General features: G+C 73.1%; 54 protein-coding genes (2 of these 54 running past the window's edge). 29 read left to right on the top strand and 25 right to left on the bottom strand.

The window, feature by feature from the left end; all coding sequences use genetic code 11:
- The 7 genes from treS to EV284_RS20080 all read left to right on the top strand — a co-directional run.
- A protein-coding gene (gene treS, locus EV284_RS20110) for a maltose alpha-D-glucosyltransferase (protein WP_130336041.1) crosses the window boundary here: on the top strand, positions 1 to 515 show its end. 1,204 nt of this gene lie to the left of the window's left edge; 515 of the gene's 1,719 nt are visible here — the last part of the coding sequence; its start codon lies off the left edge, out of view; its stop codon occupies positions 513 to 515.
- A 31-nt stretch (positions 516 to 546) separates the two neighbouring features.
- Positions 547 to 1,911, top strand: a complete 1,365-nt coding sequence (locus EV284_RS20105; RefSeq protein WP_130336039.1) for a maltokinase — start codon at positions 547 to 549, stop codon at positions 1,909 to 1,911.
- 3 nt (positions 1,912 to 1,914) lie between these two features.
- Positions 1,915 to 4,122, top strand: coding sequence for a 1,4-alpha-glucan branching enzyme (gene glgB / locus EV284_RS20100; protein WP_130336037.1), 2,208 nt, complete (start codon positions 1,915 to 1,917; stop codon positions 4,120 to 4,122).
- A 258-nt stretch (positions 4,123 to 4,380) separates the two neighbouring features.
- Entirely contained in the window at positions 4,381 to 6,285 is a 1,905-nt protein-coding gene (locus tag EV284_RS20095) for an AMP-dependent synthetase/ligase (RefSeq protein WP_130336035.1), read from the top strand.
- 146 nt (positions 6,286 to 6,431) lie between these two features.
- Positions 6,432 to 6,866 carry an ATP-binding protein gene (locus EV284_RS20090; RefSeq protein WP_130336033.1) on the top strand — a complete coding sequence of 145 codons (435 nt, stop codon included), beginning with the start codon at positions 6,432 to 6,434 and terminating at the stop codon, positions 6,864 to 6,866.
- A gap of 201 nt (positions 6,867 to 7,067) precedes the next feature.
- Positions 7,068 to 8,462, top strand: coding sequence for an NAD(P)/FAD-dependent oxidoreductase (locus tag EV284_RS20085; protein WP_130336031.1), 1,395 nt, complete (start codon positions 7,068 to 7,070; stop codon positions 8,460 to 8,462).
- A gap of 227 nt (positions 8,463 to 8,689) precedes the next feature.
- Positions 8,690 to 10,909 (top strand): FUSC family protein, encoded by a 2,220-nt coding sequence (locus EV284_RS20080; protein ID WP_130336504.1) that lies wholly within the window; start codon positions 8,690 to 8,692, stop codon positions 10,907 to 10,909.
- A gap of 129 nt (positions 10,910 to 11,038) precedes the next feature.
- Here EV284_RS20080 and EV284_RS20075 read toward each other — a convergent pair whose 3' ends face one another.
- The gene (locus EV284_RS20075) at positions 11,039 to 11,476 is read right to left on the bottom strand and encodes an ATP-binding protein (RefSeq protein WP_130336029.1); all 438 of its coding nucleotides are present in this window, start codon (positions 11,474 to 11,476) and stop codon (positions 11,039 to 11,041) included.
- A 150-nt stretch (positions 11,477 to 11,626) separates the two neighbouring features.
- Here EV284_RS20075 and EV284_RS20070 point away from each other — a divergent pair, with 150 nt between their 5' ends.
- Positions 11,627 to 11,884 carry a hypothetical protein gene (locus tag EV284_RS20070; RefSeq protein WP_130336027.1) on the top strand — a complete coding sequence of 86 codons (258 nt, stop codon included), beginning with the start codon at positions 11,627 to 11,629 and terminating at the stop codon, positions 11,882 to 11,884.
- 260 nt (positions 11,885 to 12,144) lie between these two features.
- Positions 12,145 to 12,600: a cyclic nucleotide-binding domain-containing protein gene (locus EV284_RS20065; protein WP_130336025.1), complete on the top strand. Its 456-nt coding sequence runs from the start codon at positions 12,145 to 12,147 to the stop codon at positions 12,598 to 12,600.
- A gap of 7 nt (positions 12,601 to 12,607) precedes the next feature.
- Here EV284_RS20065 and EV284_RS20060 read toward each other — a convergent pair whose 3' ends face one another.
- Both EV284_RS20060 and EV284_RS20055 read right to left on the bottom strand, forming a co-directional pair.
- Entirely contained in the window at positions 12,608 to 13,936 is a 1,329-nt protein-coding gene (locus tag EV284_RS20060) for an MFS transporter (protein ID WP_130336023.1), read from the bottom strand.
- 61 nt (positions 13,937 to 13,997) lie between these two features.
- Positions 13,998 to 14,615 (bottom strand): LysE/ArgO family amino acid transporter, encoded by a 618-nt coding sequence (locus EV284_RS20055; protein WP_130336021.1) that lies wholly within the window; start codon positions 14,613 to 14,615, stop codon positions 13,998 to 14,000.
- A 66-nt stretch (positions 14,616 to 14,681) separates the two neighbouring features.
- Here EV284_RS20055 and EV284_RS20050 point away from each other — a divergent pair, with 66 nt between their 5' ends.
- Complete coding sequence (locus EV284_RS20050; RefSeq protein ID WP_130336019.1) at positions 14,682 to 15,566, top strand: LysR family transcriptional regulator ArgP; 885 nt, start codon at positions 14,682 to 14,684, stop codon at positions 15,564 to 15,566.
- Here the strand turns inward: EV284_RS20050 and EV284_RS20045 are convergent.
- Positions 15,532 to 16,254 (bottom strand): TetR/AcrR family transcriptional regulator, encoded by a 723-nt coding sequence (locus EV284_RS20045; protein WP_130336017.1) that lies wholly within the window; start codon positions 16,252 to 16,254, stop codon positions 15,532 to 15,534. The two genes, EV284_RS20050 and EV284_RS20045, sit on opposite strands and share 35 nt — an antisense overlap.
- A gap of 141 nt (positions 16,255 to 16,395) precedes the next feature.
- Here EV284_RS20045 and EV284_RS20040 point away from each other — a divergent pair, with 141 nt between their 5' ends.
- Positions 16,396 to 17,616 carry a saccharopine dehydrogenase C-terminal domain-containing protein gene (locus EV284_RS20040; protein ID WP_130336015.1) on the top strand — a complete coding sequence of 407 codons (1,221 nt, stop codon included), beginning with the start codon at positions 16,396 to 16,398 and terminating at the stop codon, positions 17,614 to 17,616.
- A 3-nt stretch (positions 17,617 to 17,619) separates the two neighbouring features.
- Here EV284_RS20040 and EV284_RS20035 read toward each other — a convergent pair whose 3' ends face one another.
- The 3 genes from EV284_RS20035 to EV284_RS20025 form a co-directional block, all read right to left on the bottom strand.
- On the bottom strand, positions 17,620 to 19,047 hold the full coding sequence (locus tag EV284_RS20035; protein WP_130336013.1) for a M1 family metallopeptidase: 1,428 nt from the start codon (positions 19,045 to 19,047) through the stop codon (positions 17,620 to 17,622).
- A gap of 158 nt (positions 19,048 to 19,205) precedes the next feature.
- Positions 19,206 to 20,879 (bottom strand): FAD-binding dehydrogenase, encoded by a 1,674-nt coding sequence (locus EV284_RS20030; protein ID WP_130336011.1) that lies wholly within the window; start codon positions 20,877 to 20,879, stop codon positions 19,206 to 19,208.
- 17 nt (positions 20,880 to 20,896) lie between these two features.
- Positions 20,897 to 21,520 (bottom strand): TetR/AcrR family transcriptional regulator, encoded by a 624-nt coding sequence (locus tag EV284_RS20025; protein WP_130336009.1) that lies wholly within the window; start codon positions 21,518 to 21,520, stop codon positions 20,897 to 20,899.
- A 137-nt stretch (positions 21,521 to 21,657) separates the two neighbouring features.
- Between EV284_RS20025 and EV284_RS20020 the strand changes: the two genes are divergently transcribed.
- A complete protein-coding gene (locus EV284_RS20020) occupies positions 21,658 to 22,287 on the top strand; it encodes an alpha-ketoglutarate-dependent dioxygenase AlkB (RefSeq protein WP_130336007.1) in 630 nt (209 codons plus the stop codon).
- A gap of 57 nt (positions 22,288 to 22,344) precedes the next feature.
- Entirely contained in the window at positions 22,345 to 23,091 is a 747-nt protein-coding gene (locus tag EV284_RS20015) for an MBL fold metallo-hydrolase (protein ID WP_130336005.1), read from the top strand.
- Positions 23,092 to 23,094: 3 nt separating this feature from the next.
- On the opposite strand, the gene EV284_RS20010 is transcribed toward EV284_RS20015, so the two are convergent.
- A complete protein-coding gene (locus tag EV284_RS20010) occupies positions 23,095 to 23,994 on the bottom strand; it encodes a universal stress protein (RefSeq protein ID WP_130336003.1) in 900 nt (299 codons plus the stop codon).
- A 168-nt stretch (positions 23,995 to 24,162) separates the two neighbouring features.
- On the opposite strand from EV284_RS20010, the gene EV284_RS20005 reads away from it, so the two are divergent.
- Genes EV284_RS20005 through EV284_RS19995 form a run of 3 tightly spaced genes read left to right on the top strand, consistent with a single transcriptional unit; the run spans position 24,163 to position 27,652 of the window.
- Complete coding sequence (locus EV284_RS20005; protein ID WP_130336001.1) at positions 24,163 to 25,839, top strand: FAD-dependent oxidoreductase; 1,677 nt, start codon at positions 24,163 to 24,165, stop codon at positions 25,837 to 25,839.
- On the top strand, positions 25,836 to 27,305 hold the full coding sequence (locus tag EV284_RS33565) for an ATP-binding protein (RefSeq protein ID WP_130335999.1): 1,470 nt from the start codon (positions 25,836 to 25,838) through the stop codon (positions 27,303 to 27,305). Before EV284_RS20005 ends, EV284_RS33565 begins: the two co-directional genes overlap by 4 nt.
- Complete coding sequence (locus EV284_RS19995; protein WP_130335997.1) at positions 27,302 to 27,652, top strand: UBP-type zinc finger domain-containing protein; 351 nt, start codon at positions 27,302 to 27,304, stop codon at positions 27,650 to 27,652. Before EV284_RS33565 ends, EV284_RS19995 begins: the two co-directional genes overlap by 4 nt.
- A gap of 7 nt (positions 27,653 to 27,659) precedes the next feature.
- Here the strand turns inward: EV284_RS19995 and EV284_RS19990 are convergent, their stop codons facing one another.
- Complete coding sequence (locus EV284_RS19990) at positions 27,660 to 28,868, bottom strand: SGNH/GDSL hydrolase family protein (protein WP_130335995.1); 1,209 nt, start codon at positions 28,866 to 28,868, stop codon at positions 27,660 to 27,662.
- A gap of 145 nt (positions 28,869 to 29,013) precedes the next feature.
- Positions 29,014 to 30,810, bottom strand: coding sequence for a M4 family metallopeptidase (locus EV284_RS19985; RefSeq protein ID WP_130335993.1), 1,797 nt, complete (start codon positions 30,808 to 30,810; stop codon positions 29,014 to 29,016).
- Between the two features lie 314 nt (positions 30,811 to 31,124).
- Here EV284_RS19985 and EV284_RS19980 point away from each other — a divergent pair, with 314 nt between their 5' ends.
- The 6 genes from EV284_RS19980 (at position 31,125) to EV284_RS19955 (ending at position 37,199) form a co-directional block, all read left to right on the top strand.
- Complete coding sequence (locus tag EV284_RS19980) at positions 31,125 to 32,336, top strand: serine hydrolase domain-containing protein (protein ID WP_130335991.1); 1,212 nt, start codon at positions 31,125 to 31,127, stop codon at positions 32,334 to 32,336.
- 72 nt (positions 32,337 to 32,408) lie between these two features.
- Positions 32,409 to 33,086: an AIM24 family protein gene (locus tag EV284_RS19975; RefSeq protein ID WP_130335989.1), complete on the top strand. Its 678-nt coding sequence runs from the start codon at positions 32,409 to 32,411 to the stop codon at positions 33,084 to 33,086.
- A gap of 175 nt (positions 33,087 to 33,261) precedes the next feature.
- Positions 33,262 to 34,302, top strand: coding sequence for a tetratricopeptide repeat protein (locus tag EV284_RS19970; RefSeq protein ID WP_130335987.1), 1,041 nt, complete (start codon positions 33,262 to 33,264; stop codon positions 34,300 to 34,302).
- Between the two features lie 5 nt (positions 34,303 to 34,307).
- Complete coding sequence (locus EV284_RS19965) at positions 34,308 to 35,297, top strand: polyprenyl synthetase family protein (RefSeq protein ID WP_242625762.1); 990 nt, start codon at positions 34,308 to 34,310, stop codon at positions 35,295 to 35,297.
- A gap of 115 nt (positions 35,298 to 35,412) precedes the next feature.
- The gene (locus tag EV284_RS19960) at positions 35,413 to 36,447 is read left to right on the top strand and encodes a hypothetical protein (protein ID WP_130335985.1); all 1,035 of its coding nucleotides are present in this window, start codon (positions 35,413 to 35,415) and stop codon (positions 36,445 to 36,447) included.
- 140 nt (positions 36,448 to 36,587) lie between these two features.
- Positions 36,588 to 37,199, top strand: a complete 612-nt coding sequence (locus EV284_RS19955) for a DUF2238 domain-containing protein (protein WP_130336500.1) — start codon at positions 36,588 to 36,590, stop codon at positions 37,197 to 37,199.
- On the opposite strand, the gene EV284_RS19950 is transcribed toward EV284_RS19955, so the two are convergent.
- Both EV284_RS19950 and EV284_RS19945 read right to left on the bottom strand, forming a co-directional pair.
- Positions 37,196 to 37,690: a DUF6328 family protein gene (locus EV284_RS19950; RefSeq protein WP_130335983.1), complete on the bottom strand. Its 495-nt coding sequence runs from the start codon at positions 37,688 to 37,690 to the stop codon at positions 37,196 to 37,198. The two genes, EV284_RS19955 and EV284_RS19950, sit on opposite strands and share 4 nt — an antisense overlap.
- Before the next feature lie 65 nt (positions 37,691 to 37,755).
- The gene (locus EV284_RS19945; protein ID WP_130335981.1) at positions 37,756 to 38,640 is read right to left on the bottom strand and encodes an SDR family oxidoreductase; all 885 of its coding nucleotides are present in this window, start codon (positions 38,638 to 38,640) and stop codon (positions 37,756 to 37,758) included.
- A 137-nt stretch (positions 38,641 to 38,777) separates the two neighbouring features.
- On the opposite strand from EV284_RS19945, the gene EV284_RS19940 reads away from it, so the two are divergent.
- Positions 38,778 to 39,662 (top strand): LysR family transcriptional regulator, encoded by an 885-nt coding sequence (locus EV284_RS19940; protein ID WP_130335979.1) that lies wholly within the window; start codon positions 38,778 to 38,780, stop codon positions 39,660 to 39,662.
- A gap of 1 nt (position 39,663) precedes the next feature.
- On the opposite strand, the gene EV284_RS19935 is transcribed toward EV284_RS19940, so the two are convergent.
- The 5 genes from EV284_RS19935 to EV284_RS19915 all read right to left on the bottom strand — a co-directional run bounded on the left by EV284_RS19935 (position 39,664) and on the right by EV284_RS19915 (position 44,660).
- On the bottom strand, positions 39,664 to 40,230 hold the full coding sequence (locus EV284_RS19935; protein WP_130335977.1) for a TetR family transcriptional regulator: 567 nt from the start codon (positions 40,228 to 40,230) through the stop codon (positions 39,664 to 39,666).
- Entirely contained in the window at positions 40,227 to 41,714 is a 1,488-nt protein-coding gene (locus EV284_RS19930) for an MFS transporter (RefSeq protein WP_130335975.1), read from the bottom strand. The genes EV284_RS19935 and EV284_RS19930 overlap by 4 nt, the downstream gene beginning before the upstream one ends.
- 107 nt (positions 41,715 to 41,821) lie before the next feature.
- On the bottom strand, positions 41,822 to 43,033 hold the full coding sequence (locus EV284_RS19925) for an FAD-dependent monooxygenase (protein ID WP_207229096.1): 1,212 nt from the start codon (positions 43,031 to 43,033) through the stop codon (positions 41,822 to 41,824).
- A 97-nt stretch (positions 43,034 to 43,130) separates the two neighbouring features.
- Positions 43,131 to 43,832: a ribonuclease H gene (locus EV284_RS19920; RefSeq protein WP_130335973.1), complete on the bottom strand. Its 702-nt coding sequence runs from the start codon at positions 43,830 to 43,832 to the stop codon at positions 43,131 to 43,133.
- Positions 43,833 to 43,865: 33 nt separating this feature from the next.
- Positions 43,866 to 44,660, bottom strand: a complete 795-nt coding sequence (locus EV284_RS19915) for a VOC family protein (RefSeq protein WP_130335971.1) — start codon at positions 44,658 to 44,660, stop codon at positions 43,866 to 43,868.
- Positions 44,661 to 44,785: 125 nt separating this feature from the next.
- Here EV284_RS19915 and EV284_RS19910 point away from each other — a divergent pair, with 125 nt between their 5' ends.
- Positions 44,786 to 45,688, top strand: coding sequence for an aminoglycoside phosphotransferase family protein (locus EV284_RS19910; protein ID WP_242625740.1), 903 nt, complete (start codon positions 44,786 to 44,788; stop codon positions 45,686 to 45,688).
- A gap of 17 nt (positions 45,689 to 45,705) precedes the next feature.
- Here the strand turns inward: EV284_RS19910 and EV284_RS19905 are convergent, their stop codons facing one another.
- A complete protein-coding gene (locus EV284_RS19905; protein WP_086695506.1) occupies positions 45,706 to 46,188 on the bottom strand; it encodes a VOC family protein in 483 nt (160 codons plus the stop codon).
- A gap of 290 nt (positions 46,189 to 46,478) precedes the next feature.
- Between EV284_RS19905 and EV284_RS19900 the strand changes: the two genes are divergently transcribed.
- Positions 46,479 to 47,369 (top strand): RNA polymerase sigma factor SigF, encoded by an 891-nt coding sequence (locus EV284_RS19900; RefSeq protein ID WP_130336494.1) that lies wholly within the window; start codon positions 46,479 to 46,481, stop codon positions 47,367 to 47,369.
- Positions 47,370 to 47,542: 173 nt separating this feature from the next.
- Here EV284_RS19900 and EV284_RS19895 read toward each other — a convergent pair whose 3' ends face one another.
- From EV284_RS19895 to EV284_RS19885, 3 genes are all read right to left on the bottom strand, one after another.
- Complete coding sequence (locus EV284_RS19895) at positions 47,543 to 48,001, bottom strand: ATP-binding protein (protein WP_130335969.1); 459 nt, start codon at positions 47,999 to 48,001, stop codon at positions 47,543 to 47,545.
- Positions 48,002 to 48,152: 151 nt separating this feature from the next.
- Complete coding sequence (locus tag EV284_RS19890) at positions 48,153 to 48,563, bottom strand: hypothetical protein (protein ID WP_130335967.1); 411 nt, start codon at positions 48,561 to 48,563, stop codon at positions 48,153 to 48,155.
- Positions 48,564 to 48,972: 409 nt separating this feature from the next.
- Positions 48,973 to 49,965 (bottom strand): aldo/keto reductase, encoded by a 993-nt coding sequence (locus EV284_RS19885; RefSeq protein WP_130335965.1) that lies wholly within the window; start codon positions 49,963 to 49,965, stop codon positions 48,973 to 48,975.
- A gap of 142 nt (positions 49,966 to 50,107) precedes the next feature.
- Between EV284_RS19885 and EV284_RS19880 the strand changes: the two genes are divergently transcribed.
- Together EV284_RS19880 and EV284_RS19875 are read left to right on the top strand one after the other, a co-directional pair.
- Positions 50,108 to 51,010: a LysR substrate-binding domain-containing protein gene (locus tag EV284_RS19880; protein ID WP_130335963.1), complete on the top strand. Its 903-nt coding sequence runs from the start codon at positions 50,108 to 50,110 to the stop codon at positions 51,008 to 51,010.
- Between the two features lie 45 nt (positions 51,011 to 51,055).
- Positions 51,056 to 51,571: a DUF664 domain-containing protein gene (locus EV284_RS19875; RefSeq protein WP_130335961.1), complete on the top strand. Its 516-nt coding sequence runs from the start codon at positions 51,056 to 51,058 to the stop codon at positions 51,569 to 51,571.
- Here the strand turns inward: EV284_RS19875 and EV284_RS19870 are convergent.
- The 3 genes from EV284_RS19870 to EV284_RS19860 form a co-directional block, all read right to left on the bottom strand.
- Complete coding sequence (locus EV284_RS19870; RefSeq protein ID WP_130335959.1) at positions 51,553 to 52,623, bottom strand: adenosine deaminase; 1,071 nt, start codon at positions 52,621 to 52,623, stop codon at positions 51,553 to 51,555. The two genes, EV284_RS19875 and EV284_RS19870, sit on opposite strands and share 19 nt — an antisense overlap.
- Before the next feature lie 35 nt (positions 52,624 to 52,658).
- Positions 52,659 to 53,054, bottom strand: a complete 396-nt coding sequence (locus tag EV284_RS19865; RefSeq protein WP_130335957.1) for a VOC family protein — start codon at positions 53,052 to 53,054, stop codon at positions 52,659 to 52,661.
- 96 nt (positions 53,055 to 53,150) lie between these two features.
- Entirely contained in the window at positions 53,151 to 54,059 is a 909-nt protein-coding gene (locus tag EV284_RS19860; protein ID WP_130335955.1) for an aldo/keto reductase, read from the bottom strand.
- A 52-nt stretch (positions 54,060 to 54,111) separates the two neighbouring features.
- Between EV284_RS19860 and EV284_RS19855 the strand changes: the two genes are divergently transcribed.
- Positions 54,112 to 55,185 carry an acyl-CoA dehydrogenase family protein gene (locus EV284_RS19855; protein ID WP_130335953.1) on the top strand — a complete coding sequence of 358 codons (1,074 nt, stop codon included), beginning with the start codon at positions 54,112 to 54,114 and terminating at the stop codon, positions 55,183 to 55,185.
- On the opposite strand, the gene EV284_RS32760 is transcribed toward EV284_RS19855, so the two are convergent.
- Complete coding sequence (locus EV284_RS32760) at positions 55,182 to 55,349, bottom strand: hypothetical protein (protein WP_165425585.1); 168 nt, start codon at positions 55,347 to 55,349, stop codon at positions 55,182 to 55,184. The two genes, EV284_RS19855 and EV284_RS32760, sit on opposite strands and share 4 nt — an antisense overlap.
- Positions 55,350 to 55,545: 196 nt before the next feature.
- Here EV284_RS32760 and EV284_RS19850 point away from each other — a divergent pair, with 196 nt between their 5' ends.
- Positions 55,546 to 55,597 carry the start of an SDR family oxidoreductase gene (locus EV284_RS19850; protein ID WP_165425584.1) on the top strand. Its footprint extends 1,535 nt past the window's final position, so only the first 52 of its 1,587 coding nucleotides appear in the window; its start codon is at positions 55,546 to 55,548; its stop codon lies beyond the right edge, outside the window.

Below are 55,597 nucleotides of genomic sequence, written 5' to 3'. Positions count from 1 at the left end.
ACAACATCTGGCTCGGTGACCGCGACGCCGTCCGCACCCCCATGCAGTGGACCCCCGACCGCAACGCGGGCTTCTCCTCCTGCGACCCCGGCCGGCTCTTCCTGCCCACCATCATGGACCCGGTCCACGGCTACCAGGTCACCAACGTCGAAGCCTCCATGTCCTCGCCGTCCAGCCTCCTGCACTGGACCCGCCGCATGATCGAGATCCGCAAGCAGAACCCCGCCTTCGGGCTGGGTTCGTACACGGAACTCCCCTCGTCCAACCCGGCGGTGCTGGCCTTCCTCCGCGAACACGGCGACGACCTGGTGCTGTGCGTGCACAATTTCTCCCGGTTCGCGCAGCCCACCGAACTCGACCTGCGGGCCTTCGACGGGCGGCACCCGGTGGAGCTGATCGGCGGGGTGAAGTTCCCGGCCATCGGCGAGCTGCCGTACCTGCTGACCCTCGCGGGCCACGGTTTCTACTGGTTCCGGCTCACCCGACCCGCATCCCGCATCGGCCGCCGCCGCTGAGCGCCCGGCGCCGAGGAAAGGACGCGTCACCATGCCGAAGACCATCACCCTCAGCCCCCCGGCGGCGACCGGTGCCGACGGACTCCTGGCCTCGCTCGGCGGCCTGCTGCGCGAATGGCTGCCCCGGCAGCGCTGGTTCGCGGGCAAGGACCGCCCGGCCACCGATCTGTCGGTGCTGTCCGTCACCGAGCTGTTCCCGGGCTGCCTGCACCTGCTGGTGAACGCCTCGCACGCACCCGTGCCCACGCCCGGCGGCACTCCCCCGCCCGGCGACTGCTACCAACTGCTGCTCGGGCTGCGCGAGCGGCCCGCGCAGGGCCTCCACCGGGCCTGCATCGGACGCGCCGAGCAGGGCCCGCTGGCCGGGTTCACCGTGTACGACGCGCTGCACGACCCGCGCTGCGCGCACCTGCTGCTGGAGCGGCTGCGGCAGCCCGGCCAGGCGGGGCCGCTGCGCTTCGAGGTGGACGAGGCCGCCGAGGTGCCCGGCGGCCTCGCGCCCCGGCTGCTGACCAGTGAGCAGTCCAACTCGTCGATCGTGTACGGCGACGCGTACATCCTGAAGCTGTTCCGCCGTATCCAGCCGGGCGTCAATCCGGATCTGGAGGTGCCGCAGGCGCTGGCCGCGCAGGGGTGTGCGCGGGTGCCCGCGCCGGTCGCGTGGTTCTGCACCACCGCACCGCGCCCGGCCACGCTGGGCGTGCTCCAGCCGTTCCTGCCGGACGCGGTCGACGGCTGGGAGCTGGCGCTCGGTGCGCTGGCCCGGGGAGACGACTTCACCACCGAGGCGAGCGAGCTGGGCGGCGCCATGGCCGAGGTGCACCTCGCGCTGGCCGGGGCGTTCCCGGCGGCCGGCGGGGACGAGAACGGCGTCACGGTGGACGCGATGTGCGTGCGGCTGGACGCGGCGGCGCGGGCGGTGCCCGGGCTGCGGCCCTATGTGCCGGGCCTCAGGGCGGCGTTCGGGGCGCTGGCCGCCCGCGACTCGGGTCCGGCCGCCCAGCGCGTCCACGGGGACCTGCACCTCGGTCAGGTGCTGCGGGCCGGGGCCGACTGGTTCGTCATCGACTTCGAGGGCGAGCCCTCCCGTCCGCTCGCCGAGCGGCGGACCGCGCAGTCCCCGGTGCGTGACATCGCCGGGATGCTGCGCTCCTTCGACTACGCGGCCCGGCAGCGCCGCCCCTGGCGGCCCGAGTGGGCGAGCCGCTGCCGGGAGGCGTTCTGCGCGGGCTACGCGGCCCGCGCGGGCTGGGACCCACGCAAGGAGCACGCGCTGCTGCGCGCGCACGAGACGGACAGGGCGGTGTACGAGGTGCTGTACGAGGCGAGACACCGGCCGGACTGGCTTCCGGTCCCGATGGCGGCCATCGAGCGGCTCGCCGAGTGGAGAGGCTGAACCATGGCACTGCGCGACACTTCGCTGCCCGAGACCTCGGGCCCCGTCCGCGCCCCGGGCAGCGCGCTCGTGGGCGAGGAGCGCGACCGCCTGCTGGGCGGCGCGCATCACGACCCGCACTCCCTGCTGGGCGCCCACCCGGTGCCGGGCGGCGTCCTCTTCCGTGCCCTGCGCCCGAACGCGCGGGAGGTGAGCGTCCTGGCGGACGGGGTGTGCTCGCCGCTCACCTCCGAGGGCGACGGTCTCTTCTCGGCCCTGCTGCCGTACCCGGAGATCCCCGCCTACGAGCTGGTGGTGGTCTACGAGGACGGCGAGCAGAGGGTGCACGACCCGTACCGTTTCGCGCCCGCGCTCGGTGAGCTGGACCTGCACCTGATCCGGGAGGGCCGGCACGAGGAGCTGTGGAAGGCGCTGGGCGCCGAGCCGATGACCCACGAGGGCGTCGCGGGCACCCGGTTCACCGTGTGGGCGCCGAACGCCCAGGGCGTGCGGCTGGCCGGGGAGTTCACCTTCTGGGACGGCACTCAGTACCCGATGCGCTCGCTGGGCGCGGCCGGGGTGTGGGAGGTGTTCCTGCCGGGGATCGGTGAGGGCGCGAGGTACAAGTTCGAGATCACCTCGAGGTACGGCCACCGGTTCCTGAAGGCGGACCCGATGGCCCGCCTCACCGAGGTCCCGCCGGACACCGCCTCGGTCGTCACCTCCTCCCGCTACGCGTGGGACGACGCCGAGTGGATGGCGCACCGGGGCGACACCCCGGTGCACCAGGCTCCGATGTCGGTGTACGAGGTGCATCTGCCGTCCTGGCGGCCGGGGCTGACCTACCGCGAGCTGGCCGAGGAACTGCCCGCCTACGTACGGGACCTGGGCTTCACGCATGTCGAGCTGATGCCGGTGGCCGGGCACCCGTTCAGCGGGTCGTGGGGCTACCAGGTCACCTCGTACTACGCGCCCACCCCGCGGCTCGGGTCGCCGGACGACTTCAAGTTCCTGGTGGACGCGCTGCACCGGGCGGGCATCGGCGTGATCATGGACTGGGTGCCGGCCCACTTCCCGAAGGACGACTGGGCGCTGGCCCGGTTCGACGGGGACCCGCTGTACGAGCCCGGGGACTCCCGGCGGGCGGAGCACCCGGACTGGGGGACCTACGAGTTCGACTTCGGCCGGACCGAGGTGCGCAACTTCCTGGTCGCCAACGCGGTGTACTGGTGCGAGGAGTTCCACATCGACGGGCTCCGCGTGGACGCGGTCGCCTCGATGCTCTACCTCGACTACTCGCGGGACTCCGGGCAGTGGGCGCCGAACGTCTTCGGCGGGCGCGAGGACCTGGACGCCGTGGCGTTCCTCCAGGAGATGAACGCGACCGTGTACCGGCGCTGCCCGGGTGTGGTGACCATCGCCGAGGAGTCGACGGCGTGGGAGGGCGTGACCCGGCCGACCGACAGCGGCGGTCTCGGGTTCGGGCTGAAGTGGAACATGGGCTGGATGCACGACTCGCTGGAGTACGTGCAGAAGGAGCCGGTGCACCGCAAGTACCACCACCACGACATGACCTTCTCGATGGTGTACGCCTACAGCGAGAACTACGTGCTGCCCATCTCCCACGACGAGGTGGTGCACGGCAAGCAGGCCCTGGTGTCGAAGATGCCGGGCGACTGGTGGCAGCGGCGCGCGAACCACCGGGCCTACCTGGGCTTCATGTGGGCCCACCCCGGCAAGCAGCTCCTGTTCATGGGGCAGGAGTTCGCACAGGGTGCGGAGTGGTCGGAGAAGCACGGGCCGGAGTGGTGGCTGCTGGCCGACGACTACCACTCGGCGGCCGACCACCGGGGCATGCGGGACCTGGTGCGGGACCTGAACACGGTGTACCGGGACGCCCTGGCGCTGTGGCAGCGGGACACCGATCCGGGCGGCTTCCAGTGGTCGATGTGCGACGCGGCCGACGACAACGTCTTCGCGTTCGTCCGGTACGCCGAGGACGGCACCCCCCTGCTGGCGGTGTCCAACTTCTCGCCCGTGGTCCGGGAGGACTACCGGCTCTGGGCGCCCGAGCAGGTGGCCGCCTGGCAGGAGGTGCTCAACACCGACGCGGTCCGGTACGGCGGGAGCGGCGTCCAGACGGGTGACCCGGGCAAGCTCTGCCCGGAGGAGGGCCGGCTGCGGCTGACGCTGCCGCCGCTCGCCACGGTCTGGCTCGCGCCCGCCCACTGAGCCCGCCGCGACCGGCGCCCGACGAGGGGCGGCCGGGGGTCACGACACCCCCCGGCCGCCCCTCTCGGCGTGTCCCGGCGACGGCGCCGATACCCGTACGGAACGGCGGCACCCGGGACCCACCGGACACCCGCAGGTCATCAGGGGATCACGACTTTCTCCTTCCCCGCACCGAAACCGCTTCCCCGCGCTACATTCGTGCACCGCCGACACAGAGCCGATCGGCGGGGTCACCCTCCGTACTTCCAGGAGCAGCGCATGCGCGACGTCGCCTCCGCTCCGGCAGCGTTCCCTCCGCCCACCGGCGGGCTCGCCGACATCGTCTTCGACAGGGCCGAGGCGAACCCCCGGCTCCCGGTGCTCGCCCGGCACGCGCAGGGTTCCTCCGGCGGCTGGGAGACCATCACGGCCGGCCGGCTCAGGGACGAGGTGCTCGGACTGGCCAAGGGGCTGGTGGCCACCGGGATCTCGCCGGGCCACCGGGTCGCCCTGATGGCCCGCAACCGCTACGAGTGGACGGTGCTGGCCCACGCGCTGTGGACCGTGGGCGCGGAGATCGTCCCGATCCATCCGACGTCCTCGCGGGACCAGGTGGAGTGGATGCTCCGGGACGCGGGGTGCGTGGCCGTGGCGGTCGAGGACGAACTCGGCGTGATGACGGTCGGCACCGTGTGCGCGGCGCTTCCCCGCCTCAGGCACGTCTGGCAACTGGACGCGGGCGCGTTGCCCGAACTCACCGAGCGGGGGGTGGACATCCCGCTGACCACCGTGGAGTCGCTGCGCCGGATCGTACTGCCCGACTCCACCGCGGCGGTCACCTACACCTCCGGCGCCACCGGCCGCCCGATGGGCTGCGCGCTCAGCCACCGCGGACTCGCCTACCCCTGTGACGTGCTGCTGGCCGGCTGGGGCCACACGGCGGCGCAGCCGGGCGAGCAGCCCTCGGTACTGGCGTTCCTGCCGTTCTCGCACGTCTACGGGATCATGATCCAGACGATGTGCCTGCGGGGCGGGTTCCTGATGGCGCACGAGCCGGAGGTGTCCGAGGAAGCGCTCGCCTCGGCGCTGAGCACCTTCAGGCCGACATATCTCTACGGCGTCCCGTCGGTGTTCGAGAAGCTGTACAAGACGTTCCTGAGGACGGCTCAGCAGGCCGGGCGGGGCGCGCTGTTCGAGCGGGCGGCACAGACCGCGCGGGACTTCGCGGAGGCCGAGGAGCGCGCCCGGCTCGGCATCGGTACGGGCCCAGGACTGGATCTGCGGCTCCAACACGCCCTGTACGAGCGGACGGTGTACCGCAAGCTCCGCTCGGCGCTCGGCGGCCGAGCCCGGCGGGGCACCTCGGGCGGGTCCTCCCTGAGCCGTGAACTGTCGCTGTTCTTCGAGGGCATCGGCCTGTACATCCACGACGGGTACGGGCTGACGGAGACCTCCGGCGGGATCACGATGCAGCCGCTGGGCCGGGAGAAGTCGGGGACGGTGGGCGTCCCGCTGCCGGGCACCGAGGTCCGGGTGGCGGAGGACGGCGAGATCCTGGTGCACGGCCCGTCCGTGTTCCAGGGCTACATCGGCGACGAGGCGCGTACCCGGAGTGTGCTGCGCGGGGGCTGGCTGTCGACCGGTGACATCGGGCGGCTGGACCGGGAGGGGTACCTGACCATCACCGGCCGCAAGAAGGACCTCATCGTCACCTCCAGCGGCAAGAGTGTGGCGCCCGCCCCGCTGGAGCAGCGGCTGCGGATGCACCCGTTGATCCACCAGGCGGTGGTGGTCGGCGAGGACCGGCCCTGTATGGGCGCCCTGATCACCCTGGACCCGGATTTCCTCTCGCACTGGCGGGCAGCCCTGGCGCTGCAGGGCGACTTCGAGGGGCGGGAGAGCCGGGAGGAGAGCGCGCTGCGCGAGGAGCTGGCCCGTGCCGTGGCGGCGGCCAACAGCACGGTGTCGCGTGCCGAGTCGATCCGGGTCTACCGGGTCGTCCAGGAGCCGTTCGCCCCGGACAACGGTCTGCTGACGCCGTCGCTGAAGCTGCGCCGGGACGTGATCGCGCGGCACTACGCGGCCGAGATCGACGCGATGTACACGGCTCGTTCGCGAGCCGCGCGGGGCGGACGGAGCCCGGAGCCGGCGGACTGGGACGAGCCGGACGACGTGTTCCGGTGAGCCGCTCGACCGTTGGGTGGCACGATCACGCGTAATCCGCGTCGCGCTGGGAACCCGCCCTGGTGAACTGACCAGCGACGATGACCGCCCCGGAGTGCGAGGCCCGTATCCGGGCCGCTCCGGGAGACGGGGCCGGGGAATGCGAGATGGCGACAGAGCGGCGTTGGGACGGCACACCTCCCTCCGAGAGAGCGCACGAGCGCGCCTACTGCTTTCCCGGCGAACTTCCGAACGTCACGGGCGCGCGGCTGGCCGCCGAGGAGTTCCTGCGCGGGCTGGCCCGGGAGGCTCCGCCCAGCGCGCCGGAGTACTGGGACGACATCCTGCTGGTGGTGACGGAGCTGGCGGCGAACGCGGTCCAGTTCGCGCCGGGGCCGTTCGGGCTGCGGATGCGGCGCACCTTCGACGGGGTGCACGTCACCCTGCACGACACCAGCACGGTGGTGCCCGAGCCGCGCCCGTTCAGGCCGAGTTCGGGCGGCGGGGGCATCGGCTGGCATCTGGTGCACACCCTGTGCGACCAGGTCAGCGTGGTGGTGGTCGCGGACGGCAAGGACATCCACGTCTTCCTGCCCTGGTGAGGGCGCCGGAAGGTGTACCGGTGCGGAATCGGGTTACTCCGGTGCGTGGAGGGGCAGGCTGCTGCCCACGCGTTCGCCGCCGGGCGCTTCCGACTGGCGGAACGGCTCGGAGCACGGTGGGATCGGGTGTGGTGGCAGTGGTCCCGGGCATGCGAACGGCGTCCATCCGGACCGACGGGAGCCGCAGAAGGGAACAACACCGTGACACGACGACCCAGGATTCTGGTGATCGGCGCCGGCTTCGCCGGAGTCGAGTGCGTCCGCCGGCTGGAGCGCAAACTCGGCCCCGACGAGGCGGATGTCGCCCTGGTGACGCCGTTCTCCTACCAGCTCTACCTTCCGCTGCTGCCCCAGGTCGCCTCCGGCGTGCTGACGCCGCAGTCGATCGCCGTCTCGCTGCGCCGCAGCAAGAAGTACCGCACCCGGATCATTCCGGGCGGGGCGATCGGGGTGGATCTGGAGGCGAAGGTGTGCGTCATCCGCACCATCACCGACGAGATCGTCAACGAGCCCTACGACTACCTGGTGCTGGCGCCGGGCAGCGTGACCCGCACCTTCGACATCCCCGGTCTCGCCGAGCACGCCTTCGGGATGAAGACGCTCGCGGAGGCCGCGTACATCCGTGACCACGTCATCTCGCAGCTCGACCTCGCGGACGCCAGCGACGACCCCGAGGAGCGGGCGGCACGGCTGCAGTTCGTGGTGGTCGGCGGCGGTTACGCGGGCACGGAGACGGCGGCCTGCCTCCAGCGGCTCACCCACGCGGCGGTCCGGCGCTATCCGCGGCTGGACCCGAGCCTGATCCGCTGGCATCTGATCGACATCGCGCCGAAGCTGATGCCGGAGCTGGGCGACCGCCTCGGCAAGCAGGCGCTGAAGATCCTGCGCGACCGGGGCATCGACGTCTCCCTCGGCGTCTCCGTGGCCAAGGTGACGGAGGACGAGGTCACCTTCACCGACGGCCGGGTCATCCCGTCGCACACCCTGATCTGGACGGCCGGCGTGGTCGCGAGCCCCCTGATCGGCACGATGGACGCGGAGACGGTGCGCGGTCGGCTCGCGGTGACCCCGGAGATGACCGTGCCGGGCCACGACGGCGTGTTCGCGCTCGGCGACGCGGCTGCCGTACCGGACCTCGCCAAGGGCGAGAAGGGCGCGATCTGCCCGCCCACCGCGCAGCACGCCATGCGGCAGGGCCCGAAGGTGGCGGACAACATCATCCACTCGCTGCGCGGCGAGCCGCTGGAGGCGTACGTCCACAAGGACCTCGGTCTGGTGGTGGACCTCGGCGGCAAGGACGCGGTGTCCCGGCCGCTCGGGATCGAGCTGCGCGGCATCCTCGCCCAGGCCGTGGCGCGCGGCTACCACTGGTCCGCGCTGCGCACCGGGGTCGCCAAGGCACGGGTGCTGGTCAACTGGCTGCTGAACGCCGTCGCCGGGGACGACTTCGTCCGTACGGGCTTCCAGGCCCGCAAGCCCGCCCAGCTCAAGGACTTCGAGTACACGGACTCCTATCTGACGCCGGACCAGGTCCGCGAAGAGGTGCGGAAGGCCGAGGCGGAGGGCAAGGTGCGGGGGAAGGTGACCGGCGGCTGAGCCGGGTGGACCGGGTCGCCGGAGGCCGCCGTCCCGTCGCGGGGGCGGCGGCCTCCGGCGGCTCGCGGCCCGTTATTCCGGGGGGGCGCGGGCGCGCCGGGCTCATCTCCGCTGGCCAGCGGTGAGCCAGGCGGGGCGTCGTGACATCCTGGGTCCTAGATCGTGGTCCGGCACGGGAGAGAGAGCACGGCGGCGTGAAGGCAAGGGGACGGGCGCTTCTGGTACGGCTGTGGGACCGGCTCGCCGCGTCCGATCCGGGACTGCTGCGGCTGATCGCGGGGCTGCGCACGGTGGCCGCGATCGCCCTCACCCTGATCCTGCTCGCGTCGCTGCGCTTCCCGGTCCCCCAGTTGGTCGCGGGCGCGATGGCGGCGATGGCCGCGACCTTCGCCGTCCGGGAGACGGACCGCAGCAAGCAGGCCGTCACGGTGGCGCTGTCCCTGCCGGTGGCGCTGGCCGCGGTGTCGGCGGGGGCGGTGCTGAACCGCTGGCCGCTGGTCAGCGACATCTCCTTCCTGGTGATCATCTTCGCGGCCGTCTACGGGCGCCGGTTCGGCGACCGGGCCACCGGGCTCGGGCTGATCGGCTTCCAGGTCTACTTCCTGTCGCTGTTCGTGCGGGCGACGCCGTCGATGCTGCCGTCGCTGTACATCGTGATCACGGTGGCCGTGGGGTGCAGCGCGTTCGCGCGCTTCGTGCTGATGCCGCAGACGGAGGCGGGCACGCTCGACCGGCTGCGGCGGGCCTTCCGGGCCCGGCTGGGGCAGTTGCTGGGCACGCAGATCGAGCTGCTGGACGCGGGCCCGGACGAGGTGGACAAGGTCGTGGAGGACCTGCGCACCGGTACGGCCCGGCTGCACGAGACGGCGCTGATGATCCAGGGCCGGCTGGAGCGGGGCACCTCCGACGACGCGATGGCCCGGTTGGTGCAGCGGCGGGTCGCGGACGCCGAGATCGCCGCCGAGCGGCTCGGGCTGATGCTGCTCACGGCGCGCAGCGCCGAGCGGACCGACACCCTCACCCTGCATCTGCCGGGCGCGCCGGTGCCGCCCGGCCGGATGCTGCCGGTCCGGGACCCCGCGACGGAGACGATGCGCCGGGACCTTGAGGCGCTGCGGCTGCTGGTGCTGCGCCCGGTGGGCGAGACGTCCGGGACGGCGCTGGCCCAGGTGCGCAACCGGCTGCTGGGCTACCGCGAGGAGGACAACCTGCCCGACGCGTCCCCGGCCGTGCAGGACGTGTTCCGCGGTATCGGTGAGGCGGCGCGCGCGGTGCTCGGTCTGCGGACCGCGCTGGACGGCCCGCAGGACGAGTCCGACGACACCCCGGCGACCAGCCGGTCCCGCGAGGAGCTGGACGCCGAGGACGCGGCGATCGAGATCAGCGAGGAACCCGACGCGGAGAAGCCCGAGGAGACCGGGCTCCGGCGTCCCACGACGCGGGCGGCCATCCAGGTGGCGGTGGGGGCGTCGCTGGCCATCGTGGGCGGTGAGCTGCTGTCCCACCAGCGCTGGTACTGGGCGGTGCTGACCTGCTGGATCGTGTTCATCAACACCACCTCCACCGGGGAGATCCTCGTGAAGGGCGGCCGGCGGCTGCTCGGCACCGTCCTCGGGGTGGTCGCCGGAATCGGTCTCGCCGGTGCGGTGGGACACCACACGTGGACGGCGTTCGCGCTGGTGCTGCTGTTCGTGTTCGCGATGTTCTACACCGCTCCCCTGTCGTACACGCTGATGTCGTTCTTCGTGACGGCGGCGCTGGGGCTGCTCTACACCCTGCTGAACACGTACAGCGCGTCGGTGCTGGTGCTGCGGGTCGAGGAGACGGCGCTGGGCGCGGCCTGCGGGGTGATCACGGCGGCGGTCGTCCTGCCGGTCCGCACCGACCGGCGAACCAACGAACTGCTGGTGACGGTGCTGGACAAGCTGGCCGAGCTGACGCAGGCGGCCGTGGACCAGCTCAGCGGACGGCCGCACACGGATCTGGTGGACCAGGCCCGCGAGCTGGACCAGGCGCTGGCCGATCTGCACGCCGCGACCAAGCCGCTCACCCACCCGGTCACCCCCTTGCGCTCCCGCCGGGACACCGCGCGGTACGTGGTGGCGCTGCTGGAGACCTGCGCCTACCACGGGCGCGCGCTGGCGGCCACGGCTGAGCTGCTGCCGAGCAACCCGTCGATCGCGGCCGATCCCCGGCTGCGGGGGGTGTGCAGCCGGATCGTGCACAACATCGAGGCGATCGCCGACCACGTCCGCGACCCGCACTCCTCGGCCGCGCTGGAGACCGGCCCGAGCATCGCGTCCATGCTGGAGCCCGGCACCCTGGCCACTCCCCGCTGGGGCCGCGTCACAGACCGCGTCCTGCGCCACCTCCAGCGCCTGGACGAGGCGGTCTCCGGCCTCGCCCGCCCGCTGGGCGTCCCGGTGAAGGTGGAGGCGGCGAAGTAGTGACGGCCGACGGCACACCGGTGATCGCGGCGCACGGTCTGCTGCTGCGGGAGTGGACACCGGCCGATCCGCCCGTCCTGCGCGCACGCTCCAGACGATGGTGGGGACGCGGCCCGGGAAGGGCCGTGTTCAGCGCAGGGGTACGACGGCGGTGACGCACTTGCCGCCTCGCGGGAGTCCGGCCACCCGTATGTCACGGGCGAGGAGGCTGACGATGGGCCAGCCCCGGCCGCCGGTACGGCTCCGGTCCGCCTCGGTTGCCAACCCGGTGGTGGTGTCGGGGAGTTCGTCGCTGCGGTCGCTGACCGAGAGCCGTACGCCGCGGGTGTCCACGTCGACCTCGAAGGAGGTGATGCCGCCGCCGTGCAGGATGGCGTTGGTGGTCAGCTCGGAGGCGACCAGCAGGGCGTCCTCGAGGGTCTCCTCGGCGCAGGTGAGCGCGCGGTCGCGACAGCGTTCGGTCACCGCGCGGCGTACGTCTCTGCGGGCGTCGGCCGGCCGGTACGCCGCGGTCCTGCGGCTCTGCCGGGGCACGGCCGGGGTACTGGTCGCGTGCTGCTCGCACATGGTGTCGTCCCTCCCTGGCGTGGTGCCCGGTCTTTGCGGTGTGCTCCCGGACGGCCGGGGCCTCTTCCTTGCGGCTGACCCCTCGCGGCGATGTCAAACACCGGCTGGCCGCGTGCCTTTACCGGGCGCGGAGGCGGGTAGGAGCCCGGCATGAGCGATGTCGTGGACGCGGACGAACTGTTGCGGCGCATCCGGCGGGGCCGGGATCTGGCCGCCGAGGAGGAACGGGTGTGGCTGGAGCGGGCGCAGAGCCTGACGGCCACCGATCCGGACCGGGCGCGGGAGGCTACCGAGCGCGCGCTGACGTACCAGGTGGTGGCCGGGGTGCTGACGGAGATCGTCGCGCCGGGCAGCCGTCCGGTGGACAGCGGCGGGACGGGAGCGGCGGGAGTGAGCCACGTCACGTGACGCCGGGAGCCATACCGGTCGGACGCCCTGTGGTTTATCGTTCATCCATATCGGGGCGCGCCCCGGACCGTCACCCGTGTGTTCCGCGCGCTTCCGCATCGACTGCCCTGGCTGGTTTCCCCCGTCCAGCCAGGGCTTTTTCCTGCCCTCGGCACGGCGACCCGGCGCGCGGCCGGCTCTTCGAGGTGCCTGCCGCGGCGGCAGCGGCTCCAATGGGCTTAGGGAACCACCCGAACGGCCGCCGGTGAGGAGCCCCGCGTATGACCAAAGCGATCAAATTGCCTACCGCCCTGCCACAGGCCCAGCGGGAACGGCTGATGGAACTGGCCAAGGAGGTCTCCTTCCCGGAGGACACCCGCGTGTTCGAGGCGGGCGGCGTCGCTGACCGGTTCTGGGTGATCCGCTCGGGCGCGGTCTCCCTGGACCAGCAGGTGACCTCCCGGCAGTACATCACCGTGGCCACGCTCGGCGCCGGTGACCTGCTCGGCTGGTCGTGGCTCTTCCCGCCGTACGAGTGGGACTTCGGGGCGGTGGCGTTCAGCAACGTCCGCGCCTACGAGTTCGACGGGCCCTCCGTGCTCGCGCTGTGCGTGGAGGACCCGCTGCTCGGGCTGTCGCTGGTGCGCACGGTGGCCGAGATCCTGGCCCACCGGCTGGAGACGACCCGCGGCAAGCTGATGGACCAGTACGCGATCCGGCGGAGCACCCCGCTGTGAGGGCGGGTCAGATCCGGTAGCGGCGCAGCGCGGGCATGGCGGCGGCCAGTGCCACCATGATGACGACCACCAGCGCCCCACCGCCCGCGACGGCTGCGCGGGTGCCGAAGAGCGACCCCGCGGTGCCGTGCAGCACGTCGGCGAGACGGGGTCCGCCCGCGACGACCACGGTGAAGACGCCCTGCATCCGGCCGCGCATCTCGTCGGTCGCGGCGGAGAGCAGGATGGCGCCCCGGAAGACCATGGAGACCATGTCGGCCACGCCGCCGGCGGCGAGGAAGGCGACGGCCACCCAGAGGTTGCCGCTCAGCCCGAACCCGACGACGGCGAGCCCCCAGCCGACCACCGAGCCGATGACCATGAGGCCGTGCCTGCGGGCCCGCGAGAACACCCCGGAGAACAGCCCGCCCAGCACCGAGCCGACCGGGATGGCGGCGAAGAGCAGCCCGAGCGCGAGCCCCGGGCCCCAGGCGCCGTAGGTCTGCGCGGCCAGCTGGGGGAAGAGGGCGCGGGGCATGCCGAAGACCATGGCGACGATGTCGGCGAGGAAGGACAGCAGCAGCACCTTGCGCCCGGCGATGTACCGGAACCCGGCCGCGATCTCCCGCACCCCGGCACGCCGGGCGGTGGCCTCGCCGAGCGGGGGCAGGGCGGGCAGCCGGAACACCGCCCACACGGTGAAGGTCAGCGCGACGGCGTCGATGAGGTACAGCTCGGGCAGTCCGATGACCGGTATCAGCACGCCGGCGAGCAGCGGGCCGGCGACCAGCCCGATTTGCATGACGGTGGTGCCGAGCGCGTTGGCCGCGGGCAGTTCCCCGGCCGGGACCAGCCGGGCGACCGAGGCGCTGCGGGCGGGCTGGTTGAGGCCGAAGAACGCCTGCTGGGCGGCGAGCAGGACCATCAGCACGGGCACCGAGTCGAGGCCGCTGACGGCCTGGGCCCAGAACAGCAGCGAGGTCACGGCGATGCCGATGTTGGTGACCAGCAGCAGCTTGCGCCGGTCCACGGTGTCCGCGACGGCTCCGCCCCACAGCGCGAAGACCACCATGGGCACGAGCCCGGCGAGGCTGGCGTAGCCGACCCAGGCCGAGGACTGGGTGATGTCGTAGATCTGCTTGGGTACGGCGACCGCGGTGAGCTGGCTGCCGACGGCGGTGACGATGGTCGACGACCACAGGCGCCGGTAGGCCGGTATGCGCAGGGGGCGGGTGTCCATCGCCCAGCGGCGCCAGCCGCGCGCGGGCGGGTCCCCGCCGGGCGTGCCGGGCGTGCCCGCGTCGGTGGTGCTGCTGCTCTCGCTCGTGTCCACGGAGGTCCTGGTTGCTCGATACATCTTTCGATTTCGAGCCTCACTATCGCAGCAACGCCCGGCGAAAGCCGAACCCTTCGCCTCCTCAGGTACCGATCAGCAGCATGGCCCCGAGGCCCAGCATGGTGAGGGCGACCAGCCCGTCCAGCACCCGCCAGGCGGCGGGACGGGCCAGCACCCGGCCGAGCAGCCGGGCCCCGAGGCCCAGGGCCGCGAACCAGCACAGGCTGGCCAGGGCGGCACCCAGCCCGAAGGTCCAGCGCAGCGGGCCCCGGTCCGCGGCGAGGGAGCCGACCAGGAAGACGGTGTCCAGGTAGACGTGCGGGTTGAGCCAGGTCATCGCCAGGCAGGTGAGCACCGCGCGCCGGACCGACCCGGCTGCCTCGCCCCGGGTGCTCAGCCCGTCGGTGGCGGGGCGCAGGACGCGCCGGGCGGCGAGGGCGCCGTAGCAGAGAAGGAAGACGCCGCCGACGATGCCGACCGCCCGTACCGCGTCCGGCCAGGCCACCACGATGGCGCCGACCCCGGCGACACCGAGCGCGATGAGCACGGCGTCCGAGAGCGCGCAGATGCCCACCACGGCGAGGACGGCGTGCCGGCGGACCCCCTGGCGCAGGACGAAGGCGTTCTGGGCGCCGATGGCGACGATGAGGGAGAGACCGGTGCCGAAGCCCGCGGCCGCGGCGGTGAGCGCGTTGTTCATGCCCTCGACGTTAGGGACCGGATCACCGCGCGTACAGCTAAAGATTCTTACGTACCCTTAGCTCTCGTGATGAAAGACCTTCCCCTGGAGCAGGTGCGGACGCTGCTGGCGGTGGTGGACGAGGGCACCTTCGACGCGGCAGCCGCCGCGCTGCACGTGACGCCGTCGGCGGTGAGCCAGCGGGTCAAGGCGCTGGAACAGCGCACCGGCCGGGTGCTGCTGCAGCGCACCAAGCCGGTCCGGCCGACCGACTCCGGCGCGGTCCTGGTCCGGTACGCCCGCCAGCTCGCCCGGCTGGAACGGGACGCGCGGGACGAGCTGGGGATGAGCGGGGCCGGGGAGCCGACGCGGGTGTCGGTCGCGGTGAACGCCGACTCGTTGTCGACCTGGTTCCTGGACGCGCTCACCGAGGTGCCGGGGCTCAGTTTCGAGCTGCGCCGGGAGGACGAGGACCACACGGCCGCGCTGCTGCGCGAGGGCCTGGTGATGGCGGCGGTGACGGGGTCGGCGGAGCCGGTGCCCGGCTGCTCGGTGCGTCCGCTCGGGCGGTTGCGGTATCTGCCGGTGGCGGCGCCGGAGCTGGCCGCGCGGCTGCCGTCCGGGCCGCTCGCCGAGGCGCTGGGCGCGCTGCCGGTGATGGTCTTCGACGACAAGGACGACCTCCAGGACGCCTTCGTACGCGGGCTCGGCGGGCCGGGCGCGGGTCCGGTGCGGCACTACGTGCCGACCTCGGAAGGATTCGCCGAGTCCGTGGCGCGCGGGCTCGGGTGGGGGATGGTCCCGGAGTCGCAGGCGGAGCCGATGCTGGCGGCGGGCCGGGTCGTGCCGCTGGCGCCGGGGCGGTGGCTGGACGTGGCGCTGTACTGGCAGCAGTGGCGGCTGGACTCCCCCGCGCTGGCGGCGCTGGCCGAGGCGGTCAGCGCGACGGCGGCGCGGGCGCTGCGCCGCTGAGCCGGGCGGCCGCGCTGTCCAGCAGCATCTCCAGCGCGGTCGGGTAGGCGCTGTGCACCATCTGCCGGGCGAGCAGCGGGGCGGCCTCGGCGATGCGCGGGTGGGTGGAGCGGGGCAGCCGGGCGTAGGTGGAGTGCCACTGGTCCTCGTCCGCCCGCTGGGAGGCGCTGGGCAGCGCCAGGGTGGCGGCGTCCAAGGCGGCGAAGGCGAGGGTCTGGTCGATGAAGGCGTGGTAGACCCCCACCGCCTCGGGCAGCGGGAACCCGGCCCGGGCGAGGACGTCGAGGACCGCCTCGTCGACGGCGAGTTCGTGGGCGCGGCCGGTGACCCGGCTGACGGTCAGCAGCGCCGCCTGCGGGTGGGCGACGTAGGCGGCGTGGATGCGGGTGCCGATGGCGCGCAGGTCGGCGCGCCATCGGCCGGTGCGGCGCCAGCCGTCGAGGGCCTGGCCGATGAGGGCGTCCCCGATCGCCAGGGTGAGGTCGTCCATGCCCCGGAAGTACCGGTAGAGGGTGCTGGGGTCGCAGTCCAGGGCGAGGCCGAGGCGGCGCGCGGTGAGCCCGGCGCTGCCGTGCTCGCGCAGCAGGCGCAGCGCGGTGGTGACGATCAGGTCCTCGGTGAGCACGGTGCCGCCGCGGGTGGGCCGGCGTCTGCGGCGCTTCTCCTCGGGCACGACGGGTTTGGGCACGGCGGGGCCCTCTCTGCGGTGGTCCTGGCGGTCCTTATGCCAACGCCATTGACCTTAACGCGGCGCGGGGCGTTGGATTCACGGCAAGGCGCGCCTGTCCCGTTCTCGTTTTCCGTCCGTGTCAGGCAGGGAGTTTCCGTCATGCGTGTACTGCTCGTGGGCGCCGGTGGTGTGGGCACCGCCGTCACCCGGATCGCGGCCCGCCGTCCGTTCTTCGACCTGATGGTGGTGGCCGACTACGACCCCGCCCGCGCGGAGGCGGCCGTCGCGGCCCTCGGCGCGGACGCGGACCGGTTCGTACCCGAGCGGGTCGACGCGGCCGACGAGGCGGCGGTCTCCGGCCTGCTCACCCGGCACGGCTGCGACGTGCTGCTGAACGCCACCGACCCCAGATTCGTGATGCCGCTGTTCCGGGCCGCCCGCGCGGCCGGGGCCACCTATGTCGACATGGCGATGTCGCTGTCCCGGCCGCACCCGGAGCGCCCGTACGAGGAGTGCGGGGTGAAGCTCGGCGACGAGCAGTTCGCGGCTGCCGCCGAATGGGAGCGGGCGGGCGCGCTGGCGCTGGTCGGCATGGGTGTGGAGCCCGGCTTGTCGGACGTGTTCGCCCGGTACGCGGCGGACGAGCTCTTCGACACCGTCGAGGAGATCGGCGTCCGCGACGGCGCGAACCTCACCGTGGACGGCTACGACTTCGCGCCCTCCTTCAGCATCTGGACCACGATCGAGGAGTGCCTGAACCCGCCGGTGGTCTTCGAGGAGGGGCGCGGCTGGTTCACCACCGAGCCGTTCAGCGAGCCGGAGGTGTTCGACTTCCCCGAGGGCATCGGCCCGGTGGAGTGCGTGAACGTCGAGCACGAGGAGGTGCTGCTGATACCGCGCTGGACGGACGCGCGGCGGGTCACCTTCAAGTACGGGCTGGGCCGCGAGTTCACCGACACGCTGCGCACACTGCACCAGCTGGGCCTGGACCGCACCGTTCCGGTGACCGTGCCGGGCCCGGACGGTCCGGTCGCGGTCTCGCCGCGGGACGTGGTGGCCGCCGGGCTGCCCGATCCGGCGACGCTGGGCGACCGGATGCGCGGCAAGACCTGCGCGGGCACCTGGGTGAAGGGCACCAAGGACGGGGCGCCGCGCGAGGTGTACCTCTACCACGTGGTCGACAACGAGTGGTCGATGGCCGAGTACGGCTCCCAGGCCGTGGTCTGGCAGACGGCCGTGAACCCGGTCGTCGCCCTCGAACTCCTCGCCACCGGCGCCTGGTCGGGCGCGGGCGTGCTGGGCCCGGAGGCCTTCCCCGCCCGTCCCTTCCTCGACCTGCTGACCGCCTACGGCTCCCCGTGGGGGCTGCGCGAGCAGTGACCGTCAGGCGGTCTTCGGCTTGCCCTTGGTGTAGAGCCAGGTGTGCAGCACCGGGGCGACCTTCTTGCCGGACTCCTTCTCGGCGAGCCGGGTGAACTGCTCGGTCGTGCCGTGGCCGTCGCGGTGCTGGGCGGCCCAGGCGCGCAGGATGCGGAGGAACGCGCGGTCGCCGACGGTCTTGCGCACCTGGTGCAGGGCCATCGCGCCCCGGTCGTAGACGGGGTCGCCGAAGATCTTGCCGCCGTCGCCGGGGGCGCCGGGCGGGTAGGCCCACAGCTTGTCCTTGGCGGAGCGGGCGTACAGGCCGTCGAAGGTCTTCTGGGCGCTGTCGCCGCCGTGCTGCTCCTCGTAGAGCCACTCGGTGTAGCTGGCGAAGCCCTCGTTGAGCCAGATGTCCTGCCACTTCGTCAGCGAGACGGAGTCGCCGAACCACTGGTGGGCACTCTCGTGCACGAGGGTGTCCAGGTCGGGCGCCGAGTCGTACACCGGCCGGGTCTGGGTCTCCAGGGCGTAGCCGACGTCCGGCGCGTGGTCGACGATCGAGCCGGCCGCGCGGTAGGGGTAGGGGCCGAACAGTCCGGCCTCCCACTTCAGCACCGAGGGCAGCTTCTTCATCACCCGGTCGGCGGCGCGGGCCTCCCTGGGGTCGACGGCGTCGTAGAGCTGGACGCCGCCGGGCAGGGTGCCACGCCGGACCGTGAAGGTGCCGATGGTGGCGGTGGCGAGATAGGCGGCCATCGGCTCGGCCTGGTGCCAGCGGAAGGTGGTGCGGCCGTGCGCGGTGCGCTGCTCGCGCAGCACACCGTTGGCGACGGCGGTACGGCCCTCGGGGACGGTGATGGTGAAGTCGTACGACGCCTTGTCCAGGGGGTGGTTGTTGGCCGGGAACCAGGTCATGGCGCCCTGCGGCTGGCCCGCGACGAAGGCGCCGTCGTCGGTGGGAATCCAGCCGTCGGCCGAGCCGTCCGGGTCGGTGACCGGCTTCGGGGTGCCCTTATAGCGGACGGTGACCTTGAACTCCTGGCCGTCGCGCAGGGTGCTCTTCGGGGTGACGACGAGTTCCTGGCCCTTGCGGGTGAAGCGGGCGTCCTCGCGGCCGACGCGCACGGAGGTGACCGTGAGGCCGCTGAGGTCCAGGTCGAACCGGCTGAGGCGCTGGGTGGCACGGGCGGTGAGGACGGCGGTGCCGTCCAGGTGCCGGCCGGCCGTGTCGTAGCCGAGCGTGAGGTCGTAGTGGCGTACGTGGTAGCCGCCGTTGCCGCTCAGCGGGAAGTACGGGTCGCCGGCGCCCGGTGCTCCGGTGGTGCCGGAGCCGAGCGGAGCGGCGGCGCCGAGGAGGGCGGCGACCGCGAGGGGGACCGTGGCGAGGACCGTCTCGCGCCGGAGGAGGGCGACGCGGCGTCGTGCGGCCGGGCGGCGGGAGGACCTCACGTGCGCTCCTTCGGGACGACGATGATCGCTCCGCCACAGACTAGGGTGCCGGACCCCCGGCTGTCCTGCGCTCCGGGGCGCCGCGCCGACGGGGTGCCGCCGGCCCAGAGGGCCCTCGGCACCCTGCCGGAGCGGGCCGGGGGCCCGCTCGCCCCGGCTCAGCCGGTCTGCCGGGCCGCGGCCCGGCCCGCCGCGCGCCCGGAGAACAGGCAGCCGCCGAGGAAGGTGCCCTCCAGCGCGTTGTACCCGTGCACCCCTCCCCCGCCGAAGCCGGCCACCTCGCCGGCCGCGTAGAGCCCCTCGACCGGGTTGCCGTCGGCGCCGAGGGCGCGGGAGTCGAGGTCGGTCTGGATGCCGCCCAGGGTCTTGCGGGTCAGCACGCGCAGCCGGACCCCGATCAGCGGACCCGCCTCGGGGTCCAGGATGCGGTGCGGGGCGGCGACCCTGCCCAGCCGGTCCCCGATGTAGCGGCGGGCGTTGCGGATGCCCTGGACCTGGGAGTCCTTGCTGTAGGGGTTGGCCATCTGGAGGTCGCGGGCCTCGATCTGCCGGCGCACCTCGGCCGGGTCGAGCAGAGCCTCGCCGGTGAGGCCGTTCATCCTGGCCACCAGCTCCTCCAGCGTGCCGGCGGTGACGAAGTCCTCGCCCTTGTCCACGAACGCCCGCACCGGCCCCGGGGCGCCCTTGCCCAGCACCCGGTCGCGGAGCACGGCCTTGCGGTCCTTGGCGGTGATGTCGGGGTTCTGCTCGGAGCCGGAGAGCGCGAACTCCTTCTCGATGATCTTCCGGGTGAGGACGAACCAGGAGTGGTCGTGGCCCGCGATGTCCTCGGTGGTGCGCAGATGGCGCAGGGTGCCGAGCGTGTCGTAGCCGGGCAGGCAGGGGTCGGGCAGGCGGCGGCCGCGCGCGTCGAGCCAGATGGAGGAGGGGCCGGGCAGGACGCGGATGCCGTGGCCGGGCCAGATCGGGTCCCAGTTGGCGAGGCCCTCGGTGTAGTGCCACATGCGGTCCCGGTTGACCAGGCGTACCCCGGCATCCGCGCTGATGTCGAGCATGCGGCCGTCGACGTAGGCGGGTACGCCGGTGACCATGTCGGCCGGGGGCGTGCCGAGCCGCTCGGGCCAGTAGCGGCGGACGATGTCGTGGTTGGCGCCGATGCCGCCGGTGGTGAGGACGACGGCCTGCGCGGTCAGCTCGAACTCCCCGGCCGCCTCCCGGCTGGAGGCCACACCGCGCGGCGAGTCGTCCGGGGCCAGCAGGGTGCCCCGCACTCCGCGCGCGGTGGTGCCGTCGATGAGCAGTTCGTCGACGCGGTGCCGGTGGTGGAAGGTCAGCAGCCCGTCCCGCGCCGCCTGCCGGGCGTACCGCACGAAGGGCTCGACCACGCCGGTACCGGTGCCCCAGGCGATGTGGAAGCGGGGTACGGAGTTGCCGTGGCCGTCGGCGCGCAGGTCGCCGCGCTCGGCCCAGCCGACGGTGGGCAGCAGCTCGATGCCGTGGCCGCGCAGCCAGGACCGCTTCTCCCCGGCCGCGAACTCGACGTACGCGCGGGCCCAGCGCACCGCCCAGGAGTCCTCGTCGTCGATCCGGTCGAAGCCGGCGCTGCCCCGCCAGTCGTTCCAGGCGAGGTCGAGGGAGTCCTTGACGCCGAGGCGGCGCTGTTCGGGCGAGTCGACCAGGAAGAGGCCGCCGAAGGACCAGAACGCCTGGCCGCCGAGGTTGGCGGCGTTCTCCTGGTCCAGCAGGGCCACCTTCCGGCCGCGGCTGGTGAGTTCGTGCGCCGCGACCAGGCCGGCCAGGCCCGCTCCCACGACTATGACATCCGCGTCCATGGAGTCCTCGTCCTTCCCTACAGCGTTCGTTCCGGGTCGCCGCTGCCGGACAGCAGGGGCGTGAGCAGGTGTTTCAGCCAGTCGCGGGCGGCCTCGACGTCCTTGTCCAGCAGGAGCTGGACGGTGACGCCGTCGTAGGCGGCGACGACCGCGCGGGCGGCCGCCTCCACTCCGCCCGGCGGATGGGCGGTGGCCTCGGCCCGCCGGAGCCGGTCGGCGACGGCCTCGCGCAGCCGGGCCCGGTGCCGGAGCAGGGTCTCGGCGACGGCCGGGTCGCGGGCGGCGTGCACCAGGAAGTCGGTCTTCACCAGCAGCCAGTCCACGTCGAGGAGGAGCACCTCGGCGACCCGGTCCACCCCGGCGGCCACGTCCAGCGCGGGTCCGTCCTGGGCGAGCGCCTCGGCGACCTGGGAGGCGATGAGGTCGGCTCGCTCCTGGTACAGGGCGAAGAACAGTTCGTCGAGCGTGGCGAAGTTGGAGTAGAAGGCTCCCCGGCTGTATCCGGCGGCCTCGCAGATCTCCTCGATGGAGACCCGCCCGAACCCCTTGGCCGCGAACACCGCGAAGGCGGCGGCCAGCAGTTCGGCCCGCGTCCGCGCCCGCCGCCTGGTCACCCGCGGCGTCTTCTCCTCGGCCGTCATCGCCCGCACCCCGCTTTCGATACAGGAACGTATCCGATACATCGATGTATCGGAAAGAGCCCCGCACGCGCGGGCCGCGTGAGAGGGCACTTCATGATCGATAGAACACATTTTCGATTCAGCGGTACGCTGGCCTCATGTCCACGCACCTCCAGAGTTCGCTGTTCGACCAGGCCGACGAGCTGAGCCTCGGCCCTCTCGACGGGCTGGAGCGGACCGTGCTGGGCTCCGGGGCCTGGATCGACGTGCTGCCGGGCTGGCTGAGCGGGGCCGACGCGCTGTTCGAACAGCTCGTCGCGGAGGTCCCCTGGCGGGCCGAGCAGCGCCGGATGTACGACAACGTGGTGTCCGTGCCGCGCCTGCTGTCCTTCTACCGCGACCGGGACCCCCTCCCCCATCCGGTGCTGGACGAGGCACGCGAGGTGCTCTCGGGGCACTACGGCCCGGAACTGGGCGAGCCCTTCGTCACGGCCGGGCTGTGCTACTACCGCGACGGCCGGGACAGCGTGGCGTGGCACGGCGACCGGATCGGGCGGGGCAGCCGGGAGGACACGATGGTCGCCATCCTCTCGGTCGGCGCCCCGCGCGATCTGCTGCTGCGTCCGGCGGGCGGTGGCGCGGTGGCCGTGCGCCGGCCGCTCGGGCACGGCGACCTGATCGTGATGGGCGGCTCCTGCCAGCGCACCTGGGAGCACTGCGTCCCCAAGTCGGCGCGGGCCACCGGGCCCCGGATCAGCATCCAGTTCCGACCTCGCGGAGTGCGCTGACCCCGGCATCTGGTTGGCTGGCCCCGGTCAGGTCACCGGCCGGAATCCGAGGGGAACATGCGGGCACAGGCAGAGCAAGTAGCGGACGGCGTCCACCTGGTGCGGGGGCACCACGTCAACTGGGTGATCCTGAAGGACGGTGAGGACGTCACGCTCATCGACACCGGCTACCCCAAGGACCGGCACGCGCTGCTCGACTCCCTCGCGGCCGTGGGCAGTTCACCCGAGGCGGTGACGGCCGTGCTGATCACCCACGCCCACAACGACCACCTGGGCTCGGCCGAGTACCTGCGCGACGCCCACGGCACGCCGGTGCTGCTGCACCCGGCCGAAGTGCCGCACGCCCGGCGGGACTTCCTCCAGCAGTGCTCGATCGGTGACGTGGCGCGCAACGCGTGGCGGCCCGGTGTGGTGCCGTGGGCGGTGCAGGTGATCAAGGCGGGCGGCACCGAGCACAACCCGGTGGCGAAGCCCGAGCCGTTCGAGTCCCGGGGCGCGCTCGATCTGCCGGGGCGGCCGGTACCCGTGCACACGCCGGGCCACACCGACGGGCACTGCGTCTACCACCTGCCCGAGGCGGGCGTCGTGATCTCCGGTGACGCCCTCATCACCGGGCACGCGACCTCCCGCGTGCGGGGACCGCAGATGCTGCACGGCTTCTTCCACCACGAGACGGACCAGGCCGTGACCTCGCTGGCGCTGATCGCCGACCTGGCGGGCGACGTGCTGCTGCCCGGACACGGCCCGCTGCACCGGGGCCCGGTGCGGGCCGCCGCCGAGCGGGCCCGCGACCGGGCGTCCTGACCGTCAGGCCGGGTCGTCGCCGGGCTCCGGCACGGCGGGCCGGTCCTGCGGGACGACGGCGACCGGGCTGCCGGCGTGGTGCAGCACCCCGTGCGCGACCGAACCGATCCGGGCGCCGACCGCCGTACGGCGCGCCCGGCGGCCCACCACGAGGAGCTGGGCCCGCGTGGCCTGCGAGACCAGCACCTGTCCGGCGCTCCCCATCTCGACGTGCTCGGCGACGGGCACGCCGGGGAACCGCTCCCGCCAGGGCCGCAGCGCGTCGGCCAGCGCCCGCTTCTCGTACGGTTCGAGGCCGCCCGCCTCGTCCAGCAGCTTGAGCGAGCCGGGGCTGTAGGCGAAGACGGGCGGCAGGGTCCAGGCGCGCACCGCGCGGAGGGTGGCGCCGCGGGAGGCCGCCGTCTCGAAGGCGAAACGCAGCGCGGCGGCGCTGTCCTCCGGGGTGCCGTGCTGGCCGACGACGATCTCCCGGCCGGCTGACTCGGCCTCCGGGCGGTCCCCGGCACGCACCAGGATCACCGGCCGGTCGGCCTCCGCGACGACCCGGAGGCCGACCGAGCCGAGCAGGAAGCCGACCACGGCTCCGTGCCCGCGGGTGCCGAGGACCAGCGCCTCGGCGTCCGCGCCGGCCGCGAGGAGCGCGTCCACCGCGTCGTCCTCGGTCAGCTCCAGGGTCGCGTCCAGGCCGGGGTGCCGTTCGGCGAGGGAGCCGACGGCACGGCCGAGGCCCGCCTCGGCCCAGCTCCGCTGGGTGTCCCGGTCGGCGGGCAGCTCCCCGACCTGCTCCCAGGCGTGCACCACGCGCAGCGCCAGCCCCCGGCGCACGGCCTCGCGGGCCGCCCAGTCCAGCGCGGCCAGGCTCTCCTCCGTACCGTCCACCCCTGCCGTGATCGGGCGTGTCATCCGTTGGGCCTCCTCGTCGTCCTGCCTGCTCCGTCCTCGCCATGACCCTGCCACAGCGGGCGGGTCCGTCCGCCACCCGGCGCCGGGAGCACACCGGGGCGAAGCGGTGCAAACACACATACGATGGGCGAGACCGTCCGCGCACCCGACCGCCCGGGGTGATAACGCATGGCAGAGCCGACCGACGGCGCCCGGACCGTCCTGCTGACCGTGGACGACGATCCGGGCGTGTCCCGCGCGGTCGCCCGCGACCTGCGGCGCCGCTACGGCGCGTCGTACCGCGTGGTGCGCGCGGAGTCCGGGCCGTCCGCGCTGGAGGCGCTGCGCGAGCTGAAGCTGCGCGGCGACTCCGTGGCGGTGCTGCTGGCGGACTACCGGATGCCGGTGATGAACGGCGTCGAGTTCCTGGAGCGCGCGATGGACGTCTTTCCGGGTGCGCGGCGGGTGCTGCTGACGGCGTACGCGGACACCGGGGCGGCCATCGACGCGATCAACGTGGTGGACCTGGACCACTATCTGCTCAAGCCCTGGGACCCGCCGGAGGAGAAGCTGTACCCGGTGGTGGACGACCTGCTGGCCGCCTGGCGGGCCGGGGACCACCGGCCGGTGCCGTTCATCAAGGTGGTGGGCCACCGCTGGTCGGCTCGGTCCTCGGAGGTGCGCGAGTTCCTGGCCCGCAACCAGGTCCCCTACCGCTGGTACTCGGTGGAGGACCCCGAGGGGCGGCGGCTGCTGGCGGCGGCCGGGCAGGACGGGCTGCGGCTGCCGCTGGTGATCACCCCCGACGGCCGGGTGCTGGTCGAGCCGGAGGCCCCGGAGCTGGCCGCGCGGGTCGGGCTGGCGACGACGCCGACGGCCGACTTCTACGACCTGGTGGTGATCGGCGGCGGCCCGGCCGGGCTCGGCTCGGCGGTGTACGGGGCCTCCGAGGGGCTGCGCACGGTGCTGGTGGAGCGTTCGGCGACGGGCGGCCAGGCCGGGCAGAGCTCCCGGATCGAGAACTACCTCGGCTTCCCCGACGGCGTCTCCGGCGCCCAGCTCACCGACCGCGCCCGCCGCCAGGCGACCCGGTTCGGCGCGGAGATCCTCACGGCGCGCGAGGTGACGGGACTCGAGGTCAACGGCGCGGCGCGGATCGTGCGGTTCGCGGACGGCTCCGCGATCGGCGCGCACAGTGTGATCCTGGCGACCGGGGTGCAGTACCGGCGGCTGACCGCCGACGGCTGCGCGGGGCTGACCGGCTGCGGGGTGTTCTACGGGTCGGCGCTGACCGAGGCGCCGTCCTGCCAGGGGCACGACGTGTTCGTCGTGGGCGGCGCCAACTCGGCCGGGCAGGCGGCGATGTACCTGTCCCGGTTCGCCAAGTCGGTGACGCTGCTGGTGCGCGGGGCCGACCTGGCAGCGTCCATGTCGCACTACCTGGTCCAGCAGATCACCGAGGCGCCGAACGTCGCGGTGCGCGCCCGCACGGAGGTGGAGGCGGCGCACGGCTCGGACCGGCTGGAGCGGCTGACCCTGCGCCGGGTGGACACGGGTGAGGCCGACCAGGTCGAGGCGCAGTGGATGTTCGTGTTCATCGGCGCCGCCCCGCTGACCGGCTGGCTGGACGGGACCGTGCGCCGGGACGGGCGGGGGTTCATCCTGGCCGGCCCGGACCTGACCGTGGACGGGCAGCTGCCGGCGGACTGGGAGCTGGAGCGGCCGCCGTACCACCTGGAGACCAGTGTGCCGGGCGTGTTCGTGGCGGGCGACGCGCGCGCAGAGTCGGCCAAGCGGGTCGCGTCCGCCGTAGGAGAGGGAGCCATGGCCGTGATGCTCGTCCACCGTTATCTGGAGCAGTCGTGAGCGGGCGCCAGCTGCCGTGCAGCCCGGGCGAGATCGGCAGCCTGTTCCTCTTCGAGCGGCTGTCGCCCGATCAGCTGGGGCGGTTGTGCCGCGAGGGCCGGGTGGAGCTGTTCGAACCGGGCCCGGTGTACACCGAGGGCGATCCGGCGACCTGCTTCTACGTGCTGATCGAGGGCGCCGTCGTCCTCTCGCGGCGGATCGGCGCCGAGGACGTGGAGGTGTCCCGGACCTCCCAGCGCGGGGTGTACGGCGGCGCGATGCAGGCGTATCTCGGGGACCGGGTGCGGCAGCTGTACAACAACTCGATGCGGGTGACGGAGCCCACCCGGTTCTTCGTGCTGCCCGCACCGGTGTTCGCGGAGATCATGCGGGCCTGGTTCCCGATGGCGGTACATCTGCTGGAGGGGCTGTTCTTCGGCTCCAAGAGCACGCAGGCGGCCATCGGCCAGCGCGAACGGCTGCTGGCCCTGGGCTCGTTGTCGGCGGGGCTCACCCATGAGCTGAACAACCCGGCGGCGGCCGCGGTGCGGGCCACCTCGGCCCTGCGGGAGCGGGTGGCGCGGATGCGGCACAAGCTGTCGCTGATCGCTGAGGGCCCGTTCTCCCGTGACGCGCTGGCGAGCCTGATCGAGATGCAGGAGCGCACCGCCGAACGGGTCGCCAAGGCACCGGCGCTCGGTCCGCTGGAGGCGGCCGACCGCGAGGACGCGCTCGCCGACTGGCTGACCGACCACGGCATCGAGGACGGCTGGCGGCTCGCGCCGGTGTTCGTGCAGGCCGGGCTGGACGCCGACTGGCTGGAGCGGGTGGCCTCCATGGTGGACCGGGAGATCCTGGGCGGCGCGGTGGGCTGGCTCAACTACACCATCGAGACCGAGCTGTTGATGAACGAGATCGAGGACGCCACGACCCGCGTCTCCCAACTGGTGGACGCCGCCAAGCAGTACACCCAGCTCGACCGGGCGCCGTTCCGCGTGGTCGACGTGCACGAACTCCTCGACAGCACCCTGCTGATGCTGTCCGGCAAGCTCGGCCCGCACATCGAGGTGGTGCGCGCCTACGACCGCACGCTGCCCTCGCTGCCGGGCTATCCGGCGGAGCTGAACCAGGTGTGGACCAACCTGATCGACAACGCGGTGTCCGCGATGACGCAGGACGGCGGCGGGGGCACGCTGACCGTGCGGACGGCGCGGGAGGGCGACTCGGCGCTGGTGGAGTTCGCGGACACCGGGCCCGGTGTGCCGCCGGAGATCCGGGAGCAGATCTTCGACCCGTTCTTCACCACCAAGCCGGTCGGCGCGGGCACCGGTCTCGGGCTGGACATCTCGCGGCGGATCGTCGTCGGCAAGCACCACGGCACCCTTCGGCTGGAGTCGGCCCCCGGCGACACCCGCTTCCAGGTCCGCCTCCCGCTGACCGCGGACACCACGTCCGGCGAAACCGACAGAGCCCAGGAGGGCGCATGAGTGAGGACACCGCGATCGACCCGTCCGTGCCGCCGAGCGGTACGGGGTGCGTGGAGTGCGAGAAGGCGGACAGCTGGTGGTTCCATCTGCGCCGCTGCGCGCGGTGCGGGCACATCGGGTGCTGTGACGACTCGCTGGGCAAGCACGCCACCGCGCACTACCAGGAGACCGGCCATCCGGTGCTGCGCAGCTTCGAGCCGGGCGAGACCTGGTTCTGGAACTACGCCACGGGGGAGCTGTACGAGTCCGGCCCCGCCCTGGCCCCGCCCGAGAGCCACCCGGCCGACCAGCCGGTGCCGGGCCCGGCCGGACGGGTCCCGGCCGACTGGGCCCGGTTGCTGAGCTGAACCCACGTCAGCGCCGGCAGTCCCGGCCCGGGGTGGCGACCGCCCCGGCGATGGCGCGCATGCCGTCGTCGTCGGGGTGGAGGTGGTCGCCGCTGTCCAGACCGGGGCGCAGCCGGGCGGGGTCGCGGGGGTCGCGCAGCGCGCGGTCGACGTCGGCGACGGCGTCGAAGCCCCCGCCGGTGCGCACCTGGTGGTTGACCTCCCGGCGCACCGCCTCGGCGTCGGAGTCCCACTGGGGCCAGCCCTTGAAGGGGGCGAGGGTGGCGCCGACCACGCACAGGCCCGCGGCGTGGGCCCTCTCGGTGATCTCCCGGTAGCCCGCGACGATCTCGTCCGCGCCGGCGCCGTGGCGCGCCTTGAGGTCGTTGACGCCCTCGTAGAGGATCACCGTGCGCACGCCGGGCTGGGAGAGGACGTCCCGCTCCAGCCGGCGCCCGGCGCTCTCGCCGCCGTCGTCGCCGGTGAGGACCCGGTTGCCGGATATCCCCGCGTTGGCCACGCCCGTGCCGTCCGCGCGCAGCCGCCGGGCGAGGTCGTCGGGCCAGCGCCGGTCGAGGCCGGGCGTGGACCCCCAGCCGTCGGTGATGGAGTCCCCGAGCGCGACGACCGCGCCGGCCCGGGGGTGCGCGGGGCGTACGGAGACGGCGTCGAGGTACCACCAGGAGCGGGTGACCGACGTCCAGCCGGTGTCGTCGTCGCCGCCCGGGTCGGCGTCCCGGCCGAGGTAGGAGGTGGTGAGGGCCAGTTGGTGGCCGGTGGCGGGCCCCCGCGCGTGCGGGGTGCGCAGGCTGACGGCGAGGCGGGCCCCGGCGGGGACGCGGCCGGGCAGCGGGTCGCTCCAGACGGCCCCGCCCGGAGGGACGGAGACGGTGTGCCTGCCGCCGAAGGTGAGCGCCCGGTTGCTGCGCGGCTCGAGGGCGGCGCCCTCGGCCTGGAGGCCCGCGTGGGCGGCGTCCACGGTGAGGGGGCGGTCCCCGTAGGCGTTGGACAGCCGGACGCGCAGGTCGCTCCCGCCCGCGCTGACCTTGACGATCAGCCGGTAGGCCCGGTCGGCGCCCTGTCCCACGCGTTGGGCGCCGGCGGCCCAGGTGACCACGCCGGAGCCGCGTACGGTGGCCCCGGTCGGCGGGGCGGCCCCCAGGGCGGGCGTCGCCTGACCGGTGAGGGTGAGCAGCAGGACGGCGGCCGCCCGGCAGGCTCTCCCCCGGCCGCTCACCCGGCCGGTTCCTTCGTCTGGCCCATGCCTGTGATGGTCCCGCCGTCTCCCGCGCCCCGCACCTCGGTACGTTCCGTGTCCGCCCGCGCACAAGGGCCCCGCCCCGCGCGGGTGCGGGACGGGGCCTTGTCGGAGCCGGTGCGCGTCAGTGGTTCGCCGGGGTGTTGGCGGCCTTGACGTTGACCGCGGCCCAGGCCCGGTCGACGGTCCGGTACTCGGTGCTCGTCGCGCCGTACAGGTCCCTGGCCGCGTTCAGCGTCGCCATCCGGGCGTCGTGGAAGTCGGTGGTGGAGACCATGTAGCGGGTCAGGGCACGGTAGAAGATGGCCGTGGCCTTGGTGCGGCCGATGCCCTTGACGGCGCCGCCGTCGTAGGTCGGGGAGTCGTAGGAGACACCGCCGATCTTCTTCTTGCCGCTGCCCTCGGCCAGGAGGTAGTACGCGTGCGAGGAGACACCGGAACCGGCGTGCACCTCGGTGTCGTACGTGGCCTTCGACCAGTAGTCGACCGTGCCCTCCAGCTTGTCCAGGGAGGGGTGGTCGAGGCGGCGCAGGAACGTCTGCTTCAGGCCCAGCTTCTCGCCCAGCAGGTAGTTCGGCGGGTTCTTCGCGTTGGCGGCGAAGAACTCCACGTTGGAGCCGAAGATGTCGGCGAGGGACTCGTTGAGCGAGCCCGGTTCGCCGTACTGGTTGCCGTCGCGGTCGACGTAGGTCGGCTCCAGCTTGGCGGTGGCGTCGACCACGCCGTGGGTCAGCTCGTGACCGGTGACGTCGAGGACGACCAGCGGCTTCTTGATCATGTCGTCGCCGTCGCCGTACAGCATGCAGCCGCAGGCCGGGTCCCAGAAGGCGTTGCCGACCCCGCGGCCCCAGTGGACCATCGCGCGGGCGGCCTTGCCGTTGTTGGCGATGCCGGACCGGTTGAAGGTCTTCTTGTAGAAGTCCAGGGTCTTGGTGATGCCGTACTGGGCGTCGGCGGCCGCGCTGTTGCGGTTGCTCGTGCTGCCGTTGCCCCAGACGTTGGCGGTACCCGTGATCGCGGTGCCGCCGCCGAAGGACTCGGTGTACTTGCCCTTGGCGTCCCGCGTCTCGGTGTTGTACCGGGTGGGGTCCTTGAGCTGGAAGTGGCCGCGCGAGGTCTGCGTGGTGGTCAGCGGAACGCTGCCCGCGAACAGCGTCTTGCCGGTGCCGCGCGCGGTCGCCGGGTAGCCCGAGGCGCCCGAGGTGATGCCCGCGAGGAGGCTCGGCGCGCTCTGGGCGGAGGTGGACGGGGTGACCGTCTCACCGCGCGCCCGCAGCGCCTTGCGGAGCGCCGGCGAGAGGAACTCGTCCGCGTCCGGGGTGTTGCTGCGGACTTCGCCGGTGACGGCGTCCACGACGACCGTGCGGGTGCCGCTCGCGCCGTCCAGGGCACTGCCGGTGACGGTGACCCGGTAGGCGAGCGCGGTCTCGCCGTCGCGCGCGTCGACGACGAGTTCGGCGGTGCCGGCGTCACCCTCGGCGGCGTCGGCCGCCTTGGCGGCTGCCTGCCTGGGGGTGATCCGGGCGTCGGAGGCGGTGGCCTGTACGGACTGGCCGGCCGCGGTGGTCACGCCCGTGTAGGCGAGCTGCCGGTCGAGGTGGACGACGAGGTCGCCGCCGAGCACCGGCATGCCGCTGTGGGCGCGCTGGAAGCGGACGTGACGGCCGCCCTCGGGGTCGAACATGACGTCCTGCACCCGGAGTTCGTCACCCGTGCCGACCCCGGAGGCGTCGGCGTGGGCGACGGCGGCCGCGCGTGCGGCGTTCACCACGGGGGCGGTCCGTGCGGCGGTCCGGACGCCTTCGGCGGCCTTGTGGGCCGTCGAGGGCGCGGGGCGGGCGAAGGCCGTGCCGGCCAGGCCCGTGGCCGCCGTCGCCACCGCGACGGCGACGGCCACACTGCGTATGTGCGGTCTGCGCACCAGGGGTTGTTCCTTCGTTCGACGGCGGCCGGACGCGCCGGCCCCCGTGACACATGGCGCCGTTGGGCGGCCATCGGGGCAGGCGGGTCGCGCCCCGAGGGTTCACCCTTTCGGATGAGTCATGGCCACGTAAAGAAGGAATGATCCATTTCGCTGCTCTCCGGGACAATCCTTTACCCAAAGGACACCCCGGAGTGATCGCCGCATGGCCGACTGTGTGTCGACTGGGGAGACGGGCCGTCAGTCCCCTAGGTTCCAGGCCGGAATGTGACGCATGTCGCGGCAACGGCGGTGTGGACGGGAGTGGTGGCCTGATGGTCTCGGCAACGGTGGGCAGGAGCGCGGTACTCGGGGCGGTGGCACTGGCGCTCCTCGTCGTCCCGGCACAGGCGGCGACCGGCGAGAAGGGCGCGGCGGCCGCGCTCCCCGCGCCCGACACGGCGGGCGTGGACGGGGCGCTGCGCACGGTCCGCGCCCAGGGCGCCCCGGCCGCGCTGGCCCGGATCGACGACCAGGGCCGCAGCCATCTGATCAGCCGGGGTGTCGCCGACCGGGGCACCGGCCGCGCGGCCAGCACCGCAGACCGGTTCCGCATCGGCAGCGTGACCAAGTCGTTCTCCTCGGTCGTCCTGCTCCAACTGGCCGACGAGGGCAAGCTGGACCTGGACGCCCCGGTGAACCGGTACCTGCCGAAACTGCTGCCGAGCGACGCCATCACCGTGCGGCACGTGCTGAGCCACCGCAGCGGGCTGTACGACTACACCAACGACATGTTCGCCCAGAGCGTCTCCGGCTTCGAGGCCGTGCGCGCGAAGGTGTTCACCTACCCCCAACTGGTCGCGCTCTCCCTGAAGAAGCCGCGCGTCAACGCCCCCGGCGCGGCGTACTCGTACTCCAACACCAACTTCGTGGTCGCGGGCATGCTCATCGAGAAGCTCACCGGACGCCCGGTCAAGGAGGCGTACCAGAACCGGATCATGGGCCCGCTCAAGCTGCGGGACACCTTCTACGTCCACCCCGACACCAGGATTCCCGGCCGGTTCGCGCGCGGCTATCTGACCCCGGACCGGTCCGGCGACCCGCTGGTCGACGCGACCGAGCAGACCGTGTCCTGGGCGCAGAGCGCGGGCGCCGTCATCTCGACCGCCAAGGACCTCAACACCTTCTACGCGGCACTGCTCGGCGGCAAGCTGCTCTCCGCCGCCCGGCTCGCCCAGATGGAGCGCTTCACCAAGGTCGACGCGACCACCGCGTACGGCCTCGGCCTGCGCCGCCGGGACCTGTCCTGCGGGGTGTCGGTGTACGGGCACACGGGCGCGGTGCAGGGCTACTACACCTACGCGTTCGCCACGAAGGACGGCAAGCGGGCGCTGACGGCGGTGGCCACCACCTCCAACAACGGCAAGGTCCTCAACGCGCTGGCGGGCGCCCTGGAGCCGGCGTTCTGCGGCAAGAGCGCCAAGCAGCGGCGCGGCCCGGCGCTGGTGGAGCGCAACGCGGACATCGCCCCGGCCGCGGCGCGCTGAAGTCCCCGTCCCGGACGGCCCGTCCCTCGCGTGATCTTGGCGGAACGGGTCCGTCCGGGACACCATGCGCTCATGAAGGGTGACCTCTTTTCCAGTGAGCACATGGTCCGTCCGGCCGTCGAGCCGGGGATGGCGACAGAGAACGGCAAGTGCGTCAGGTACGTGGTGGACGGTGAGATGCTCGCCCGCCAGGGCGCGATGATCGCGCACCGGGGCAGTCTCCAGTTCGAGCGCAAGGGCCAGGGCGTGGGCGGCATGCTCAAGCGCGCGGTGACCGGCGAGGGGCTCCCGCTGATGTCGGTGCGCGGGCGGGGCGAGGCGTGGTTCGCGCACGAGGCCCAGAACTGCTTCATCGTCGAGGTGGAGCCCGGCGACCAGTTCACCGTCAACGGCCGCAACGTGCTGTGTTTCGACGCCTCGCTGTCCTATGAGATCAAGACCGTGAAGGGCTCCGGCATCGCGGGCGGCGGCCTGTTCAACAGCGTCTTCAGCGGGCACGGCAGACTCGGCCTGATGTGCGAGGGCAACCCGCTGGTGATCCCGGTCTCCGAGCAGGCGCCGGTGTACGTCGACACGGACGCCGTGGTGGGCTGGACCGCGAACCTGCGCACCTCGCTGCACCGCTCGCAGTCCATAGGGTCGATGCTGCGCGGCGGTTCGGGCGAAGCCGTCCAGCTGATGCTCCAGGGCGAGGGCGTCGTGGTGGTCCGGCCCAGCGAGGCCACCCCGCAGAAGGCCCAACAGCACTGATTCCGTACGGGGGTTCCCCGCGCCACTCGGAGTGATCCGCGTCGCACGGGCAACCCCCGTCGCCGTGCCCGCGTCTTGCCCCACGACCGACCACGCCCCGGCCCCCGGTGGACCGGGGCGATTCGCCCACGTGCTATACGCGCCGCGTATACACGTGGTGTATAGAAGGGTTCACATGTACGGCAAGGCTTTCGCCCCGGAGTACCAGGGCGCCCTGACCACCCTGTCCGTCAATTCCTCGCTGACCGAGGTGCTCGCCGAGGGGCTGGAGCGGCTGCGTGAGGCCGAGCGGGCCGGGCACCCCGCGGAGGTGGCCCGCTGCGGTCTCGCGGTGGCCGAGGCACACCGGCGGCTCGGCAGCACCGCGGAGGCCGACCGCGCGTGGAAGGCGAGTTACCGCGCCGCCCGTACGGCCGGGGACACCGGGGCGATGGCGTGGGCGCTGTGGAGCGGCGGCACGCTGGCCCGGCAGCGGGGGGCGTTCCCGCTGGCCTGGCGGTTGCTGGGGCTGGCGGCCGAACTCGGCGAGCGCGGCGGTGATGTGGTCGTCCGGGGGTACTCGCTGGCGGGGCTCGCGGAGACCGGCCGCATCCAGGGCGACTACGCGGCCGTGGGCCGGCTGCACGAACAGCTGCTGGCCGAGGCCCGCAAGCGCGGGGAGGCCCGGCACACGGTGTGGGCGCTGGAGGGCATCGCCCAGATGCACCGCAACACCGGTGACTTCGACCGGGCGTACGCGCTGTTCGAGGAGGCGGCGGAGATAGCCGAGCGCGCCGACGACCGGCGCGGCCACGCCTGGGCCCTGCGCGGGCTCGCGGACATCCTCTCGGCGCGGGACGGGGACACCGGCCGGGCCCTGGAGCTGCTGTCGCGGGCGGAGGCGACCTGCCGGGAGATGAACCTGTCCAGCGCGCTCGCCTACAACCACAAGATGCGCGGCAACGTCTGCTACCGCGCCGGGCGTTACGAGGAGGCGCGGGACCTGTACGGCCTGGCGCTGTCCGAGTTCCGCACGATGGACGAACCCCGTGGCGAGGCCCTGTCCCGGCTGGGTCTGGCCAAGTCCCTGGCCCGGCTGGGCCGGGACCCTGAGGAGACGGCGGCCGAACTGGCCGAGCTGGCCCTGGTGCTGGAGCGCTCGGGGCTGCGGCACGCGCGGGAGATGGTGGCGCGGGCGCAGGCCGAGTTCGTGCCCGAGGCGGAGGGTGCCCGGTGACGGCGGTGTTCCGCGCGGAGCGGATCCCGGCGACGCGAGTCCTCTCCGAGTCAGCCGGGTTGGTGCGGCCCGCGTTGCGGGAGGCGGTCACCGGACTGCACCCGTGGCTGGCCGAGATGGCCGCCTACTCCTTCGGCTGGCAGGAGGGCGCGGAGGCCGGCGGCAAGGGGGTGCGGCAGGCGCTGGCGGTGCTCGGGGCGCGGGCCGCCGGCGCGGATGCCGGGGCGGGGGTGCCGGGCGCGGTCGCGGTGGAGCTGGTGCACGCCTTCTCGCTGCTGCACGACGACATCATGGACGGCGACGCCACCCGGCGCGGCCGCCCGGCGCTGTGGAAGGCGTACGGCACGGGTCCCGCCGTCCTCGCCGGGGACGCCCTGTTCGCGCTGGCCGTCGGCGTTCTGGCCGATGTCCCCGGTGGGGTGCGGCTGCTCTCGGGCGCGCTGGCCGACGTCATGCGGGGGCAGGCCGACGACCTGCTGTTCGCCGCACGGCCCTGGACGGGCCCGGAAGCGGTGACGCCCGAGGAGTACCGGGTGATGGCGGAGGGCAAGACGGGTGCGCTGCTGGGCTGTTCGCTCGCGCTCGGCGCGCTGCTGGGCGGGGCTCCGCGCCCGGTCGTCGCGGCGCTGGACCGGGCCGGGCGGCACGCGGGGGTCGCTTTCCAGCTCGCGGACGACGTGCTGGGCATCTGGGGCCGCGCCGAGGTCACCGGCAAGCCGGTGGGCGGCGACCTGCGCGAGGGCAGGAGGACGTACCCGGTTCTGGCCGCGCTCGCCGCCCCCGAGGGCGCCCGGCTGCCCGGCCTGCTGCGCGGGCACCGTACGGCGGAGGCGGCGGCGCTGATCGAGGCGGCGGGCGGCCGTGCCGCGGCCCTGGCGGAGGCTCGGGCCCACATGGCCGCCGCTCGTACGGTGCTCGACGGGCTGCCGCTGGAGCCGGGCGCGGCGGCCGAGCTGGGCGCCCTGCTGGACACGCTCGCCCACCGCGAGCGCTGAGGGAGCGGGTGGCGACTGCGGCCAAACATCGCCTATCGGGCCATATAGGCTGCCATCGGCGCCCGGCCGGCCGGGTGGCCGCACCACCGAGCCCCCGTACGCAGGAGAGCCATCCGTGACCCTGGCCATCGACCCCACCGAGACGACTGCCGCCGCTCCGGCACCCCTGTCCGACCTGGTGGCGCGTGACGCCCGCGAGTTCGGGGTGTACGCGCGCACCGGCGGCTGGGCCTTCGCGCTGATGGTGGCGCGCAGTGTGCGGCCGGGCGGACAGGCGGCCGGGGAGACCCCGAAGGTCTCCGCGAAGGAGTTCGCGGAGCTGGCGGAGTGCTCCCCGGAGCGGGTCATGCGCTACTACCGGGCGTGGGACCGGGCCGCCGACGACGGCCTGGTCCCGCAGTTCGAGACGCTGGAGCCGGGCCAGGACGTCCAACTCCCCGACTCCGACGCCTGGTTGAGCTACTACTCCGCCCGTAGCAGCGCCACCTCCGAGCGCGGCACGGCCATCGCGGAGGCCGCCGAGGCCGAGGGCATCCGGCCGACCAAGGCGCTGGAGGTGGCCGAGAACCCGACCGCGCTGCGCGCCGCCATCCTGGCCGACCCCTCCACGGCCCGCGCGGCCCGCTCCGCCCTGCTGGACCGGATCAGGGAGGACCCGGAGCTCCAGGCCGAGCTGGCGCGGGACGTGGTGCGCACCGACGATCTGAAGAAGGCCGTCGCCACCGAGAGCCGCGCCGCCGACAAGATCGGTTACGTCCGGCAGATCGCGGAGTCCGGGCAGATCAGGACCCCGGCGGGGCAGACCGTCGAGGCCCCCGCCGAACTGCGCGAGGAGGCCGAGCGCCATCTGTCGCTGATCGACGGGCTGGAGGACGACGAGGACACCGGCGAGTGGGCGGTGGAGGCGTACGACACGCTGAAGACGCTGGTCGCCGACACCGTCGAGGCCGACCCCGAACTCCGGGTGCGGGAGCGGCGCACCAAGTTCTACGGCAGCCTCCAGAAGGCGACCCGCGCCTTCGAGGAGCTGACCTTCGACGACGCCGGGGACTTCTACGAGGACGACATGGTCCGCCGCCTGGAGGAGCTGCAGCAGGCCATCGGCTCCTGCCTCACCGCGCTGCGCGGCGCTGCGGGAGTAAGGCCCTAGGGACGCGCGGCGGGGGCATGAGTACCGGTACTCATGCCCCCGCGGGCCCGGCGGCCGGACGATGGGGCGACCGACACCGCCAGCCCCAGGAGCCCGCCGTGACCGCAGTCCACCCCGCCCGGCCGACCGTCCGCCGCACGGTGCCGCCCGTCGTGTTCGCGGGGGTGGCGGCCGTGGGCCTGGCCGTCTCCGCGTGGGGCGCGCGGGACCGCACGACGTGGTTCCTGGAGACCTTCTGGGTGCTGATCGGGCTGCCCCTGGTGGTGGTCCTGTGGCGGCGCTTCCCGCTCACCGGGCTGCTGTGCGGTCTGCTCGCCGCGCACGCCCTGGTGCTGGCGGCCGGCGGCCACTACACGTACGCGCAGGTGCCGGCGGGCGACTGGGTGCGGGACGCCCTGCACCTGAGCCGCAATCCGTACGACCGGTTCGGGCATCTGATGCAGGGCTTCGTCCCGGCGATCCTGGTCCGGGAACTGCTCACCCGTACCTCGCCGCTGCGCGGCAGCCGCTGGCTGGCCCCGCTGACGGTGTGCGCCTGCCTGGCCTTCAGTGCCTACTTCGAGCTGCTGGAGTGGCTGGCCGCCGTGATCGGCGGGCACGGAGCCGACGCCTTCCTCGCGACCCAGGGCGATGTGTGGGACACCCAGTGGGACATGTTCTGCGCCCTGGTCGGCTCCGTGCTCTCCCTGCTGCTGCTCAGCCGGGTCCACGACCGCTCGCTGGCGGCCCTCGCGGCCCGTACCGGGCGTTAGCGGTCCTCGGGGTCGGAGTGCCGCCAACGGGCCCATATCGGCAGGCCGTACCAGCAGACCAGGTACCAGCAGACGACGGCGCCGACCAGCCACGGCACATAGCCGTCGTGGGTGGCCACCCGGAGGATCAGCAGCAACGAGCAGGTCATGGTGGCCAGCAGCAGCACCAGGCCGACGAAGGTCAGCCTCCCCGCGAGCCGTACCGCCTCCGGCTTCACCCGGCGCCCGGAGACCAGGCGGTGCAGTGACACCGGACCGATCAGGGCGCCGGTCGCACAGGCCCCCAGGACCACGGTGACGATGTAGATGATCTGGTCGGTGCTGGAGAGCTGGCCGTACTTGGGCTGGAAGACCACCGTCAGCAGGAAGCCGAACAGGATCTGCACCCCGGTCTGCGCGACACGTACCTCCTGGATCAGTTCGCCCCACTTGCGGTCGGCCCGCTCTTCCCTGGTCTCGTCCCGCCCCCTGTGCGGTGCCTCCTCGGTCATGCGGTGCAATTAACCGCGCAAACGTTCTTTCAAACCGATCACTTGATCGGCCCAACTGTGCTCGTTCACTCGAAGTAGTGGCCCTGGTCCAGATCGGCGAGGAGTCCGGGCCCGGTGGGCCGCCACCCGAGCCGTTCGCGGGTCGTGGCGCTGGAGGTGGGGTTGTCCACCCCGGCGAACCGGCCGAGGAACCCGAAGTGCTCCCCCGCCCGCTCCGGGGGGACGCTCACCACGGGCAGTTCCAGGTGGCGGCCGATGACCTCCGCGATCTCCCGGAACGGCACGCCCTCGTCGGCGGCCGCGTGCCACCGGGTACCGGCCGGGGCCTGCTCCAGCACCAGCCGGAACAGCCGGGCGGCGTCGAGCCGGTGGACACCGGGCCAGCGGTTGGCACCGTCCCCGACCTGGGCGACGACGCCCTTCTCGCGGGCGATGCGGATGAGGTGCGGCACGAAGCCCTGATCGCCCGGCCCGTGCACGGAGGGCGCGAGCCGCACCACCGATCCGCGCACGCCCCGCTCCGCCAGCGCGACGGCGGCCTCCTCCGACGGGGTCCGGTGGGTGCCCGGCGCGGGCGCGTCGGCCTCGGTGACGAGGCGGCCCGCCGGGGCGATGGCGGTGCCGGAGGTGACGACGAGCGGCCGGCCGGAGCCCGCCAGGACGGCGCCCATCGCCTCGATGGCCCGCAGGTCGGTGGCGCCGGCCGCGTCGAAGTCGACGAAGTCGTGGATGAAGGCCAGGTGGATCACGCCGTCGGCGCCGTCCGCCGCGCGGGCCAGGCCCTCGGGGTCGTCCAGGCTGCCCCGGAACACCTCGGCGCCCGCCTCCTTCAGTGCGGCGGCGCCGTCGTCCGACCGGGCGAGGCCGACGACCTCGTGCCCGGCGCCGATCAGTTCGGGTACCACCGCGGAGCCGATGAACCCGGTGGCACCGGTGACGAAAACACGCATGGTGAAGCTCTCCTAGGATGGTCGGTGGAAGTGCCTCCATCGTCGGCCGGACGGAACCCGCGCGTCCAAGGCTTGTTCCGCATGGCGCAATACGTTCCGGGCATCACCGCTGGTGCGAGGGCCGTACGCTGGAGAGCATGTCCGACTTCGCGGATCTCGATCTCCGGCTGGTCCGGTACTTCACGGTCGTCGCCGAGCACCGGCACTTCGGCCGCGCGGCCACCGCCCTGCACATCACCCAGCCCTCGCTCAGCCGTCAGGTCCGGCGGCTGGAGCGGGAGCTCGGCGTCGAGCTGCTGGACCGCACCCCGCAGGGCACCCGGCTCACCGGGGCCGGTGAGGTCTTCCTGCCCCGCGCCAGGGCACTGCTGCGGGCCGCGCACGAGGCGGCGACGGAGGCGCGGGCGGCCGCCGAACCCTGCCGGATCACCGTCGGCTACACGACCGGCGTGCTGGTCACCCCCGCCGTGCGGGAGATGCGGCGCAGGTTCCCGGACGCGGACGTGCGGGCCGCGCACGTGCGCTGGCACGAGGCGCGCGAGGCGCTGCTCGGCCACCGGGTGGACGCGCTGGTGGCGCGGCTGCCGTTTGCCACCGACGGGCTGCGCGTGAGCGTGCTCTACGACGAGCCGCGCGTGGTGGTGGTCCCCCTCGACCACCGGCTGGCGGGCAAGGAGTCGGTGACGCTGGACGACATCGCGGACGAGCCCCTGCCCCGCGTCCCGGACCCGCTGTGGGACGCGTTCTGGCGGATCGACCCGCGCCCGGACGGACGGCCCGCGCCGGACGGGCCGCTCATCGGGGACATCGAGGACAAGTTCGAACTGGTCGCGTCCGGGCAGGCGTTGGCGATCGCTGCGGCCGCACCGGGAATGCCGGCGCGACCGGATCTGGCCGCGATCCCGCTGCACGGTGTCGAGCCGTGCCATGTCGCGCTCGCCACCCGCGCGGGCGACAACGGCCGCCTGCTCGCCGCCTTCCGCCGCTGCGCGGAGTCCCTGCTGACCGGCGCTCAGGTGTAGGTCAGGGCGTCAACTGCGCCTGGACGAGCGGCCCGTAGCGGTCGGCCACCTCGTCCGGGCCGCTCTCGCGCAGGTGGGGGCCGCGGGCGATGCCGTACATGACGCCGACCCCGATGAGCGCGGCGACGGCCAGTTCGGCGCGCAGCCCGGCGTCGGGGCCGGTGAGCCGGGCGGCCAGGCGGTCGGTGACCTGGGCGCGGAAGTTGGCGCGCAGGATGTCGCCGTGGTCGCCGTGCAGCGGGGCGAAGGCGATGCGCAGCAGCGGGTCGGCGCCCCGGTCGCGCTGGCTGGCCAGGACATGCCGGACCATGTGCCGCCCGAGGCCGGCGAGGGGGGCGTCGAGGAGGTCGTCGGCGTCGGTGTCGAAGGACATGACGCGGGCGAACAGGGCGTCCTTGTTGCCGAAGTACTTCACCACCAGCGGCGGGCTGACCCCGGCCCGCTCCGCGACGGCCTTGAGGGTGATGTCGGCGTGCGCGTGCCGGGCCAGCAGGTGCCGGGCGGCCCTGAGGATGACCTCCTTGGTCGCCTCGGCGTCCCGGCGCGCGGGGGCCGGCGCGGTGGTCACGCCTCCTCCAGGGCACGAGCCCCCGCGGTGGCGCCCTCGGCACGGGGGGTGTCGTCGGGGGCGCCGTCTCCGGGGATGGTGAGTGCGGCCGCGCAGGCGGCGAGCGCGACGGCGCCGGCCATGGCGAAGGCCATCAGATACCCGTGCAGCGTGGGCACCGGAAGCCCGCCGACTAGGCTGGTGTGGTGGACCAGTACGGCGGTGACGGCGGCGCTGGAGACGGCCTGGCCGATGGTCCGCATCAGGACGTTGACTCCGTTGGCGGACGCGGTCTGCGCGGCCGGTACCGCGCGCAGGATCAGGGTGGGCAGCGCGGAGTAGGCGAGGGTGGTTCCGGTGGCCACCACGGTCGCCCCGAGGATGATCATCCACAGGTCGCGGCTGTCGGCGATGCGCAGCGCGTAGCCGCAGGCGATGACCGCGGCACCGAGGGCGAGGGTGATCCGGGGCCCGCGCCGGGCTGAGATCCGGGCGGACAGCGGCGAGAAGAGCAGCATGGTCACGCCGCCGGGCAGCAGACAGAGTCCGGTGGCGACGATGGACAGCCCGAGCCCGTAGCCGCTGGCCACGGGCGCCTGGACGAGCTGGGCGGTGACGAGCGAGTTGGCGTAGAACGCGAAGCCGGTGAGCAGGGCCGCCACATGGGACAGGCCCACCCTCGGCCGGGTCACCAGCCGCAGGTCCACCAGCGGCCGGGCGGTCCGCAGTTGCTGGCGCCACCACAGGGCGAGCACCACGGCGAAGGCGGCGAACAGGCCGAGGACGGCGGGGCTGGTCCAGCCCCACTGGCCGCCCTGGGAGACGGCGAGCAGCAGGGACACCAGCGCGACGGCCAGGCCCAGCGCGCCGACCACGTCGAACCGGCCGGGCTCGCGCACCGGCGACTCCCGGACCGCCCACCAGGTGGCCGCGACCCCGAGCGCGCCCAGGGCGCTGGTCAGCCAGAACATGGTGTGCCAGTCGGCGTACTGCACGACGAGCGCGGCCAGCGGCAGGCCGAGGGCGGCGCCGATGCCGACGGTGGAACTCATCAGCGCGACCGCCGACCCCCGCCGCTGGGGCGGGAGTTCGTCGCGCAGGATGCTGATGGACAGCGGGACGACGGAGGCGGCGGCGCCCTGGAGGGCGCGGGCGGTGATGAGCACGGCGATGTCGGAGGACAGCGCGCACATCACCGAGCCGACGGTCATCAGGGCGAGCGCGGAGGTCAGCACCCGGCGCTTGCCGTACATGTCACCGGCGCGGCCGAGGACCGGGGTGAGCACGGCGCCGGAGAGCAGGGTGGCGGTGACCATCCAGGAGACGGCGGCCGGCGAGGATCCGGTGAGCCGGGGCAGGTCAGGCAGGAGCGGGACGACGACAGTCTGCATGACCGCCATGAGGATGCCGCCCGACGCCAGCACGGGGATGGTGAGGCGCTCCCGCAGCCGGGGCGGCGCCGTGACGGCGCCGGACGGCTCGGGTATGGGGGCGGAGGGGTCCATCGACGCTCCTGCGGGGGAATGTGCTGACTGGTGAATAGCCATTCACTCTATCCGGTGAATGGCTATTCACCAACCGGTGTCCCGCGCCTGAGCCGGGGCGGAGGGGGTCAGCGGGAGCGGCCGGGAGTGCGCGCGGCGTGCAGGGCGCGGGCGGCGCGGGGGCCGAGCCAGCGCTTGAGCCGGCGCAGTGGTTCGAGCTGTCCGGCCGCTTTGTCGAGGCCGTAGTAGAGCTGGGGCGGCACGTACGGCAGCAGCGGGGAGTGGCGCTGGCCGAGCAGGGCGAACATCCGGTGCGGGGGCAGTTCGATGTAGCGGGGCAGGCTCTCGTACCAGCGGGCGCTGTAGCGGGCGGCGCTCTGCGCGGACAGCAGCTCGGATCGGCGGCGCTTCTCGTAGGCGGCGAGGGCGTCGGGCAGAGCGGGGTGCTCGCCGAGGGCGGTGGCCAGGCACATGGCGTCCTCCAGGGCGAGGGTGGTGCCCGCGCCGATGGAGTAGTGGGTGGTGTGGGCGGCGTCGCCGAGCAGGACGAGGCCGTCGTGGTGCCAGGTGCGGTTGGTGAGGGTGCGGAAGTTCAGCCAGGGGACGCTGATGCCGTCGGACGCGCGGCCGATGAGGGGATGGCCGTCGAGGAGTCCGGCGAAGAGGTCCTCCAGCAGGGCGAGCCCGTCGCCGTCGCCGGCGCTGTGCAGGCCGAGGCCGGTGAGGGTCTCGGGTGAGCACTCGATGACGCAGGTGCTGTGCCCGGCGTCGTAGGGGTAGCCGTAGGCCCAGATCCAGCCGTGCGCGGTCTCGACGAAGGCGAAGGTGAAGGCGTCGAAGACCTTGGTGGTGCCGAGCCAGAGGAAGTGGTTGCGGCCGTGGGTGACGTGGGTGCCGAACGCGTCCGCGTACCGGGTGCGCAGGGCGCTGCCGATGCCGTCGGCCGCCACCACCAGGTCGGCCCCGGCCGGGGGTTCGGTGATCTCGCTCGTGAACTCCAGCCGTACGCCCAGGGTCCGGGCGCGTTCGGCGAGCAGTTCGAGGAGGCGGTGGCGGCCGATCCCAAAACCCTGGTCGCCCGGCTGACGGGTGATCAGGTTCCGCACATGGGCGACGCCTTCGTGCCAGTGGACCGAGTCGCGGGCGATGGCGTCCGCCGACTCGGGGTCGTGGGCGCGCAGCCGGTCCATCAGGCCCTGCCAGTAGGTGACGCCCCAGCCGTACGTGGAGCCCTCGGGGGCGCGTTCATGGACGGTGATGTCGTGGGACGGGTTCTGCCGCTTGAGCAGGATGGCGAGGTACAGGCCGGCTGGCCCGCCCCCGACGCAGACGACCTTCACACGCACACCCCTGGAAGTCACCGGACGTAGTCGATCGGCCTCGCAGGGTAGCAGCGTCCGGGCATGGCCGGACCCCGAGGCGTCCGGCGGTGACCGGTCAGCCGGTGGCGGTACGGCACTCCGGGTGGCCCCAGCCCTGCGCGTTCTTGGCGATGGACTCGCCGGCGGCGTAGGAGCGGCCGCAGAGGCAGCGGCCGGCGAACTTGGCCTTGATGGTCCGCGAGGAGGCGGAACCGGAGGTACCGGCGGCCCGCCGGGGCGACTTGCGGCGGGCGGAGGGGGCCGGGGTGTCGGGCGAGGGCGGCGGCTCGGGCGAGCCGTGGGCGCTGCCCGCGGCCTCCTGCACCACGGCGGCCTGGCTGGCGGCGCGGTCGGCGAAGTCGTTCAGCGGGTCACCGTCGACCTGGTGGGCGGGGACGTACCGGAACTCGACCGAGCGGCCGTCGAGCAGCGCGTCGATACGGACCACGAGGTCCTGGTTGGCGACCGGCTTGCCGGCGGCGGTCTTCCAGCCGTTGCGCTTCCAGCCGGGCAGCCAGGTGGTGACGGCCTTCATCGCGTACTGGGAGTCCATCCGGACCTCCAGCGGCACGTCCGCCTCGACGGCGGTCAACAGCCGTTCGAGCGCGGTGAGTTCAGCGACGTTGTTGGTGGCCCGGCCGAGCGGGCCCGACTCCCAGCGGGCCGGGTTCCGCTCGTCGTCGCCGGAGACCACCCACGCCCATCCGGCCGGTCCGGGGTTTCCCTTCGAAGCCCCGTCGCACGCGGCCACCACACGTTCACGCATGTGCCCGATCATGCCATGGCCGCGCGCGGGGTCCGACCGGCCGGGTCAGGCGTCCTTGAACTCCGGCATGCCGCCCTCCGTCGTGGTGACGTCGATCACCGAGAAGCTCGCGCCCTGCGGGTCGGTGAGGGCGGCGAACCGGCCGAACGGGCTGGTCATCGGCCCGAACCGGAGCACGGCACCCCGCTCGGTGGCGCGGGCCACGGCCGCGTCGCAGTCGTCGACGGTGAAGTAGACGTTGACGTAGGAGGGGACCTCCGGCGGGAACTCCTCCCCCATCCGCATCCGGCCGAGCACCGGATCGGCGCCCAGGTCGAAGAGGCGGAAGTCGACGTGTCCGTCCGCCATGTCCTTCATCCGGTACGGGAAGACGGCCGACAGGAACGCGTCCGCCTTCTCCGGTTCGCGGGTGTACAGCTCCGCCCAGCAGTAGGCGCCGGGCTTGGCCACCGCCTCGAAACCCTCGTGGGCGCCGCCCTGCCAGATGCCGAACACGGCGCCGCTGGGTTCGCGGGCGATCGCCATCGTGCCGAAGTCACCGACCCGCATCGGCTCCATCAGCACCTCGCCGCCGTTCTCCTCGACCTTGGCGGCGGTGGCGGCGGCGTCCGGCGAGGCGAAGTAGAGACACCACTGAGAGGTGCCCTCCTGGCCGGGCATGGGCGGGACGACGGCTGCGACGGCCTTGCCGTCCGCGTACGCCTGGGTGTAGTTGCCGTACTCGGACGACGATTCGCCGAAGGTCCAGCCGAGGACGTCGCCGTAGAACCGCTTGGCGCCCTCCAGGTCGGTGAACATCGCGTCGGCCCAGCAGGGCGTTCCTTCGGATTGCACGGCCATGGTCGGCCCTCTCGTGTTGAACGGTTCGTCCCGGATCGTCACGCTAGCCACTCGGCGGGCGGGACGCTCGGGGACGGGGTGGTCAGGTCTTTTTCGGTCGACAGCGGGGACACTCCGGCCCTTGGATGGGGCCGGTGAGTACCCAGAAGATGCGCGACGGTGAACTCGACATCGACGCCCCGCTGGTGGAGCGCCTGGTGGCGCGGCGGTTCCCCGCGTGGGCGGGCCTGCCGGCGACCCGGCTGAGGTCGTCCGGCACGGAGAACGCCATGTTCCGGCTGGGGCCGGAACTGGTGGTACGGCTCCCCCGCCATCCGGGCGCGGTGGCGGACGTGACGCACGAGCGGGACTGGCTGCCCCGCCTGGGCCCCGGCCTGCCGGTGGCCGTCCCCGAACCGGTGGGCTCCGGTGAGCCGGACGGCGGCTTTCCCTGGCCGTGGTCGGTCTACCGCTGGCTGGACGGCGCCAACCCGGTCGCGGGCGCGGTGGAGGAGCCGGAGCGACTGGCCGAGGAGCTGGGCGCGTTCGTGGCCGCCCTGCGCCGGACCCCGACCGCGGACGCCCCCCGGAGCTACCGGGGCGGCCCGCTCGCCGGGGAGGACGAGTCGACCCGTGACGCGCTGGCCCGGCTCGCCGGCCGCATCGACACGGCCGGGGCGACGGCTCGCTGGGAGCGGGCGCTGGCCGCTCCCGGGCACACCGGCCCGCCGGCCTGGGCGCACGCCGACCTCTCCCCCGGCAACGTCCTGGTCGGCGGGGGCGGCAGGCTGAGCGCGGTGATCGACTTCGGCTGCGCCGGGGTGGGCGATCCGGCCGTGGACCTGATCGTGGCCTGGAACCTGCTCCCCGCCGCCGTCCGGGGCGCCTTCCGCGACGCGGTGGGCGCGGAGGACGCCGAGTGGGCGCGCGGCCGGGGCTGGGCGCTGTCCATCGCCCTGGTCCAGCTCCCCTACTACTGGCGCACCAACCCGGTTCTGGCGGAGAACGCCCGGCACACGATCGGCGAGGTGCTCGCCGAGAGCGTGTGACCGGGCGCCGGTTCCGGTCACTCGCCCGCGTACGCCTTCTCGAGGGCGGCGAGGTCGAGTTTGCCCATCTTCATCATGGCGCCGAAGGCACGGGCGGCCTTCTGCGGGTCGGGGTCGTTGGTCATCTCCAGCAGCCGCTCGGGGCAGACCTGCCAGGAGACCCCGTACTTGTCCTTGAGCCAGCCGCAGGGGCCGCCCTCGCCGCCGTCCTCGGTCAGCCGGGTCCAGTAGTGGTCGATCTCCCGCTGGTCGGCGCAGAGGATCATGAACGAGACGGCCTCGCTGAACGTGAACTCGGGGCCGCCGTTGAGGGCGACGAACTTCTGGCCGTTGGCGGTGAACTCGACGGTGAGCACGGTCCCGGCCTCACCGGGGCCGGCCTCGCTCCAGTGGGTGATCCGGCCGATGCGGGAGTCCTTGAAGACGGAGACGTAGTAGTGCGCCGCCTCCTCGGCCTGGCCGTCGAACCAGAGACATGTGGTGAAACCACCGTGGGACATGGGGACCTCCTGTACGGGTCGCGGCGCCGGTCGCGCCCTCACCTGTATCGACCGGCCCCCGGCCCCGGACTCATCGCCGATGGACCGATAAGATCGAGCCACTTCGGCGATTTCGAGCCAGGTCGAAATTAGCCTGCATGCGACGCGTGACCGGGGGTACCCGGCCCGTGAGAGAAGACGTGCATGGGGCGGGGTTTTCCGGGTAGCCGGGGACCACGCGGCAACCGTGGCCTCGGGCAACCAGGGCCCACGGAAGCAGTCGTCGAACCGTGACTTACGTGGGAGAGGTAATGGACACCGCCGTCGGCATCCGGTCGCAAGCAGAGGTCGCGGACAAGGCCGCGCAGGACATGACGGACGAGGAGACCCTTCCTGGTATCGCGGACCCCGCGTCCGTCGCCCCCCGTGACGCGCGGGCGCTGTCACGCCAGTTCTTCCGCCGGCTGGCGGAGCTGGAAGAGGGCACGCACGAGTACCAGTACGCGCGCAACACCCTCATCGAGATGAACATGTCGCTGGTGCGCTTCGCCGCCGGGCGTTTCCGGGGCCGGGGCGACGACATGGAGGACATCGTCCAGACCGGCATGATCGGCCTGATCAAGGCGATCGACCGGTTCGAGATCTCCCGCGAGGTGGAGTTCACGTCCTTCGCGCTTCCCTACATCGTGGGTGAGATCAAGCGCTTCTTCCGTGACACCACCTGGGCGGTGCACGTGCCGCGCCGGCTCCAGGAGCTGCGCGTGGAGCTGGCCAAGGCCCGCGAGGAGCTGTCGAGCCGGCTGGACCGCGACCCGACCGTGGCCGAGCTGGCCACGCTCATGAACATCACCGAGCAGCAGGTCGTCGAGGGCCAGCTCGCCTCGAACGGCTACAACTCCAGCTCGCTCGACGCCGCCCTCACCGGCGACGGCCGCGAGGACGGCGAGGCGGTTCTGGCCGACTTCATCGGCGTCGAGGAGGAGGGCCTGCGGCTGGTGGAGGACTTCCACGCCCTCGCCCCGCTGATGGCCGAGCTGAGCGACCGCGACCGGCAGATCATCCACATGCGGTTCGTGGAGGAGGCCACCCAGGCCGAGATCGGCGAGAAGCTGGGCTGCTCGCAGATGCACGTCTCCCGCCTGATCAAGCGCATCATCGCGCGGCTGCGCCAGGGCATGCTGGGCGAGCTGGGCTGCGCCTGAGCATCAAGCTCCGACACCCTGCCGGGAAAAGGGCGGTCCGGTTCGACCGGACCGCCCTTCCGCGTTCCTGTTTCCACCGCGGCCAGAGGCGTGAAGGCAGGTTTCCGGACACACGAAGACGCCGACCGGATCGCGGTCGGCGTTCATTGCCCGGAGACGGCGAAGCGGTTCGCTCAGCCGTCCAGCAGGATCAGGGCGCGCACCCGCTTGCCCACGGGCACGCGGTCCACGGTGATCTCCGAGGCGACGGCGCGCACGATCTCCAGGCCGTGATGGCCCACCCGCTCGGGGTCCTTGGGGAAGAAGCGCGGCAGCGCCACGCTGCTGTCGTACACCGAGACGCTGACCGCGCTGTCGGTGCCCTCCAGTTCCAGGATGTACGGGCCCCCGCTGTGCCGGTCGGCGTTGGTGACCAGCTCGCTGACGACCAGCAGCAGGTCCCCGCCGGTGCGGCGGTCCACGGTGGCGCACCACTCGGTCCGCAGCTGCTCCAGGAAGCGCCCGGCGAAGGCCCGCGCGTCGGCGATGCAGCCTGGTTCCCCGGTGTAGTGCGCCGCACGCCGAAGGGGTTCCACGGGTACGTCGAAACCACTCGGTATCACTGCCACTGCCACGCCCAGGTGTTCGGTCATGGTGTCTCTCTCGAAATGCCCGGTACGGCCGGTCGCCTGTTGCCTGTGATGCTCGTACCCCGGCTCGGCCTACGCATTCCACCCGATGCGTGTGCTGTGTGCGGACCTCTTCCGGGGGCGTCGCGGCCGGGCCCGGCCGGGAGTCTCCCGTTCAGGCCACGGGGACGACGAAGGCGGGGACGGTGCGCTGCATGCGCAGGGCGTCGATCGACTCGGCGAGGAGTTCGTACTCCGTGGTGTCGTCGCTCGCGGCGATCCGCACCAGGCGTCCGCCGGCCAGTTCGTCCGCGACCAGTTCCTGCCGGGTGTCGTCGGAACACCAGGCGCGCAGCAGGGTGGGGACGTCGGCCACGGTGTCCGGGACGGGGACGAGGGCGCCCGCCGGGATCTTCTCGCCCTCGGGGCTGGGGTCCAGCCGCTCGGCGATCCAGGAGGCACGGTCCCGCAGCCACCACAGGGCGAGCGCGAGGGTGGGCGCGCGGTAGGTGCCGAGCGGTACGCCTACCCGCTGACCGCCGCAGATCCCGTACGCGGTGACATGGCACAGGAATTCATCGTGCACGATCACTCCCCCGTTGCCTCGCCGGTGTGCCGACCGGTCCCTCTCTTATCCGTGCGGCTCCTGTGCGGTGAAGTGCCCCTGGCATTTCGAGTATCGCCACAATGGAAACACTGTCACCATGTCTTTCCGGCCACTCTCCTGGCATATGCGATGCCCTGATTCTGGCCGAATCATGTAAGAGGCGGGACCGCCTCGCATTAGTTGGCGGATTATCGACCGTGGGCGGCGCGCCGAGGCCCTGCCCGCCGGCCCTTACACGGCAAGAGCCCAGGGGCGGGGCTCCCCTGGGCTCTGCTGCGGCTCCGCACGCGGGCGTGGCAGGAATTCAGCGCCACCCGCACCGGAATACGCGGAGAAATTGTGAAGGCGGAAAAAACTTCCGCCTTCCGACGCTGCCGTTCCGGTGACTTCAGGTCTGCACGGCGGCGTCGATTCGGGCCATGTCATCCGCATCGAATTCCAGATTCCGGATGGCGCCGACGCTGTCTTCCAGTTGCCTGGTGCTGCTCGCCCCGACAAGAGCGGAAGTAATCCGTCCGCCCCTCAGCACCCAGGCGAGCGCCATCTGGGCCAGGGTCTGGCCGCGCGAGGCGGCGATCTCGTCCAGGGCGCGCAGCCGGCCCACGAGGTCCTCGGTGACGGCGTCGGACTTCAGGAACGGGCTGTCGCTCGCGGCGCGGGAGCCCTCCGGGATGCCGTCGAGGTAACGGCCGGTGAGCAGGCCCTGCTCCAGCGGGGAGTAGACGATCGAGCCGACCTGCAGTTCGTCCAGGGTGTCCAGCAGCCCCTCCTCCTCCGGGCGCCGGTCCAGGAGGGAGTAGCGCGGCTGGTGGATGAGGAGCGGGGTGCCCAGCTCGCCCAGGATGCGTGCCGCCTCGCGGGTCTGCCCGGCCGAGTAGTTGGAGACGCCGACGTAGAGCGCCTTGCCCTGCTGGACCGCCGAGTGCAGCGCGCCCATCGTCTCCTCGAGCGGGGTCTCGGGGTCGAAGCGGTGCGAGTAGAAGATGTCGACGTGGTCCAGGCCCAGCCGCGTCAGGCTCTGGTCGAGCGAGGAGAGCACGGACTTGCGCGAACCCCACTCCCCGTACGGGCCGGGCCACATCAGATAGCTGGCCTTGGTGGAGATCACCAGTTCGTCGCGGTACGGCGTGAAGTCGGCCTTGAGCGCCTCGCCGAGCGCGGACTCGGCGGCGCCGGGCGGCGGGCCGTAGTTGTTGGCCAGGTCGAAGTGGGTGATCCCGAGGTCGAAGGCGCGGCGCAGGATCGCGCGCTGGGTCTCCACCGGCCGGTCGGGGCCGAAGTTGTGCCACAGGCCGAGCGACAGCGCGGGGAGCTTCAGTCCGCTGCGTCCGGAGCGCCGGTAGGGCAGGTCGGCGTAGCGGTCGGGGTGGGCGGTGTACAACGCGACTCCCTCAGGGGTTGGCACTCGGTCTTCCCGGCGCCGGACACGGCGGTGTCCGGCAGCCTCCCCCACTCTTGCCCGGAGCGCGGTCAGCGGTCCAACAGAAGAATCCGATGAATTTCAGCGGCTAGGCTTCTCAATCATGGAACTGCGTCATCTCCAGCACTTCGTCGCGGTCGCCGAGGACCAGCACTTCACCCGTGCCGCCGAGCGGCTGATGGTGTCCCAGTCGGGACTCTCGGCGTCGATCCGCGCCCTGGAGCGGGAGCTGCGGGCGCCGCTGTTCGTGCGCACCACGCGCCGGGTGACGCTGACGGAGGCCGGGCGGGCGCTGCTGGTGGAGGCCGAGCGCATCCTCGCCCAGGTGCGCTCCGCGCACGAGGCGGTGGCCGCGGTGCAGGGGGTGCTGCGCGGCACGCTGGCGCTGGGCGCCGAGCAGTGCATCGCCGGGGTGCATGTGGCGGGGCTGCTGGCCGCCTTCCGGCGGGAGCACCCGGACGTGGAGATCCGGCTGCGGCAGAGCGGTTCGGGCGCGCTGGCGGAGGGGGTGTCGGCGGGCCGGCTGGACCTGGCCTTCGCCTACCGCGTCCCGGCCGACGGCGACCAGTTGCGCTCGGTGCCGCTGACCAGCGAGCCGATGACCGTGCTGTGCCATCCGGAGCACCGGCTCGCCGAACCGGGCGCGGTGCCGGACCCCGCCGCGCTGGCCGGGGAGGTGTTCGTGGACTTCCACCCGGACTGGGGGCCGCGCCGGGCCACGGACGCCGCGTTCGCCGCGGCCGGGGTGCGCCGTACGGTCGCCCTGGAGGTCAACGACGTGCACAGCCTGCTGGACCTGGTGGACGAGAACCTCGGCATCGCGGTCGTCCCCCGGCACTTCCGGCACAAGCGGACCTCGCTCACCGCGCTGCCGCTGAAGGGCGTCGACGAGGCCGCGTACGAGACGGTGGCCCTGCTGCCCCCCGAGCGCGCCACCAGCCCGGCCGCCCGCGCCCTGATCACCCTGCTCGGCACACCGCGGGCGGAACCCGGCGAACCCGGGTGACCCCACGCTCTCGCGCCGGGGGCGGGGATGCGCGAGGGTGGGAACATGTACGCGAAGGAGATCCTCATCGAGGGCTACGACCGTATCCGGGAAGAAGTCCACACCGTGCTCGACGGACTCGGCGCGGACGACCTGGACCACTCCCCCGCGCCGGGCGCGAACTCCATCGCCTGGCTGCTGTGGCACCTGAGCCGGGTGCAGGACGACCACATCGCGGACGCCTTCGGGCTGGAGCAGGTGTGGCTGGCGCGGGACTGGGCCGACCGCTTCGACCTGGAGCTGCCGCACCACGACACCGGCTACGGCCACACCCCCGAGCAGGCCGCGAAGGTGCGGGTCCCCTCGACGGTGCTGCTGGCCGGGTACTACGACGCGGTGCACGACCAGACCCTCGGCGTGCTGCGGACGCTGGCCGCCAAGGACCTGGAGCGGGTCGTGGACGAGCGCTGGGAGCCGCCGGTCACGCTGGGCGTGCGCCTGGTGAGCGTCCTGTCCGACGATCTCCAGCACGTCGGACAGGCCGCCTACGTCAAGGGGCTGCTTCAGAGCGCTTCGGCGTAACCCGGCAGGATGACGTCCTCGATGAGCGCCTTGCGCTCGTCGAACGGGAGGAAGGCGCTCTTGACCGCGTTCACGGTGACCGTGCGCAGGTCCTTCGCCGTCCAGCCCGCCTCCTCGACCAGCAGCGCCATCTCACGGGTCATGGTGGTACCGGAGACCAGGCGGTTGTCGGTGTTGAGGGTGACCCGGAAGCCGAGGTCCTTCAGCGCGGTGATGGGGTGCTCGGCGATGGAGGTGGCGCAGCCGGTCTGGAGGTTGGAGGTGGGGCACATCTCCAGGGCGATCCGGCGGTCGCGGACCCAGCCGGCCAGGCGGCCGAGCTTGCCGTCGACGATGTCCTCGGTGATGCGGACGCCGTGCCCGAGGCGCTGGGCGCCGCACACCTGGACGGCCTGGTGGATGCTGGGCAGGCCGTACGCCTCGCCCGCGTGGATGGTGAACGGCACGCTCTCGGCGCGCAGGTGCTCGAAGGCGGCCAGGTGGTCGGCGGGCGGGAAGCCGTCCTCGGCGCCGGCGATGTCGAAGCCGACGACCCCGGCGTCGCGGTAGGCGACGGCCAGTTCGGCGGCCTCGCCGACCCGGTCGAACATCCGCATGCCGCACAGCAGGGTGCCGACGCGTACCGGCGTCCCCGCGGCCGCCGCCTTGGCCATGCCGGCCGCGAGGCCCTCCTGCACGGTCTCCACGACCTCGGCCAGGCTCAGTCCGGCACGGGTGTTCAGCTCGGGGGCGTAGCGCACCTCGGCGTAGACCACGCCGTCGGCGGCGAGGTCGAGCACGTACTCCTCGGCCACGCGCAGCAGGCCCTCGCGGGTCTGCATCACGGCGAGGGTGTGCTCGAAGGTGCCTATGTAGCGGACCAGGTCGCCGGAGCCCGCGGCCTCGACGTACCAGGCGGCCAGTTCGCCGGGGTCGGTGGTGGGCAGCGTGTGGCCGACCGCGGCCGCGAGTTCGATGACGGTGGCCGGGCGCAGGCCGCCGTCGAGGTGGTCGTGCAGGACGGCCTTGGGGAGCCGACGGAGGGTCTCGGTGTCGATGCGGGGCGCGGTCATGTCGTGCTTCCTCGGCGGATCGTGCGGATGGGGGTTCAGGCGGCGGGCTGGAGCAGGTCCCAGCGGTTGCCGTAGAGGTCCTGGAAGACGGCGACCGTGCCGTACGGCTCGTGGCGGGGGTCCTCCAGGAAGGTCACCCCGTGGGCGGTCATGCGGGCGTGGTCGCGGGCGAAGTCGTCGGTGTGCAGGAAGAAGCCGACGCGGCCGCCGGTCTGGTCGCCGACGCGGGCGCGCTGGCCGTCGTCCTTCGCGCGGGCGAGCAGCAGGCCGGTGCCGCCGCCCTCCCCGGTGCCTGGCTCCACGACGACCCACCGGGAGCCGTCCGGGCGGGGCTCGTCCTCGGCCAGCCGGAAACCCAGGGCCTCGGTGTAGAAGCGGATGGCGTGGTCGTAGTCGTCCACGACGAGGGTGACCAGGGCAACGCGGCGCATCGGAGCCTTCCGGTGGGGGTGGTTAGCGGGAGAGGTTATACGTAAAACTACCGGGGCGCCAGTCTCCCCCGGAGGGGGACCGGCGGGGTGCTCCGGCTACGGGTGGAAGGCGTTCAGGCGGCCCAGTTCGCCGGGGCTGAGCTTCAGGGCGCCCGCCGCGATGTTCTCCGTCAGATGGGCGGGGTCACCGGTGCCGGGGATGGCCAGGACGTGCGGGCCCTGGTGGAGGGTCCAGGCGATCCGGACCTGGGCGGGGCTGGCGCCGTGCCCCGCCGCGATCTCCGCGACCACGGCGTCCGCACCGGCCGCCACCCGCTCGTGCGTGCCCCGTTCGCCGGTCTCCCCGGCGACGGAGTAGAAGGGGACGAAGGCGATGCCGCGCTCGCCGCACAGCCGGAGCAGTTCCGTCGCTTCGGCGCCGGGGGTGTCGAGCCCGTACCGGTTCTGCACGGCGACCACCGGTGCGATGGCCAGCGCCTCGTCGAGGTGGCGGGGTTCGACCGCGGAGACGCCCAGGTGCCGGATGAGGCCCTCCTCCCGCAACTCGGCGAGGGCGCCGAAGTGTTCGGCGACGGAGTCCTGCCGCATCCGGCGCAGGTAGACCAGGTCGAGGTGGTCGCGGCCGAGCTGGCGGAGGTTCTCCTCGACATGACCGCGCAGCTGGTCGGGGCGGGCGGCGGTGCCCCAGGAGCCGTCCTGCTCGCGGAAGGGGCCGACCTTGGTGGCGATGACCAGGTCGTCGGCGTAGGGGGCGAGGGCGGTGTTGATCAGTTCGTTGGCGGAACGCAGGGAGGAGAAGTAGAAGGCGGCGGTGTCGATGTGGTTCACCCCGAGTTCCACGGCCCGGCGCAGGACGGCCAGCGAGCGGGCCCGGTCGCTGGGGGTGCCCAGGTGGAAGGCGGCGTCGCCGGTCAGCCGCATCGCGCCGAGGCCGACGCGGTGGACGGTGAGGTCGCCGAGGGTGAGGGTGCCGGAGGCTGCCGCGGTGATCGTTTCGGTGGTCATCGGCGGAGTGTGCCACGGATGCCGGGCGGTGCGGCCGGGGTAGGAGGGACGCATGACGATCACCGATCACCCGCTCGTCACCCGCGCCCGTCTGCTCGCCGCCGAGCTGCTGGAACCCGAGGCGGAGCGGGTCGACCAGGAGGGCGTGCCGGCGAGCCACATCGAGGCCGTGAAGCGGTCCGGACTGCTGGGGCTGACGGCACCGGCCGAGTACGGCGGCTCGGCGGCGCCGCCCGCCGTGGTGCGGGAGGTGTCGGAGATCCTGGCGGGCGCGTGCGGCTCGACCTGGTTCGTCCAGTCGCAGCACCACACCCCGGTCCAGGTCCTCGCGCGCGGCGAACCGGCCGCCCGCGAGCGCCTGTTGGGTCCGCTGGCCCGGGGCGAGCTGCTGTCCGGCGTGGCGTACGCCCAACTGCGCGCGCATCCCCGTGCGCCCGTACGGGCCCGCCGCGACGGCAGGGGCTGGCGCTTCGACGGCAGGGTCCCCTGGTACACCGGCTGGGGCCTGAACGACGTCCTCCTCCTGGCCGGCCTGACGGAGGACGACGAGGCGGTGTTCGCGTTCGCGGACGCCCGCGACCAACCGGGCCTGCGCCCCTCCGCACCCCTGCGTCTGGCCGCTCTGACCGCGGCGCACACGGTCTCCCTGGAACTGGACGGCCTGCGCGTCCCCGACGGCTCGGTGGCCCTGCGCATCCCGTACGCCGAGTGGGCCCCCACCGACCGGGCGAAGACCCTGAACACCAACCCGGCGGTCTTCGGCATCGCCTCGGCGGCCCTGTCCCTGCCGGACGAGAGGACGGCAGCCCCTCTGCGGGACCAGCTGGCGGACGTCCGCACCCGCGCCTACGCCCTGGCCGACCACCCGGCCCCGCTGGAGCGGGTGGCGGAACGCCTGGCGGTACGGGCGGAGGCGTACGCGGCGCTGAACACCGCCACCACGGCGGGGGTGGTGGCAGGGGGCGGACGCTCGATGTCCCTCACGTCCAGGGCCCAGCGCCTCGCCCGCGAGGGGATGTTCCTGCTGATCCAGGGTCAGACGGCGGAGACCCGGAAGGCCCACCTGGAGGCACTGGCGTCCTGGGAAGCGTCTCCCCGGTCCGCGAAGCCCGGGGAGACACCCTAGTCGTCCGTGCGGCCCTCGACCACGACCAGGAAGGCGTCCGACTTGAGGTCCATGACCACCGTCGCGGGTTCACCCTCGGCCCTGCGGGCGGCGGCGTACTCCTCGGCGGGCCAGGAGCCGCGCGGTGAGCCTGCGGGGAAACGCTCCAGCACTGTCGAATTCATGGCGGCGGACACCTCCGGCGGAAGGTTCGGACGGGACACGGAACCTGTACCTCACCGGCTGCCCGGCCATCGCCCGGACATGCCGTTGTACGCCGTCCGGCACAACCGCATCCACGTGTGGCGCCGAGCGGGAAGGGATCACAGGGAGGCCGTGGCGGACCACGGGTGAACACCGATGCCGAGGAGCCGTAGGACGATGAACGACGACGAGCCCGAGGGCGGGCTGCGCTGCCTGGTGACCGGGGCCA

Origin of the sequence: Streptomyces sp. BK022 (genome assembly GCF_004217355.1) — a bacterium.
Taxonomy (GTDB): domain Bacteria; phylum Actinomycetota; class Actinomycetes; order Streptomycetales; family Streptomycetaceae; genus Streptomyces; species Streptomyces griseoluteus.
This window is presented reverse-complemented; position numbering and strand designations above follow the sequence as displayed.

Coding starts and splice junctions, on each gene's coding strand:
- EV284_RS20105 (WP_130336039.1), top strand. CDS start 547: ATGCCGAAGACCATCACCCTCAGCCCCCCGGCGGCGACCGGTGCCGAC.
- EV284_RS20015 (WP_130336005.1), top strand. CDS start 22,345: ATGCGGGCACAGGCAGAGCAAGTAGCGGACGGCGTCCACCTGGTGCGG.
- EV284_RS19975 (WP_130335989.1), top strand. CDS start 32,409: ATGAAGGGTGACCTCTTTTCCAGTGAGCACATGGTCCGTCCGGCCGTC.
- EV284_RS20020 (WP_130336007.1), top strand. CDS start 21,658: ATGTCCACGCACCTCCAGAGTTCGCTGTTCGACCAGGCCGACGAGCTG.
- EV284_RS19920 (WP_130335973.1), bottom strand. CDS start 43,832: ATGATCGGGCACATGCGTGAACGTGTGGTGGCCGCGTGCGACGGGGCT.
- EV284_RS20025 (WP_130336009.1), bottom strand. CDS start 21,520: ATGACGGCCGAGGAGAAGACGCCGCGGGTGACCAGGCGGCGGGCGCGG.
- EV284_RS19930 (WP_130335975.1), bottom strand. CDS start 41,714: ATGGACCCCTCCGCCCCCATACCCGAGCCGTCCGGCGCCGTCACGGCG.
- EV284_RS19880 (WP_130335963.1), top strand. CDS start 50,108: ATGGAACTGCGTCATCTCCAGCACTTCGTCGCGGTCGCCGAGGACCAG.
- EV284_RS32760 (WP_165425585.1), bottom strand. CDS start 55,349: ATGAATTCGACAGTGCTGGAGCGTTTCCCCGCAGGCTCACCGCGCGGC.
- EV284_RS20060 (WP_130336023.1), bottom strand. CDS start 13,936: ATGTATCGAGCAACCAGGACCTCCGTGGACACGAGCGAGAGCAGCAGC.
- EV284_RS19980 (WP_130335991.1), top strand. CDS start 31,125: ATGGTCTCGGCAACGGTGGGCAGGAGCGCGGTACTCGGGGCGGTGGCA.
- EV284_RS19900 (WP_130336494.1), top strand. CDS start 46,479: ATGGACACCGCCGTCGGCATCCGGTCGCAAGCAGAGGTCGCGGACAAG.
- EV284_RS20065 (WP_130336025.1), top strand. CDS start 12,145: ATGACCAAAGCGATCAAATTGCCTACCGCCCTGCCACAGGCCCAGCGG.
- EV284_RS19870 (WP_130335959.1), bottom strand. CDS start 52,623: ATGACCGCGCCCCGCATCGACACCGAGACCCTCCGTCGGCTCCCCAAG.
- EV284_RS20030 (WP_130336011.1), bottom strand. CDS start 20,879: ATGGACGCGGATGTCATAGTCGTGGGAGCGGGCCTGGCCGGCCTGGTC.
- EV284_RS20095 (WP_130336035.1), top strand. CDS start 4,381: ATGCGCGACGTCGCCTCCGCTCCGGCAGCGTTCCCTCCGCCCACCGGC.
- EV284_RS20070 (WP_130336027.1), top strand. CDS start 11,627: ATGAGCGATGTCGTGGACGCGGACGAACTGTTGCGGCGCATCCGGCGG.
- EV284_RS20075 (WP_130336029.1), bottom strand. CDS start 11,476: ATGTGCGAGCAGCACGCGACCAGTACCCCGGCCGTGCCCCGGCAGAGC.
- EV284_RS19915 (WP_130335971.1), bottom strand. CDS start 44,660: ATGGCCGTGCAATCCGAAGGAACGCCCTGCTGGGCCGACGCGATGTTC.
- EV284_RS19865 (WP_130335957.1), bottom strand. CDS start 53,054: ATGCGCCGCGTTGCCCTGGTCACCCTCGTCGTGGACGACTACGACCAC.
- EV284_RS20055 (WP_130336021.1), bottom strand. CDS start 14,615: ATGAACAACGCGCTCACCGCCGCGGCCGCGGGCTTCGGCACCGGTCTC.
- EV284_RS19860 (WP_130335955.1), bottom strand. CDS start 54,059: ATGACCACCGAAACGATCACCGCGGCAGCCTCCGGCACCCTCACCCTC.
- EV284_RS19950 (WP_130335983.1), bottom strand. CDS start 37,690: ATGACCGAGGAGGCACCGCACAGGGGGCGGGACGAGACCAGGGAAGAG.
- EV284_RS20010 (WP_130336003.1), bottom strand. CDS start 23,994: ATGACACGCCCGATCACGGCAGGGGTGGACGGTACGGAGGAGAGCCTG.
- EV284_RS20090 (WP_130336033.1), top strand. CDS start 6,432: ATGGCGACAGAGCGGCGTTGGGACGGCACACCTCCCTCCGAGAGAGCG.
- EV284_RS20005 (WP_130336001.1), top strand. CDS start 24,163: ATGGCAGAGCCGACCGACGGCGCCCGGACCGTCCTGCTGACCGTGGAC.
- EV284_RS19855 (WP_130335953.1), top strand. CDS start 54,112: ATGACGATCACCGATCACCCGCTCGTCACCCGCGCCCGTCTGCTCGCC.
- EV284_RS19875 (WP_130335961.1), top strand. CDS start 51,056: ATGTACGCGAAGGAGATCCTCATCGAGGGCTACGACCGTATCCGGGAA.
- EV284_RS19910 (WP_242625740.1), top strand. CDS start 44,786: ATGGGGCCGGTGAGTACCCAGAAGATGCGCGACGGTGAACTCGACATC.
- EV284_RS19945 (WP_130335981.1), bottom strand. CDS start 38,640: ATGCGTGTTTTCGTCACCGGTGCCACCGGGTTCATCGGCTCCGCGGTG.
- glgB (WP_130336037.1), top strand. CDS start 1,915: ATGGCACTGCGCGACACTTCGCTGCCCGAGACCTCGGGCCCCGTCCGC.
- EV284_RS19895 (WP_130335969.1), bottom strand. CDS start 48,001: ATGACCGAACACCTGGGCGTGGCAGTGGCAGTGATACCGAGTGGTTTC.
- EV284_RS20040 (WP_130336015.1), top strand. CDS start 16,396: ATGCGTGTACTGCTCGTGGGCGCCGGTGGTGTGGGCACCGCCGTCACC.
- EV284_RS19995 (WP_130335997.1), top strand. CDS start 27,302: ATGAGTGAGGACACCGCGATCGACCCGTCCGTGCCGCCGAGCGGTACG.
- EV284_RS19970 (WP_130335987.1), top strand. CDS start 33,262: ATGTACGGCAAGGCTTTCGCCCCGGAGTACCAGGGCGCCCTGACCACC.
- EV284_RS19940 (WP_130335979.1), top strand. CDS start 38,778: ATGTCCGACTTCGCGGATCTCGATCTCCGGCTGGTCCGGTACTTCACG.
- EV284_RS19905 (WP_086695506.1), bottom strand. CDS start 46,188: ATGTCCCACGGTGGTTTCACCACATGTCTCTGGTTCGACGGCCAGGCC.